This window comes from Halopenitus salinus, from assembly GCF_042662125.1.
Classification (GTDB): Archaea; Halobacteriota; Halobacteria; order Halobacteriales; family Haloferacaceae; genus Halopenitus; species Halopenitus salinus.
This window is the reverse complement of sequence record NZ_JBHSXL010000001.1, coordinates 1-56917: the sequence shown is the minus strand read 5'-3', so window position 1 is coordinate 56917 and position 56917 is coordinate 1. Positions and strand designations below refer to the sequence as shown.

At 66.1% G+C, this 56917-nt stretch carries 49 protein-coding genes, 2 tRNA genes and 1 pseudogene (1 of these 52 cut by a window edge); 28 read left to right on the top strand and 24 right to left on the bottom strand.

Annotated features, from left to right (window positions below; translation table 11 throughout):
* Window positions 1-360: the 5' portion of a hypothetical protein gene (locus ACFQE9_RS00260; RefSeq protein ID WP_379738714.1), read on the bottom strand. 60 nt of this gene lie to the left of the window's left edge; only the first 360 of its 420 coding nucleotides appear in the window; it begins with the start codon at window positions 358-360; its stop codon lies beyond the left edge, outside the window.
* A gap of 260 nt (window positions 361-620) precedes the next feature.
* Between ACFQE9_RS00260 and coxB the strand changes: the two genes are divergently transcribed.
* From coxB to gltB, 9 genes are all read left to right on the top strand, one after another.
* Window positions 621-1415 (top strand): cytochrome c oxidase subunit II, encoded by a 795-nt coding sequence (coxB, locus tag ACFQE9_RS00255; protein WP_379738711.1) that lies wholly within the window; start codon window positions 621-623, stop codon window positions 1413-1415.
* The gene (locus ACFQE9_RS00250) at window positions 1415-3913 is read left to right on the top strand and encodes a cbb3-type cytochrome c oxidase subunit I (protein WP_379738709.1); all 2499 of its coding nucleotides are present in this window, start codon (window positions 1415-1417) and stop codon (window positions 3911-3913) included. The genes coxB and ACFQE9_RS00250 overlap by 1 nt, the downstream gene beginning before the upstream one ends.
* Before the next feature lie 151 nt (window positions 3914-4064).
* Entirely contained in the window at window positions 4065-4208 is a 144-nt protein-coding gene (locus tag ACFQE9_RS00245; protein ID WP_379738707.1) for a hypothetical protein, read from the top strand.
* Window positions 4209-4244: 36 nt separating this feature from the next.
* Window positions 4245-4517 carry a cytochrome C oxidase subunit IV family protein gene (locus tag ACFQE9_RS00240; RefSeq protein ID WP_379738705.1) on the top strand — a complete coding sequence of 91 codons (273 nt, stop codon included), beginning with the start codon at window positions 4245-4247 and terminating at the stop codon, window positions 4515-4517.
* Window positions 4518-4637: 120 nt separating this feature from the next.
* Entirely contained in the window at window positions 4638-5039 is a 402-nt protein-coding gene (locus tag ACFQE9_RS00235) for a universal stress protein (protein WP_379738703.1), read from the top strand.
* Between the two features lie 45 nt (window positions 5040-5084).
* Window positions 5085-5840 carry a GNAT family N-acetyltransferase gene (locus ACFQE9_RS00230; RefSeq protein ID WP_379738701.1) on the top strand — a complete coding sequence of 252 codons (756 nt, stop codon included), beginning with the start codon at window positions 5085-5087 and terminating at the stop codon, window positions 5838-5840.
* A gap of 173 nt (window positions 5841-6013) precedes the next feature.
* Window positions 6014-6706, top strand: a complete 693-nt coding sequence (locus tag ACFQE9_RS00225; RefSeq protein ID WP_379738699.1) for an HD domain-containing protein — start codon at window positions 6014-6016, stop codon at window positions 6704-6706.
* A 103-nt stretch (window positions 6707-6809) separates the two neighbouring features.
* The gene (gene proS / locus ACFQE9_RS00220; protein WP_379738697.1) at window positions 6810-8285 is read left to right on the top strand and encodes a proline--tRNA ligase; all 1476 of its coding nucleotides are present in this window, start codon (window positions 6810-6812) and stop codon (window positions 8283-8285) included.
* A gap of 283 nt (window positions 8286-8568) precedes the next feature.
* Window positions 8569-13305, top strand: coding sequence for a glutamate synthase large subunit (gltB, locus tag ACFQE9_RS00215; RefSeq protein ID WP_379738695.1), 4737 nt, complete (start codon window positions 8569-8571; stop codon window positions 13303-13305).
* 26 nt (window positions 13306-13331) lie between these two features.
* Here gltB and ACFQE9_RS00210 read toward each other — a convergent pair whose 3' ends face one another.
* Complete coding sequence (locus ACFQE9_RS00210) at window positions 13332-13808, bottom strand: hypothetical protein (protein ID WP_379738693.1); 477 nt, start codon at window positions 13806-13808, stop codon at window positions 13332-13334.
* A 321-nt stretch (window positions 13809-14129) separates the two neighbouring features.
* Between ACFQE9_RS00210 and ACFQE9_RS00205 the strand changes: the two genes are divergently transcribed.
* From ACFQE9_RS00205 to ACFQE9_RS00190, 4 genes are all read left to right on the top strand, one after another.
* Entirely contained in the window at window positions 14130-16058 is a 1929-nt protein-coding gene (locus tag ACFQE9_RS00205; protein WP_379738691.1) for a beta-CASP ribonuclease aCPSF1, read from the top strand.
* A 97-nt stretch (window positions 16059-16155) separates the two neighbouring features.
* Window positions 16156-16542 (top strand): DUF7518 family protein, encoded by a 387-nt coding sequence (locus ACFQE9_RS00200; protein ID WP_379738689.1) that lies wholly within the window; start codon window positions 16156-16158, stop codon window positions 16540-16542.
* A gap of 27 nt (window positions 16543-16569) precedes the next feature.
* A complete protein-coding gene (gene smc / locus ACFQE9_RS00195; RefSeq protein ID WP_379738687.1) occupies window positions 16570-20160 on the top strand; it encodes a chromosome segregation protein SMC in 3591 nt (1196 codons plus the stop codon).
* Window positions 20153-21079: a segregation/condensation protein A gene (locus tag ACFQE9_RS00190; RefSeq protein ID WP_379738685.1), complete on the top strand. Its 927-nt coding sequence runs from the start codon at window positions 20153-20155 to the stop codon at window positions 21077-21079. Before smc ends, ACFQE9_RS00190 begins: the two co-directional genes overlap by 8 nt.
* A 123-nt stretch (window positions 21080-21202) precedes the next feature.
* On the opposite strand, the gene ACFQE9_RS00185 is transcribed toward ACFQE9_RS00190, so the two are convergent.
* The 3 genes from ACFQE9_RS00185 to ACFQE9_RS00175 form a co-directional block, all read right to left on the bottom strand.
* Window positions 21203-22159, bottom strand: coding sequence for an AEC family transporter (locus ACFQE9_RS00185; protein WP_379738683.1), 957 nt, complete (start codon window positions 22157-22159; stop codon window positions 21203-21205).
* Window positions 22160-22324: 165 nt separating this feature from the next.
* A complete protein-coding gene (locus tag ACFQE9_RS00180; RefSeq protein ID WP_379738681.1) occupies window positions 22325-23008 on the bottom strand; it encodes an HD domain-containing protein in 684 nt (227 codons plus the stop codon).
* Window positions 22984-23685 carry a phosphoribosyltransferase gene (locus ACFQE9_RS00175; protein WP_379738679.1) on the bottom strand — a complete coding sequence of 234 codons (702 nt, stop codon included), beginning with the start codon at window positions 23683-23685 and terminating at the stop codon, window positions 22984-22986. Before ACFQE9_RS00175 ends, ACFQE9_RS00180 begins: the two co-directional genes overlap by 25 nt.
* Window positions 23686-23863: 178 nt before the next feature.
* Here ACFQE9_RS00175 and ACFQE9_RS00170 point away from each other — a divergent pair, with 178 nt between their 5' ends.
* Window positions 23864-24379: a nucleoside deaminase gene (locus ACFQE9_RS00170; RefSeq protein WP_379738677.1), complete on the top strand. Its 516-nt coding sequence runs from the start codon at window positions 23864-23866 to the stop codon at window positions 24377-24379.
* A 79-nt stretch (window positions 24380-24458) separates the two neighbouring features.
* On the opposite strand, the gene eif1A is transcribed toward ACFQE9_RS00170, so the two are convergent.
* The 4 genes from eif1A to ACFQE9_RS00150 form a co-directional block, all read right to left on the bottom strand.
* Complete coding sequence (eif1A, locus tag ACFQE9_RS00165) at window positions 24459-24743, bottom strand: translation initiation factor eIF-1A (protein ID WP_379738675.1); 285 nt, start codon at window positions 24741-24743, stop codon at window positions 24459-24461.
* Between the two features lie 169 nt (window positions 24744-24912).
* Window positions 24913-24987: transfer RNA gene (locus ACFQE9_RS00160), tRNA-Met, on the bottom strand.
* A 159-nt stretch (window positions 24988-25146) separates the two neighbouring features.
* The gene (locus ACFQE9_RS00155; RefSeq protein WP_379738673.1) at window positions 25147-25605 is read right to left on the bottom strand and encodes a GtrA family protein; all 459 of its coding nucleotides are present in this window, start codon (window positions 25603-25605) and stop codon (window positions 25147-25149) included.
* 87 nt (window positions 25606-25692) lie between these two features.
* Window positions 25693-26496 (bottom strand): glycosyltransferase, encoded by an 804-nt coding sequence (locus ACFQE9_RS00150; RefSeq protein ID WP_379738671.1) that lies wholly within the window; start codon window positions 26494-26496, stop codon window positions 25693-25695.
* A 145-nt stretch (window positions 26497-26641) separates the two neighbouring features.
* Here ACFQE9_RS00150 and ACFQE9_RS00145 point away from each other — a divergent pair, with 145 nt between their 5' ends.
* Together ACFQE9_RS00145 and nth are read left to right on the top strand one after the other, a co-directional pair.
* Window positions 26642-29062 carry a DUF2298 domain-containing protein gene (locus ACFQE9_RS00145; RefSeq protein ID WP_379738669.1) on the top strand — a complete coding sequence of 807 codons (2421 nt, stop codon included), beginning with the start codon at window positions 26642-26644 and terminating at the stop codon, window positions 29060-29062.
* Window positions 29063-29189: 127 nt separating this feature from the next.
* Window positions 29190-29876, top strand: a complete 687-nt coding sequence (gene nth / locus ACFQE9_RS00140; RefSeq protein WP_379738667.1) for an endonuclease III — start codon at window positions 29190-29192, stop codon at window positions 29874-29876.
* A gap of 25 nt (window positions 29877-29901) precedes the next feature.
* Here nth and ACFQE9_RS00135 read toward each other — a convergent pair whose 3' ends face one another.
* Window positions 29902-30381: a DUF7321 family protein gene (locus ACFQE9_RS00135; protein ID WP_379738666.1), complete on the bottom strand. Its 480-nt coding sequence runs from the start codon at window positions 30379-30381 to the stop codon at window positions 29902-29904.
* A 142-nt stretch (window positions 30382-30523) separates the two neighbouring features.
* On the opposite strand from ACFQE9_RS00135, the gene ACFQE9_RS00130 reads away from it, so the two are divergent.
* The 7 genes from ACFQE9_RS00130 (at window position 30524) to ACFQE9_RS00100 (ending at window position 35258) form a co-directional block, all read left to right on the top strand.
* Complete coding sequence (locus ACFQE9_RS00130) at window positions 30524-31495, top strand: DUF7319 domain-containing protein (RefSeq protein WP_379738664.1); 972 nt, start codon at window positions 30524-30526, stop codon at window positions 31493-31495.
* A gap of 185 nt (window positions 31496-31680) precedes the next feature.
* Window positions 31681-32340, top strand: coding sequence for a plastocyanin/azurin family copper-binding protein (locus ACFQE9_RS00125; RefSeq protein ID WP_379738662.1), 660 nt, complete (start codon window positions 31681-31683; stop codon window positions 32338-32340).
* A complete protein-coding gene (locus ACFQE9_RS00120; protein WP_379738660.1) occupies window positions 32337-32729 on the top strand; it encodes a DUF7318 family protein in 393 nt (130 codons plus the stop codon). The genes ACFQE9_RS00125 and ACFQE9_RS00120 overlap by 4 nt, the downstream gene beginning before the upstream one ends.
* Before the next feature lie 10 nt (window positions 32730-32739).
* Window positions 32740-33549, top strand: coding sequence for a cytochrome b (locus tag ACFQE9_RS00115; protein WP_379738658.1), 810 nt, complete (start codon window positions 32740-32742; stop codon window positions 33547-33549).
* 79 nt (window positions 33550-33628) lie between these two features.
* A complete protein-coding gene (locus ACFQE9_RS00110) occupies window positions 33629-34402 on the top strand; it encodes a cytochrome b family protein (RefSeq protein ID WP_379739219.1) in 774 nt (257 codons plus the stop codon).
* Between the two features lie 123 nt (window positions 34403-34525).
* On the top strand, window positions 34526-34981 hold the full coding sequence (locus ACFQE9_RS00105) for a DUF7315 family membrane protein (protein ID WP_379738656.1): 456 nt from the start codon (window positions 34526-34528) through the stop codon (window positions 34979-34981).
* Between the two features lie 4 nt (window positions 34982-34985).
* Window positions 34986-35258 carry a DUF7314 family protein gene (locus ACFQE9_RS00100; protein ID WP_379738654.1) on the top strand — a complete coding sequence of 91 codons (273 nt, stop codon included), beginning with the start codon at window positions 34986-34988 and terminating at the stop codon, window positions 35256-35258.
* A gap of 462 nt (window positions 35259-35720) precedes the next feature.
* On the opposite strand, the gene ACFQE9_RS00095 is transcribed toward ACFQE9_RS00100, so the two are convergent.
* Both ACFQE9_RS00095 and ACFQE9_RS00090 read right to left on the bottom strand, forming a co-directional pair.
* Entirely contained in the window at window positions 35721-36161 is a 441-nt protein-coding gene (locus tag ACFQE9_RS00095; protein WP_379738652.1) for a DUF7313 family protein, read from the bottom strand.
* Window positions 36162-36185: 24 nt separating this feature from the next.
* Entirely contained in the window at window positions 36186-37025 is an 840-nt protein-coding gene (locus ACFQE9_RS00090) for an NAD(+)/NADH kinase (RefSeq protein ID WP_379738650.1), read from the bottom strand.
* A 194-nt stretch (window positions 37026-37219) separates the two neighbouring features.
* On the opposite strand from ACFQE9_RS00090, the gene ACFQE9_RS00085 reads away from it, so the two are divergent.
* Complete coding sequence (locus tag ACFQE9_RS00085; RefSeq protein ID WP_379738648.1) at window positions 37220-37660, top strand: MaoC family dehydratase; 441 nt, start codon at window positions 37220-37222, stop codon at window positions 37658-37660.
* 132 nt (window positions 37661-37792) lie between these two features.
* Here ACFQE9_RS00085 and ACFQE9_RS00080 read toward each other — a convergent pair whose 3' ends face one another.
* The 5 genes from ACFQE9_RS00080 to ACFQE9_RS00060 all read right to left on the bottom strand — a co-directional run bounded on the left by ACFQE9_RS00080 (window position 37793) and on the right by ACFQE9_RS00060 (window position 41615).
* Window positions 37793-38302 (bottom strand): hypothetical protein, encoded by a 510-nt coding sequence (locus ACFQE9_RS00080; protein WP_379738647.1) that lies wholly within the window; start codon window positions 38300-38302, stop codon window positions 37793-37795.
* Between the two features lie 3 nt (window positions 38303-38305).
* Window positions 38306-38851 (bottom strand): DUF7342 family protein, encoded by a 546-nt coding sequence (locus ACFQE9_RS00075; protein WP_379738645.1) that lies wholly within the window; start codon window positions 38849-38851, stop codon window positions 38306-38308.
* Window positions 38852-39052: 201 nt separating this feature from the next.
* Window positions 39053-39643: a DUF420 domain-containing protein gene (locus ACFQE9_RS00070; RefSeq protein ID WP_379738643.1), complete on the bottom strand. Its 591-nt coding sequence runs from the start codon at window positions 39641-39643 to the stop codon at window positions 39053-39055.
* Between the two features lie 100 nt (window positions 39644-39743).
* Entirely contained in the window at window positions 39744-40790 is a 1047-nt protein-coding gene (locus tag ACFQE9_RS00065) for an NAD(P)-dependent glycerol-1-phosphate dehydrogenase (protein ID WP_379738641.1), read from the bottom strand.
* A gap of 63 nt (window positions 40791-40853) precedes the next feature.
* Window positions 40854-41615: a LysE family translocator gene (locus ACFQE9_RS00060; protein WP_379738639.1), complete on the bottom strand. Its 762-nt coding sequence runs from the start codon at window positions 41613-41615 to the stop codon at window positions 40854-40856.
* A gap of 168 nt (window positions 41616-41783) precedes the next feature.
* Here ACFQE9_RS00060 and ACFQE9_RS00055 point away from each other — a divergent pair, with 168 nt between their 5' ends.
* Both ACFQE9_RS00055 and ACFQE9_RS00050 read left to right on the top strand, forming a co-directional pair.
* Window positions 41784-42773 carry a class I SAM-dependent methyltransferase gene (locus tag ACFQE9_RS00055; RefSeq protein WP_379738637.1) on the top strand — a complete coding sequence of 330 codons (990 nt, stop codon included), beginning with the start codon at window positions 41784-41786 and terminating at the stop codon, window positions 42771-42773.
* Window positions 42774-42890: 117 nt separating this feature from the next.
* Window positions 42891-42963 (top strand) — tRNA-Thr (locus tag ACFQE9_RS00050).
* 136 nt (window positions 42964-43099) lie between these two features.
* Here the strand turns inward: ACFQE9_RS00050 and ACFQE9_RS00045 are convergent.
* Window positions 43100-43411 carry a bL17 family ribosomal protein gene (locus ACFQE9_RS00045; RefSeq protein ID WP_379738635.1) on the bottom strand — a complete coding sequence of 104 codons (312 nt, stop codon included), beginning with the start codon at window positions 43409-43411 and terminating at the stop codon, window positions 43100-43102.
* Window positions 43412-43600: 189 nt separating this feature from the next.
* On the opposite strand from ACFQE9_RS00045, the gene ACFQE9_RS00040 reads away from it, so the two are divergent.
* Entirely contained in the window at window positions 43601-44785 is a 1185-nt protein-coding gene (locus ACFQE9_RS00040; RefSeq protein ID WP_379738633.1) for a DUF2249 domain-containing protein, read from the top strand.
* A 114-nt stretch (window positions 44786-44899) separates the two neighbouring features.
* On the opposite strand, the gene ACFQE9_RS00035 is transcribed toward ACFQE9_RS00040, so the two are convergent.
* The 4 genes from ACFQE9_RS00035 to ACFQE9_RS00020 form a co-directional block, all read right to left on the bottom strand.
* Window positions 44900-45313, bottom strand: a complete 414-nt coding sequence (locus ACFQE9_RS00035; protein ID WP_379738631.1) for a VanZ family protein — start codon at window positions 45311-45313, stop codon at window positions 44900-44902.
* A gap of 372 nt (window positions 45314-45685) precedes the next feature.
* Window positions 45686-46717: an NAD(P)-dependent alcohol dehydrogenase gene (locus tag ACFQE9_RS00030; protein WP_379738629.1), complete on the bottom strand. Its 1032-nt coding sequence runs from the start codon at window positions 46715-46717 to the stop codon at window positions 45686-45688.
* A 287-nt stretch (window positions 46718-47004) separates the two neighbouring features.
* The gene (locus ACFQE9_RS00025) at window positions 47005-47700 is read right to left on the bottom strand and encodes a hypothetical protein (protein WP_379738627.1); all 696 of its coding nucleotides are present in this window, start codon (window positions 47698-47700) and stop codon (window positions 47005-47007) included.
* A complete protein-coding gene (locus tag ACFQE9_RS00020) occupies window positions 47697-48368 on the bottom strand; it encodes a helix-turn-helix domain-containing protein (RefSeq protein ID WP_379738625.1) in 672 nt (223 codons plus the stop codon). The genes ACFQE9_RS00025 and ACFQE9_RS00020 overlap by 4 nt, the downstream gene beginning before the upstream one ends.
* A 228-nt stretch (window positions 48369-48596) precedes the next feature.
* On the opposite strand from ACFQE9_RS00020, the pseudogene ACFQE9_RS00015 reads away from it, so the two are divergent.
* Window positions 48597-49177, top strand: a pseudogene (locus ACFQE9_RS00015) (hypothetical protein); the annotation flags it as partial.
* Between the two features lie 410 nt (window positions 49178-49587).
* Here ACFQE9_RS00015 and ACFQE9_RS00010 read toward each other — a convergent pair.
* Together ACFQE9_RS00010 and ACFQE9_RS00005 are read right to left on the bottom strand one after the other, a co-directional pair.
* Window positions 49588-50811 (bottom strand): orc1/cdc6 family replication initiation protein, encoded by a 1224-nt coding sequence (locus ACFQE9_RS00010; protein ID WP_379738623.1) that lies wholly within the window; start codon window positions 50809-50811, stop codon window positions 49588-49590.
* Between the two features lie 1809 nt (window positions 50812-52620).
* A complete protein-coding gene (locus ACFQE9_RS00005; protein WP_379738621.1) occupies window positions 52621-56352 on the bottom strand; it encodes a type IV secretory system conjugative DNA transfer family protein in 3732 nt (1243 codons plus the stop codon).
* Window positions 56353-56917: the final 565 nt, after the last annotated feature.

Below are 56917 nucleotides of genomic sequence, written 5' to 3'. Positions count from 1 at the left end.
CGCGATCGATCCGGCGGCGACGCCCTGTGCGTTTCCGAGTCCTCGATCCCGCGTCGCCGAGTAGGCGCCCAGGAAGACGAAGGCGCCGATCAGCAGCCCTACGAGTCCGTAGACTGCGTTGAGGAGCGTCCCCGGAACGCCCTCGGGCAGGCCGAAGTTCCCGAACGAAAGGACCACCAGGACGCCGATGCCGACCGCGATGACGATGAACGTGATCGTCCAGACGACCGGCGTCCGAACGAGCGATCCGAGCCTCGAGGCGAGTCGATCGTATCGGTCCCCCTCCTCGGCGGTGAGCGACGAGCGTTTCCGTGCGAGCCGCCCCACGGCGATGAACGTGGCGAGTACGAGCAGACCCATCAGCGTGGTGCTTAAAAGCGTTGGCGAGACCATGGCTGTCTTAGTGTTCCTCGTTACATCGATGGTCCGGACGTGTGTACAAATAGGCTTCGTATGTCGTCGGTTCGTTTCCGATCCTCGTAGCGTGTCCTCGACATCCGGATCCATCGTCGACCTACGAACGGATCCATCGTCGACCTACGAACGGCCCTTCGACGACGACGCTACAAAAGAGATAAGTGCGGCATCACCAACTGATCCACAAGGGCCGACACAAGAACATGACAGCGTCAGTATTTATACTAGCATCCGTGTTACTACAGGGCGACGGCATCCGGGCCCAGGCCGCGATCTTCGACGAGATCTTCCTCGTCTTCCTCGGACTCGGCACGCTCGTCGGGATCGTCGTCGTCACGTACACGCTTTTGAACGCGTACAAGTATCGCGACGACGGGAGCGAACCCAAGGAGAGCTTCGATCCTCCGGTTCTCGGCGAACTTCCGACCGGCAAGGGTGGTCCGAAGGCGAAGAAGCTCTTCCTCTCGTTCGGAATCAGCGCGATCATCGTCATTAGCCTCGTCGTCTACGCCTACGGTCTGCTCCTCGTCGTGGAGGAGGGACCGGACGGCGCCGGCGTCGAAACCGACATGGAGGTCGAGGTCGTCGGCTACCAGTTCGGCTGGGAGTTCCAGTATCCGAACGGCGTCACGACCCAGAACACGATGTACGTTCCCCAGGACTCGGCGATCGAGTTACGGGTGACCTCGCGGGACGTCTGGCACAACTTCGGGGTCCCGGAGTTACGCATCAAAACCGACTCCATCCCCGGGGATTACTCCGAGACGTGGTTCACGACCGATGACGGACTCTCGCCCGGTGAGGAGCGGACCTACGAGATCAAGTGTTACGAACTCTGCGGGTCCGGCCACTCGTTCATGAACGGCGAGATCGTCGTCATGCACGAGGACGACTACCAGGAGTGGTACGACACGCAGGAGGCCGAACTCGAGAACGAATCCGACGGGTCCCAAAACGCCATGAACACACACGACGCGCGCTTGGAGGCTGAGGCGTAATGTCCGAACTGCCACCGAAGACGTCCGTTCGCCGCTGGCTCGTGACGACGAACCACAAGGACGTCGGGATACTCTATACGGTCACGTCGATGTTCTTCCTGGTTTTCGGCGGAATGCTCGCCCTCCTCATCCGGCTCCAGATGTGGGAACCCGGCGCTCAGGTGCTCTCCGGGATCGCCTACAACGAGGCCGTCACGACCCACGGACTGGTGATGGTCTTCTGGTTCCTCTCGCCGTTCGGGTTCGGCTTCGCGAACTACTTCGTCCCACTCCAGATCGGCGCTGACGACCTCGCGTTCCCACGGTTGAACGCCCTCTCCTACTGGATGTACGCGCTCTCGGGACTCCTGTTGGGGGTGAGCTACTTCCAGGGCGGCACCCTCAGCACGGGTTGGACGATGTACGCCCCGCTCAACGTGCCGATGTACACCCCGAGCCTCGGGTCGACGGGGGCCATCCTCGCGCTCGCGATGTTCGTCATCGGCATCACCGCCTCGACGGTGAACTTCCTCACGACCATCCATCATTCCCGTGCGGAGGGCATGGGGCTGATGGACATGCCGCTTTTCACCTGGTCGATCCTCGCGACCGTCTACATGATGCTGTTCGCGTTCGCGGCGCTGCTGGCGGTCGCGCTCATCCTGTTGTCGGACCGCATCCTCGGGAGCCTCTACTTCTCGGCCACCGAGGGCGGCGCGTTGCTTTGGGGACACCTCTTCTGGTTCTTCGGCCACCCCGAGGTGTACATCGTCTTCTTCCCGGCGCTCGGCGTCATGTTGGAGCTGTTCCAGTCGTTCTCCGGAAACCGCCTCGTCGGCCGCAAGTGGGTCATCATCGCCATCTGTCTCATCTCCATCCAGTCGTTCCTCGTCTGGACCCACCACATGTTCCTCACGACGATCAACCTGGAGGTCAAGACGCTGATGATGGCGACGTCGATCGGCATCTCGTTGCCGTTCGACCTCCTCGTCTTCTCGCTCATCTACACGCTGATCAAGGGGCGCATCAGGTTCACGACCCCGTTCCTGTTCGCGTTCGGCGCCCTGTTGCTGTTCATCCTCGGCGGCATTACGGGCGTCTTCCTCGGGGCGATCGTGCTCGATTACGAGTTCCGCGGGACCTACTGGGTCGTCGCCCACTTCCATTACGTGATGTTCGGCGGCGCGACCGCCCTGTTCGGCGGGGCCTACTACTGGTTCCCGAAGATGACCGGGAAGATGTACGACGAGTTCCTCGGGAAGGTCCACTTCGTGATCTTCTTCATCGGATTCAACGCGGTGTACTTCTCGATGTTCCTCGCGTGGGAGACGCCGCGGCGGGTCTTCGATTACGACCCGGCCTACCAGAGCATGCACCAGTTCGGCACGATCGGCGCGTTCGTGCTCGGACTGTCCTTCTTCATCATGTTCTACAACTTCGCGAAGTCCTACGTCTCCGGTCCGGACGCGCCGGACAACCCGTGGGAGTACACGCGGACCGCGGAGTGGGCGGTCTCCTCGCCGCCGCCGCTGGAGAACTGGGGCGGGCGGCCGTCCTACGCCTCCGGAAAGCTCGAGTTCGTCTCCGAGGCGCTCACCACGACCGACGACGGCCACGGCGAGCCGGCCGCTGCGACCGACGGGGGTCACGGAACCGCTCACGGCGACGACCACATCGAGAGCTATCCCTACTGGGATAAACACGCGAGCCACGCCAGCATCTGGCCGTTCGCGCTCTCGCTTGCGACCGGGATCTTCTTCTTCGGTCTCTCGGGAGTCCGTTCGTCGATCGGCGTCTCGGCCGGCGACACCCTGTTTGCGACCGCCGTCTCGGTCTCCAATCCGATCTACCCGGTCTTCACCGTCCTCGGCGTGCTGGGAGTCGTCTGGTCCGCGGTGCGGTGGGGACTCGAGGACTTCTACGCGCCGCCGATGGAGATCGCCGAGCGGTGGCCCTTCGAGGGCGTCGAGAAGGTCAAACTCGGCATGTGGTTCTTCCTGGCCTCGGACGTCATCGTCTTCGGGGCGTTCATCTCCGCGGCCGTCTTCATCCGCGTGGCCGCGGGCTGGTACACCTGGGAGCCGCTCACCGACTCGCTGCCGGGGCTCATCAACACGTTCGTGCTGTTGACCTCCTCGTTCACGGTCATCCTCGCGCTCGTGTACGCGCGCAGACGGAGTCGCGGCGGGTTGCTCGCCAGCCTCGGCGCGACCATGCTGCTCGGGTTCACGTTCCTGTCGATCAAGCTCTGGGAGTGGCACCACGAGATCTACGACGTCGGCGTCACGCTGACCCAGAACTCCCACGGCGACCCGGTGCAGGCGACCATCTACTACGTTACCACCGGTCTTCACGGACTCCACGTCGTGATCGGGCTGTTGATCGCCGGGTTCCTACTCGTGCGCGCCTGGAACGGCGCCTACCAGGAGGACTCCCGTCCGATCGAGTACTTCGGCCTCTACTGGCACTTCGTCGACATCGTCTGGGTCATCCTCTTCCCCCTCTTCTACCTCTTCTAAGGGGTCGCGGCTTCCTTCGGGCCGGCCCGGCCGGTCCGCGTTTTGGATGCGTCGTGTGCTTCGTCGCCGGCGTCGCTCGATGATCGGCCTCGATCGATAGCCGGCGTCGATCGATACGCGGATATTTACGTCCCGATCGCCGACTGATCGCATGGCCACCGACCTCCTCACCGACCCGCGGCTGTGGAGCGGCATCTTCTGGACGCTCGTCGGCGTGGGGTTTTGGATCGCCGGACCGATCGTCGGGTACCTCCTGTGGAAGCGATGGCGGGGACCCGACGAGGAGGATGGGTAAATCTTTAAGCACGCACATCCAGGTTTCGCGTGAACAATGGCGTCGGATTCGATCAAGCTCTATGCGCTCATTTACGTCGCACTCGTGGGGTTGGCGACCTCGAAGTTCGTCTTCTTCGAGTTCGATCAGTTCTTCACCTACGAGCAGGCGTTCGTCGGGACGATGGGCGCCGCGGTGTTGAAGTCCGCCCTCATCGTCGGCTACTACCAACACCTCAAGTGGGAGAACCGATCGCTGACCTATCTGATGGTGACCGCCCTCGCGTTCGCCCTGTTGTTGATGGCGGCCGCAACCTACTCGATCACGTAATCGGGTCCGACCACGCAGTCGCCCTCGATCGTCCGGGTGGCGCGATCCCGTAGTCGAGGCCGTTCCCCGTCCGCGGGGATCGGGGAAACCTCCAAATTCCCCCCTTGCGTACCCGTGTTCATGTACCACGTGTTGCTTGCAGTCGACGACGACGAGCGGCGGAGCACCCGGCTCGCGAACGCGGTCGCGGAACTTCCCGACGCCGACGAGAACGTGTTCGTCTCCGTGTTTCACTGTTTCGTCGACAACCCGGCCGGGGTCTCCGCCCCGCAGGTCGGCGGCATTCGGCGCGTGATCGACGCCCTGGAGGAGGCCGGCGTCGACCACGAGGTGCTCGAGGCCAGCGGCGATCCGGCCGAGTCGATACTCCGTGCGGCGGACGACGAGGACGTGGACGTGATCTACGTCGCCGGTCGGAGCCGCTCGCCCGCCGGCAAGGCCCTCTTCGGCAGCGTCGCACAGTCGGTCATCCTCGGGGCGGACCGTCCGGTGACGATCGTCGGCCGGGCCGGCGGCGAGTGAACCGCCGGGGAGGTTATTTGTAAGTGGAGTGTGAACACACCTCACATGGAGATCCGAGAGGCAACCACGGACGACCTGGAGGCGATACGATCGGTCGCGCGCGCGTCGCTTTCGGCCTCGTATGGACACGCCGTCTCCGAGGAGGGGATCGCCGAGCTGGTCGATCGGTGGTATGACCCCTCGGAGGTGACCGCCGACCTCTCTTCCGGGAGAACGGTGTGTCCCGTGGCCGTCGAGTCGGGCGAGATCGTCGGCTTCGCCGAGAGCTACGTCATCGACCGGGACGAACGCGTCGGGGAGATCGACTGGCTGCACGTCCATCCCGACCACCGCGGCTCGGGATTCGGCGGCCGGCTGCTCGCCTACGTCGAGGACCGCCTGCGCGAGCGCGACGTCGACCGCATCGAGGGACGAGTCCTCGCGACGAACGAGTCGGGCACCCGGTTCTACGAGGACGAGGGGTACGATCGGACGGACGAATCGGAGATAACCGTCGAACGCGAGACGTTCGACGAGCTGGTCTACACGAAGCGGATCGCCGAGGACTCCGAGGCGGAGACCTCGCGCGTCTACACGGACGACTCGGGCGACTCCGTCCACGTCGACCTCTCGGAGAGCGAACGGGGCGCACGGGGGCCGTTCTACCTCGCGTACGCCGACCCCGACCACGGGGAGCGGTACGGCTACGTCTGCGGCAACTGTGAGAGCCTCGACGTCGTCGTCGACACGATGGACCGCCTGGAGTGTAACGCCTGCGGCAACCGGAGCAAACCCACGAGGTGGGACGCCGCGTACCTGTGATCTGAACGTCACGTCGCCGTGACTTCGCGGCTCGCCGCTCCACGAGGCTCGCGGCGGTCGATCCGGGTTTTCACTCCGCCTGTCGTAACGCCTAAGAACGAAACGACCGTGGGTTCCGGCAATGAACCACGGAATTCGCGGACGTCGCGTCACTCGAGCCGGGAGGTGGGAGCGTGGGCGTTGAGATCAAGGGAACCCGCGTCTCGGAGGCGGACTTCGAGGACATGCGGTCGTTCGTTCACGATTACCTCGCCGCGAGCGTCGAAAGCGAGGACGACGGCGGCCGGATGCGGTGGTACCCCTGGCACTCGGCGGAATATCGGTTCAACCACATCCTGAACGTCGCGGACATCGCGGCGCGGATCGCCCGCGAGGAGGGCGCCGACCGGGACGTCGTCCGGGTCGCGGCGCTGTTTCACGACGTCGCCAAACTCGAGGTCGACCAGGACGTCCACGCCGAGGAGGGCGCGCGGATCGCCCGCGAGTACCTCGAGACGCGCGGCGAGTATCCGGACTCGTTCGTCGCCGAGGTGGCCCAGGCCGTCGAGGCCCACTCCTACCAGGGCGATCTCGAGAACGTCTCCCTCGAGACGCAGTGTCTGATCGAGGCGGACCTCCTCGACAAGGTCGGCGCGAACGGGACCGCGCTGATGTTGCTGCGGATGGGTTACGAGGCGCGGACCCACATGGACGCGGCGAAGATGGTCGATCGGGTCCTCGAGCGCAGCCGGGATCACGTCGATCGCATCCGCTCGGAGACCGGGGAGTCGATCGCCCACCAGCGGATCAAACGCGTCCGTTGGTTCCGCGAGTGGCTCGAGGCGGAGGTCGCGGAGATGGACCGCGAGGGCGTCACGGACCGGTAGCGCTCGCCCCGGGTCGCGTTGGCGTCGGCGCTCCGCCCCGGAGTAGCCCCGGCGCGCGGCCGCTTCGGTCGCTTTAAGTCCCGCACGCCGGTTTCTGGATCCGATGACCGACGACGATCAGGAGCTCGGAATCACCGAGTCCAAATCACACGACACCGGCGAGTGGTACGCCGAGGTGGTCCAAAAGGCGGGCCTCGCCAACTACGGTCCCGAGGGCATGAGCGGGTTCATCGTCACCCGCCCGCGCGGATACGCGCTCTGGGAGGCCGTCCAGAACGCCCTCGACGCGAAGTTCAAGGAGACCGGGGTGCAAAACGCCTACTTCCCGATGTTCATCCCGGAGTCGTACCTCGAACGCGAGAAGGACGTCGTCGAGGGGTTCGATCCGGAGGTCGCCTGGGTCACCCACGGCGGCCACGAGGAGCTCGAGGAGCGACTGGCCGTTCGGCCCACCTCAGAGTCGATAATCGCCCCCTACATTGCACGGTGGGTCCGCAGCCACCGCGACCTTCCCCTCCGGGTGAACCAGTGGTGTTCGGTGGTTCGCTGGGAGGCGACCGAGACCAAGCCGTTCTTCCGAACGAAGGAGTTCCTCTGGCAGGAGGGCCACACCGCCCACGAGACCGACGAGGAAGCCCTCGAGGAGACGATGCTCCGGCTCGACCAGTACGAGTCGGTCTACGAGGACGTCCTCGCCATTCCCGTCCTCCGCGGGCAGAAGCCCCCCCACGACAAGTTCCCGGGCGCGAAGACGACGACGACCGTCGAGGCGTTGATGCCGGACGGCAAGTCCGTCCAGGGCGCCACCTCACACCACCTCGGCCAGTCGTTCGCGGAGGCGTTCGACATCACCTTCTCCGACGTCGACGAGACGGAACGCACGGCCCACACCACCTCCTGGGGGATCTCCTGGCGGTGTCTCGGCGCGTTGATCATGACCCACTCCGACGAGCAGGGGCTCGTGCTCCCGCCGACGGTCGCGCCCGAACAGGTCGTCGTCGTCCCAATCTGGCAGGCCGACACGAAGGAGGACGTCCTCGAGTACGCGGAGGGCGTCGCCGAGGACCTCGAGGAGGCGGGCATCCGCGTCGAACTCGACGACCGGGACGAGCACAATCCCGGCTTCAAGTTCAACGAACACGAGCTCCACGGCGTCCCGTTGCGCATCGAGATCGGCCCGAACGAGGTCGAGGACGGCGAGTTGACCCTCGTCCACCGGCCGGACGGCGAAAGCGACGTGGTGGACCGTGCGGACGCGTCCGGGACGGTTCGCTCCCACCTCGATGAGATCTACGCGAAGCTGTACGCCGCGGCCGAGGAGAACCTCGACGGCGAGATCCGCGAGGCCGACGATCGTGCGGAGATCCTCGGCACGCTCGGCCGCCACGGCGGCTACGTCGAGACGCCGTGGTGTGGCGAGGAGGCCTGCGAGACGGAGATCAAAGAGCAGATCGCCGCCGAGATCGTGATGGTCCCCTTCGAGGAGGACGACGACCTCCTCGGCGAGGACCACGAGGAGACCTGCGGCGTCTGCGGCGACCCCGCCGAGCGGACCGCGTACTTCGCGAAGTCGTACTGAACCCGCCGGTTCCTCCATGCGGCCGGGTTCCCACGTCGATCGTCACCGATCTCGTTTGTAAACGAACGTCTTCTGACAGGGAACATTTTGAAATATATTGGTCGAATATTCTATGTGTGGTGGTGTTTTGGTCGACGAATCGGATCATAACTTCTGGTTTTTATCGCATGGCATTCAGTCACAGCCCCTTAACAATAATGACCTTATATTCCCTAATGGGTGAGTAAGGCACCCTAACTGTATCAGGGTTAGCCCTTTATTCGTCTGACCGTTTTAGGTTCGTATGACCAAGCCACACAGTGCCACCCGCGAGTTCGTGGACGGCTCGCCGGGTTCGACCGAGGGGGCCGCCGAGGGGTTGGCGGCGCTCGACGACGACCGATCGAACTGCGGGGTTGGCGCCGTCGTCGACCTCGATGGCGAACCGAGCCACGACACCGTCGCCGACGCCGTCCGGCTCCTCGAGAACCTCGAGCACCGCGGGACGACCGGCGCCGAGGAGAACACCGGCGACGGGGCCGGGATCATGGTCCAGCGCCCCGACCCGTTCTTCCACGCGGTCACCGACGCCGACCTGCCCGAGGAGTACGCCGTCGGATCGCTTTTCCTTCCGACCGACGAGCGCGCACGTGATCGACTCCTCGACGTCGTCGAGGAGACCCTCGCCGAGTACGACCTCGAGGTGCTCGAACGGCGGGCCGTTCCCACGGACAACGCCGATCTGGGCGCGACCGCCCTCGAGTCGGAGCCGGACCACTGGCAGGTGTTTCTCGCCCCGAGCGCGGACGCAGACCTCGCGGCCCGGTTCGTCGACGCCGAGGCGGACGCCGACGCCGACCGCGCCCCCGACCTGCTCGGGTTCGACCGCGCGCTCTACGTGGCTCGCAAGGCCATCGAGTCTGCCGTCTCGGGCGCCGAGGGCGCCGGACGGTTCTACGTCGTCTCCCTCGATCGCCGTCGCGTCGTCTACAAGGGCCTGTTGAAGGGCCAACAGCTCGCCGACTACTTCCCGGACCTGGCGGACGACCGGTTCGCCTCGCGGGCGGCGCTCGTTCACGCGCGCTTCTCGACGAACACCCTCGGCGCGTGGCACCTCGCACACCCCTACCGCAACATCGTCCACAACGGCGAGTTCAACACCATTCAGGGCAACATCAACTGGATGCGCGCCCGGGAGACGGACGTCTCCCACCCCGGGTTCGGCGGCGACCTCGAGACGGTCAAACCCGTCATCGACGACCCGAACCAGTCGGATACGGCCTCGGTCGACAACGCCCTCGAACTGCTCGTCCAGACCGGACGCGAGCTTCCCCACGCGCTCCGGATGTTGATCCCCGAGGCGTTCCGCGGCGACCACCTGATGGAGGAGGACCGGGCGGACTGGTACGACTACCACGCCTCCCTCGTCGAACCGTGGGACGGCCCCGCGCTCGTGCTCGGGTTCGACGGCGACCGCGTCGCCGGCGTCCTCGACCGAAACGGGCTGCGACCGTGCCGCTACGAGGTCACGAACGACGACCGGCTGATCGTCGGCAGCGAGGTCGGCGCGCTGCCCACCGACCCCGCCGACGTCGAGCGGCGCGGTCGACTCCAGCCCGGCGAGATCTTCGTCGCCGACCTGGAGTCCGGCCGGGTCGTCCCCGACGAGGAGGTCTTCGCCGAGCTGACCGACGAGCGCTACGGCGAGTGGGTAGAGGAGGAACAGGTCGACCTCGACGCGCTCGTCGACGCCGACGACGGCACGAGCGACGGGATCGACGCCGACGCGCTCGATCTCGCCGATTCCGACTCCGATCCCGACGTCGACGAGGGGTCGATCCTGCGCGCCCACCAGGCCGCCTTCGGCTACACGACGGACTCGATGAACCACCTCGTCGAGCCGATGGCCGAGACCGGCAAGGACCCGGTCGGATCGATGGGCGACGACACGCCCTTGACCGTGCTCTCGGACGTCGACCGGCCGCTTTTCACCTACTTCAAACAGCTGTTCGCACAGGTGTCGAACCCGCCCATCGACTACATCCGCGAGGAGCTCGTCACCTCGCTCGAGACCCGGCTCGGCTTCCAGCGAAACCTCCTCGCGGAGACCTCGGACCACGCCCGGCAGGTCGTCGCCGACTCGCCGATCCTCACCGACGCGGAGACGGCCGCGATCAAGGGTCTCGGGGACGGGCGCGCGGACGATGCGGACGCGGGCGGCGCGGGCGATGGCGCGGCCGTCGACGGTGACGACGCCGACCGGTTCGACTCGCGCGTGCTCGATGCCACCTTCGCTCCCGACACGGATCTGGAGGACGCCGTTTCGCGCCTTCGGAAGGACGCCGCGGACGCGATCGAGAACGGCGCGGACGTGATCGTGCTCTCCGACCGCGCCGTCGGCCCCGAGCGGATCGCGATCCCGAGCCTGCTCGCGACCGGCGCGGTCCACCACCACCTCGTCCGAAACGGGCTCCGCAACCACGCCGGCCTCGTCGTCGAGTCCGGCGAACCCCACGAGGTCCACCACATCGCGACGCTCGTCGGCTACGGCGCGGGCGCGGTCAATCCCTACCTCGCGTACGCCTCCATCGCCGACGTCGTCGCCGGACCCGACGGCGCCGACGAGGCCGAGGCGATCGCCGCCTACCGCGGCGCCCTGGAGGACGGCCTGCTCAAGACGATGGCGAAGATGGGTATCTCCACGATGGAGAGCTACCAGGGCGCCCAGATCTTCGAGGCCGTCGGCCTCGATTCCGACCTCGTCGCCGAGTACTTCGAGGGAACGGAGATCCGCACGGAGGGAATCGGCCTCGACGTGATCGAGGGCGACCTCCGCACGCGCCACGCGATGGGCTTCGGCGCGGACCCGCAACTCGAGACGATCGGCGAGTACGAACACCGCTCGTCGGGCGTCAAACACGGCTGGAACCCCCAGACCGTCGGCACGCTCCAGCAGGCGGTCCGCGCGGGCGACTACGAGCAGTACAAGGAGTTCGCGGAGCTGGTCAACGACCAGACGGAGGTCATCCAGACGCTCCGCGGGCTCCTCGAGTTCGACTCCGATCGCGACCCCGTTCCGGTGGAGGAGGTCGAGCCGGCCTCGGAGATCGTCGAGCGCTTCTCGACGGCGGCGATGTCGCTCGGCAGCATCTCGCCGGAGGCTCACGAGAACAACTCGATCGCGATGAACCGGATCGGCGCGAAGTCGAACACCGGCGAGGGCGGCGAGCCGCCGGAGCGGTTCGGCACCGAACGCGAGTGCAACGTCAAGCAGGTCGCCTCCGGTCGCTTCGGCGTCACCGCCGAATACCTCACCTCCGCCGACGAGCTCCAGATCAAGATGGCACAGGGGTCGAAGCCGGGCGAGGGCGGCCACCTCCCCGGCAAGAAGGTCAACGAGATGATCGCCCACGTCCGCTGTTCGACGCCCGGCGTCGGGCTCATCTCGCCGCCGCCCCAACACGACATCTACTCGATCGAGGACCTCAAACAGCTCATCTACGACCTGAAGTCGGCCAACCCGGACGCCGACGTCAACGTCAAGCTCGTCTCGGAAGCCGGCATCGGTACCATCGCCGCCGGCGTCGCGAAGGCGAACGCGGACGTCGTCCACGTCTCCGGCCACTCCGGCGGCACGGGCGCCTCGCCGAAGACCTCGATCAAGAACGCGGGGCTTCCCTGGGAGCTCGGCCTCGCGGAGACGAACCAGATGCTTCGTGCCACCGGCCTCCGCGACCGGATCCGCGTCTCCACGGACGGCGGGATGCAGACGGGACGCGACGTCGCCGTGGCCGCCCTGCTGGGGGCCGAGGAGTACGTCTTCGGGACGGCCTCGCTCGTCACCTCCGGCTGCGTGATGGCCAGACAGTGCCACGAGAACACCTGTCCGGTCGGCGTCGCCACCCAGCGTGAGGACCTCCGCAAGCGGTTCCCCGGCGAGCCGGACCACGTCGTGAACTACATGACGTTCATCGCGGAGGAGCTTCGCGAGATCATGGCCGAGCTCGGCTTCCGGACGGTCGAGGAGATGATCGGCCGCCCCGGCCTGCTCCGCCAGCGCGAGACCGACCACGAGAAGGCCAAACACCTCGACCTCTCCTCGGTCATCGCCGAGCCCGCCGGCTCCGTGCGCACCAAGGTTCGCGAGCAGTCCCACGGCATCGACGACCGGCTCGACTGGGATCTCATCGACGCCGCCGAGGCGGCGATCGACGACGGCACGCCGGTCGCCATCTCCGAGGACGTCACGAACGTCGACCGGACGGTCGGCGCGACGCTCTCGAACCGGATCGTGGCCGAACACGGCGGCGACGGGCTCGAGGACGACACGATCGCCGTCGACTTCGACGGCTACGCGGGCCAGAGCTTCGGGGCGTTCCTCGCCGCCGGCGTCACCTTCCGGCTGACCGGCGCCGCGAACGACTACGTGGGCAAGGGCCTCTCAGGCGGCCGGATCGTGGTCACCACGCCCGAGGACGCCGGCTACTCGGCCACCGACAACGTCGTCACCGGAAACGTCTGTCTCTACGGCGCCACCGCGGGCGAGATGTACGTAAACGGCGTCGCCGGCGAGCGGTTCGGCGTCCGCAACTCCGGCGTGAAGGCGGTCGTCGAGGGCGTCGGCGACCACGGCTGTGAGTACATGACGGGCGGCGTGGTTGCCGTCCTCGGCGACACCGGGCGGAACTTCGCGGCCGGGATGTCCGGCGGAGTCGCCTACGTCTACGATCCGGACGACCGCTTCGAGGAGCGCGTCAACGACGGCATGGTCTCGCTCTCGGGGGACCTCTCCGAGCGCGACGAGGCGATGCTTCGCCGGCTCGTCGAGAACCACGCGGCCTACACCGAAAGCGAGCGCGCACGCGAGCTGCTCGACGACTGGGAGGCGGCCCTCGCGGACTTCGTGCGGGTCTTCCCCGACGCCTACGCCGAGGTCATAGAGGAGGGTCGCGGCGCCGACGTCCGCGACTCGCGCCCGCCGGCCGCCGTCGCCGACGCGGCGGCTCGCACGGACGCGAACGTCGCCTCGAGCGACGACTGAGGGCTTTCACACGCCGACCGAGGACCCTACACTCCGAACGGGTCGTTCTCGCGCCAGTCCCACCCGGGCAGCCGCGTCTGAAAGCCCGCGGCCAGGGCCGCATCCAGGTCGTCGGCACCCGCGGCGTCCCCGTCGCTTCCGTGTGTGTGGACGTCGGCGAAGTGGAAGGTCGCCTGCGCGAGCAGCGCGAGGGGCTGTCCGCCCGCGATCGTCGCCGCCAGCTCGCGCCCCAGGACCTCGTCGACGACGAACCCCGGATAGTCGCCCTCCACGTCGAGCGCCCTGAGGAGCCCGACGTATCCCGCCACGTTCACGGCGACTTCGCCGTCCGCGAAGACGGCGTCCACCGCCTCGTGGTACCCCTCCATCGAGACCGGATCCACGTCCGTTCCGAACAACTCGCCGAGGGCGTCCCGCGTCTCGTTGATCAGCGGAACGACGACCTCGCCGCGCGCTCTCACCCACTCGCGTTCGGCCGCGACCGTCTCCGGGGTGACGTCCATGTCGATCCGCTCGCGTCCCAGCGGCTTGCCGGTTGTGGCCGCTCGAACACGAGAACGTGTTCGTAACTCCCGACCTCGCTCGACCGATCTCGGACGGCTATCGTCGACCGTTTGCGAAGGGTTTTATAACGAGAAGGTCATACATCGACGCAAGCGGGTTTTCGACGTCTCTTCCCGCGGATCAGCGCTACGGACAGTACTAGCCACTATGCCTCCTTCGTTCACGTCGTCGGCGTTCCGTCCGCCGGATCGCGACCTCGGATACGTTCGATCCGGCGATCGCCGGCCACGGTCGTGGACCGAACGAGGTCCGCTCTACACATGAGTCAAGTCGACACGCAACTCGAGAACATCAGATCGCAGATAGAACGTGAGATCCCGAACGACGTCTCGGTCACCGACGTCAAATACGAGGGTCCGGAACTCGTCGTCTACACCCGCGACCCCAAGCGGTTCGCGGGCGACGGCGACCTCATTCGCCGGCTCGCATCGAAGCTTCGAAAGCGGATAACGGTCAGGCCCGACCCGAGCACGCTCTCCTCGCCCGAGACCGCCCGCTCGCAGATCCGAAAGGTGATCCCCGATGAGGCCGGGATCACCGACCTCGACTTCCACGAGGACACGGGCGAGGTCGTCATCGAGGCCGAAAAGCCCGGCATGGTCATCGGACGACGCGGCTCGACCCTTCGGGAGATCACCCAGGAGATCGGCTGGACGCCGGAGGTCGTCAGGACGCCGCCCATCGAGTCCTCGACGGTCTCGAACGTGCGGAACTTCCTCAAACAGGAACGCGAGGAGCGCCGCGACATCCTCGAGCGCGTCGGCCGCCAGATCCACCGCGAGGAGATGTCCGACGACGAGTGGGTCCGGATCACCACCCTCGGGTGTTGTCGCGAGGTCGGGCGTGCGGCCTTCATCCTCTCGACGCCGGAGACGCGGATCCTCATCGACTGCGGCGACAAGCCCGGTGCGGAGGGCGAGGTGCCCTACCTCCAGATCCCCGAGGCGCTCGGCGCGGGCGCGACGAACATCGACGCCGTCGTGTTGACCCACGCCCACCTCGACCACTCGGCGCTCATCCCGATCCTGTTCAAGTACGGCTACGACGGCCCCATCTACACGACGGAGCCGACCCGGGACCTGATGGGCCTGCTGCAGCTCGACTACCTCGACGTCGCGGCCAAGGAGGGTCGCACGCCCCCCTACGAGTCCTCGCAGGTTCGCGAGGCGATCAAACACACGATCCCGATCGAGTACGGCGACGTCACCGACATCGCGCCCGACGTGAAGGTCACCTTCCACAACGCCGGCCACATCCTGGGCTCCGGTGTGGTCCACTTCCACATCGGCGACGGGCTCTACAACGTCGCCTTCTCGGGGGACATCCACTACGACGACACCCGCCTGTTCAACGGCGCGGTGAACGACTTCCCGCGCGTGGAGACGCTCGTGATGGAGTCGACCTACGGCGGCAGAAACGACTACCAGACGGACCAGGAGGACTCCGAGCGCAAGCTGAAGAAGGTCATAAACGAGTCGTACGACCGGGGCGGAAACATCGTCATCCCGGCGTTCGCGGTCGGCCGCTCCCAGGAGATCATGCTCGTGTTGGAGGAGGCGATGCGCAACGACGAGATCCCGGAGATGCCGGTCCACCTCGACGGGATGATCTGGGAGGCGACGGCGATCCACACCACCTACCCCGAGTACCTCCGCGACGAACTCCGCGATCGGATCTTCCACGAGGACGAGAACCCGTTCCTCGCCGACCAGTTCAACCACATCGACGGCGGCGAGGACGAACGCCAGGAGGTCGCCGACGGCGAACAGTGCATCGTCCTCTCGACGTCGGGGATGATCGAGGGCGGTCCGATCATGTCCTGGCTGCGCCACCTCGGTCCGGATCCGGACTCCACGCTGCTTTTCGTCGGCTACCAGGCGCAAGGGACCCTGGGCCGGCGCATCCAGAACGGCTGGGACGAGATCCCCGTCTCGGACTGGGGCAACGACGGCGGTCGAAACGGCACGCTCTCGTTGAACATGGAGGTCGAGACCGTGGACGGCTTCTCCGGACACGCCGACAGGCAGGGCCTCGAGAACTTCGTGAAGACGATGAACCCCCGCCCCGAGAAGGTGCTCTGTGTCCACGGCGACGAGCGATCGGTACAGGACCTCTCGTCGGCGCTGTATCACGAGTACAACATGCGGACGTTCGCGCCGAAGAACCTCGAGACGTTCCGGTTCAAGTGAACGGCGTTCCCTCCGGAGGGATCGCCCGCCGATCGTGTGATGAAGTCGCACGGACGTCTGACACAGATTTATACGTCTTCCACGACCCAATCCACACATGAGTAACCGCGTCGAGGAACTCGAACGACAGGTCGGCGAGCTCCAGGCGGCCGTCAACGGCCTGACCGAGGAGCTCGTGGAGATGAAAGAACGCGTTCGCGAGCTGGAGGAGGGCGACCGATCGGCGCCCGGAGACGCGGCGGCCGAGGCCGCGGCCGGCACCGACCAGCCGAGCGCGGGCCCGACGCCCGAGGAACCGGTGAGCGAGCGGACGACGAAGAGCGACGACCACGTCGACGTGGTCGAACAGGCCGCCGAGGAGACGGACGCGGGCTCGCCGCAGACGAACGGCGCGTCCGCCGAGGGGTCGGACGGTGCGGGCGAGGAATCACGGGAGACCGCAGACGACGGGGACACGGAGGAAAGCGACATCATCGTCGCGTAGGCTCGCGTCCCCACTCGCGAGCACACCATGCACATCAAGGAAGTCGTTCTGGACGATTTCAAGAGCTTCGGGCGGAAGACGCGGATCCCCTTCTACCGGGACTTCACGGTCATCACGGGCCCGAACGGGTCGGGCAAGTCCAACATCATCGACGGGATCCTCTTCGCGCTCGGGCTCGCCCGGACGCGCGGCATCCGCGCGGAGAAGCTCACCGACCTGATCTACAACCCCGGACACGACGACGACGCCGAGTCGTCCGGCCCCGACGAGGCGGCCGTCACCGTCGTCCTCGACAACTCCGAGGGCACCCTCGATCGCGGCCAGGTCGTCTCGGCGGCCGGCTCCGAGAACGTCGGCGACGTCGAGGAGATCACGGTCAAACGCCGCGTCAAGCGCACCGAGGACAACTACTACTCGTATTACTACCTCAACGGCCGCTCGGTCAACCTCTCCGACATCCAGGACCTGCTCGCGCAGGCGGGCGTCGCGCCGGAGGGGTACAACGTCGTGATGCAGGGCGACGTCACCGAGATCATCAACATGACGCCGTATCAACGCCGCGGCATCATCGACGAGATCGCGGGCGTCGCCGAGTTCGACGAGAAGAAGGAGGCGGCCTTCGAGGAGCTGGAGGCCGTCGAGGACCGCATCGACGAGGCCGACCTCCGGATCGAGGAGAAGCGCGATCGCCTCGATCAGCTCGCCGACGAACGCGAGACCGCACTCGAGTACCAGTCACACCGCGAGGAGCGCGACGAGTATCGCGGCTACCTCAAGGCGGCCGAACTCGAGGAGAAACGCGAGGCGCACGCGTCGGTCACGGCGGAGATCGAGGACACGGAATCGGAACTCGAGGAGCTCCAGGGCGAACTCGACGCCAGACAGGGCCGGGTGACCCGCCTGGAGGCGGAGCTGTCCGAGCTCAACGACGAGATCGAACGGAAGGGCGAGGACGAACAGATCGCGATCAAATCGGAGATCGAGGAGATCAAAGGCGACATCTCGCGGATCGAGGGGAAGATCGAGAACGCGGAGGCGCGCCGCGAGGAGGCGGAGGCGGACAGACGCGACGCGTTCGTCCAGATCGACCGCAAACAGGAGACGATCGACGACCTCGCGGAGGACGAGAAGGCGATCAAGGTCGAGAAGGCCTCGGTCAAATCCGAGATCGCGGAACGGCGATCGGATCTCGCCGACGTCCGCGAGGAGATCGAGGGGATAGACACCCAGTACGACGAGCTCAAGGCGGACCTCGCCGACGAAAAGGAATCGCTCGAGTCGCTAAAGGAGGAGCGAAACGAGCTCCAACGCGAGAAGGATCGGCTGCTCGATCGGGCCAGACGCCGCTCGAACGAGGTGAGCGAGGCGCAGTCGGACCTCGAAGCGGCCCACGAACGGGTGCCCGACCTGAAGGCCCGGATCTCCGAGCTTCAGGGCGAGCTGGACAAAGCCGAGCGGAACCGCGAGTCGATCGAGGAGACGATCGCGGAGCTGTTCTCCGAGAAGGCGGAGCTCAAAGAGCGGCTCGAGGAGGTCGAAGAGAGCCTTCGAGAAAAACAAAGCGAGTACGCGAAACTCGAGGCCGACGCGCGCGACCGCGGCGACTCCTCGTGGCCACGGGCGGTCACCACCGTCAGAAACGCCGGGATCGACGGGGTCCACGGCCCGGTCGGCGAGCTGGCGTCCGTCGAGCCGACCTACGCCGAGGCGTGTGAGACCGCCGCCGGCGGCCGGCTGGCCAACGTCGTCGTCGACGACGACGGGGTCGGCGAGACGTGTATCGAGCACCTCAAGAGCCGTAACGCGGGGCGGGCGACGTTCCTTCCCATCACCGAACTCGACGACCGTGGGCTCCCGCGGCTGCCGACGATGCCCGGCGTCGTCGACTTCGCGCGGAACCTCGTGGAGTACGACGAGCGCTACGAGCCGGTCTTCTCGTACGTCCTCGGGTCGACGCTCGTCGTCGAGGACATGCGGACCGCCCGCGACCTGATGGGCGACTACCGCATGGTGACGCTCGAGGGCGACCTCGTCGAGAAGTCCGGCGCGATGACCGGCGGCTCCGGCGGCGGCTCGCGGTTCTCCTTTAGCACCTCGAGCGGCGGAAAGCTCGAGCGTCTCGGCGAGGAGATCTCGGAGCTCGAGGACGAACGTCGCGATCTCGAGTCGTCGATCGACGAGCTGGACGCGGAGATCGACGACGCCAGAGAGCGCAAGGCCGACGCCGAAGAGCGCGTCCGATCGGTCGAAGCCGACATCGAGCGCGGGGAGACGGACCTCGAGGACCAACGCGATCGGATCGACGAGCTCGAGGACGAACTCGAGGAGCTCCGCGAGGAGCGCGAGACCGTCGACGAGCGAATGGCCGAGCTCGATTCGGAACTCGAGGGGCTCGACGACGAGCAGGCCGAGATCGAGGCACGGATCGAGGAGATCGAATCGGAACTCGAGGACTCCCGGATCCCCGAGCTCACGAGTCGGGCGGACGACATCCGCGAGGAGATCGACGAACTCGAGTCCCGCATGGACGACCTCGACGGCCGGCTCAACGAGATCCAACTCGAGAAGGGATACGCCGAGGAGGCCGTCGAGGAGCTCCACGACCGCATCGAGGAGGCCCAAAACAAGAAGGCGGAGGCCGAGGAGACGATCGCGGACCACGAGGACGTCATCGCCGAGAAACGCGAGCTGCTCGAGGAGAAACACGAGGCGATCGAGGAGCTGGAGGCCGAACTCGTCGACCTCAAGGAGGACCGGACGGACCTGAAGGAGACCCTCTCTGCGGCCGTCGACGAGCGTGACGAAAAGCGTCGACAGGTGGACGACGTCGAGTCGACGCTCGACGATCTCCGCGACCGGGCCGACCGGCTGGAGTGGGAGATCGACGAACTCGAGTCACAGGTCGGCGAGTACGACCCGGAGGACGTGCCCGACCACGAGACGGTCGAAAACCGGATCGACGAGCTGGAGGCGAAGATGGCGGCGCTCGAGCCGGTCAACATGCGCGCGATTGACGAGTACGACGAGGTCGAGGAGGCCCTCGACCGCCTCCAGGAGCGTCGGGACGTGCTCGTCGAGGAGCGCGACGGGATCGAGGCGCGGATCGACGAGTACGAGTCGAGGAAGAAGCGCAGCTTCATGGACGCCTTCGAGTCGATCAACGAGCACTTCGAGGACATCTTCGAGCGGCTCTCGGCGGGGACCGGCGAGCTCGTCCTGGAGAACCCCGAGGACCCCTTCGAGGAGGGGCTCACGATGAAGGCCCAGCCGGCCGACAAGCCGGTCCAGCGGCTCGACGCGATGTCCGGTGGCGAGAAGTCGCTCACGGCGCTGGCGTTCATCTTCGCGATCCAGCGGCACAACCCCGCGCCGTTCTACGCGCTCGACGAGGTCGACGCCTTCCTCGATGCCGTAAACGCCGAGCGGGTCGGCGAGATGGTCCACGAGCTGGCCGGCGAGGCGCAGTTCGTGGTCGTCTCCCACCGCTCCGCCCTCCTCGAGCGCTCCGAGCGGGCGATCGGCGTGACGATGCAGGAGGACAACGTCTCCGCCGTCACCGGGATGCAGTTCGGCGGGGACGGCGAGGACGCGGACGGGGAGGTGCTCGCGGATGACTGACCGCGGGAGCGATGTTTCCCCCGAAGACGGTGGCGACGATCCGGGCGCCCTCGATGACCTCGACGTCGAGCCCCCGAGCGAACCGGACGACGAGGACGCGGTCGAACCGGTCGAACTCCTCGTCCAGCTCGCCGAGGAGGGGGAGATCGAGCCGTGGGACATCGACATCGTCCGGGTCACGGACGCGTTCCTCGAGGAGCTCGACGCCAGGGACCTGCGGACGACGGGGAGGGCGCTGTTCTACGCGAGCGTCCTCCTCCGGATGAAAAGCGACGCGATGTTGTCGGACGACGACGATGACGAGCCCGACGAGCCGGAACTCGAGCCGTGGGAGGCCGCCATGCAGGGCGGCGACGCCGCGGTCGCGCCGGGCGAGGACGGTGAGGGTTCCGGTGCGTCCGGGTTCGATCCGGTCGACCAGCTCGAAGCGGAGATGGACCGCCGCCTGGAGCGGAAGAACACCCGGGGGTCCCCCGAAACGCTCGACGAGCTCGTTCGTGAGCTTCGCGAGGCCGAACGCGGCTCGTGGTGGAAGCGCTCGCGCGAGTACGACACCTCCGGCTCGCCGCGTGGATACGACCGGGGCACCCAGACCGTCGACTACCGCGACGCCGACGAGTTCCGCCGCGACGGGGAGCCGACCGAGGGCGACGTCACCGGCGGCACGCACGACGAGGACATCGAGTCGGTCATCGACGACGTCCGATCGGCCCTGCGAACTCGCTATGAGAAGGGCCGAAACGAGGTGCTGTTCGCCGAGATCGAAACGGCGGGCGGACGTCCGTTCATGACGTTCCTCGCGCTGCTTTTCATGGCACACCGCGGCGGCGTCCGTCTCCAGCAGGACGAGCTCTTCGGCGATCTGTGGGTCCGCGATCCGAACGCGCCGGCGGTCGAGTCGGAAGCCATCGCGGACTAGATCCCCTCGGAAGGTCTTCCCCTTGCCTCGGGACCCCGGAGCGTCTGGCACCTCCGTGTTCCAGACGGGTCTCGTGTTTTCGGATGCGTATTCCCGTCTTCTCGGACGTGCGTCCCCGTCCTCTCAGATGAGCAGTCCCGACTGGAGGAGCGCGATCACGAGCGTCAGATACGGGACCGAGACGATCGTCGTCACGAGCACGCTCGTCGAGATGAGTTCCGGCGCCGTGATCCCCTCCGTGTCCGATCCGGCGAACTCCACGACCAGGATGAGCGGGGTGATCGCCGCCGGCATCGCCGTCTCGAGGACGAACACGCGAGCGACCGTCTGGTTCTCGAAGCCCAGGACGGTGACGATGGCGAGCCCCAAAAGCGGCGCGAGGGCCAGCCGCATCGCGGCCGGGACGGCCGTACTCGCCAACGCGCCCCCGTAGTCGGTCCGCGAGAGCTCGATCCCGAGGATGAGGAGCATGACGGGGATCGAGGAGTCGCCGACGAGCCCGACCGCCTCCATCGTGGCCGATCCTGCGGGCGGGACCACGTCGGCCGCACGAGCCAGGAGCGCGGCGACGACGGCGTAGACGAGCGGGACGAAAAACACCTTCTTCACGCCGGAGAGTCCCGACGATCCGCCGGATCGCGACGCCAAGTACACGCCGACCGTGTACATGAGCACCGACTGGACCGAAAGGAAGAGCACGGCCGTCTGTCTGCCGACGTCCCCGAAGGCGAAGTCCGACACCGGGATCCCGAGGTTCCCGCTGTTCGAGAAGATCGCAACGAGCAACAGCGCGCTCAACAGGGGCTCCTCGGTGCCGAGCGCGCGACCGATCACCTCCCCCACGGCGACCATCGAGAGCGTGAACAGGACGACGCCGCCGGCGATGCGGGCGAGCGTGCCGGCCGAAAGCGCCGTGAGCGCGAGGCTGTGGAAGACGAGCGCCGGCGCGAGCACGTAGACGACCGCCGTGTTGAGCGATCCCGGGTCGACGTCCTTCGTTCGTCCGAGCACGAACCCGACGCCGGCGATCGCGACGATCGGGAGCACCGCCGAGGTGAAGATCCCGACGAGCTCGTTCATCGGCCATCCGCGCTCCCGCCGTCGATGTCTCTCCCGTTTTGAACCTTCGCTCGTCCTCGTCGGTTCGACTCGCTCTCCCTCGCGGTTCGATCCTGGCGTGTCATCGTCTCGGGTTCCCGTCCATGTCGTCGATCTCTCGAGATTCTGCCCTCATCGTCGCTTCGATCATTCCTCTCTGTCCCGCGCCTCGACATACCGGTTCCGGATCCGGTCGAAGTATCCTCGACCCGTGTCGGTCCGCAGCCGCGGCTCGGCGGTGGCGAAGAACTCGTCGAGGGCGTCGTACTCCGCGAAGGCGTCCGGATCGCCCGGACCGGACGCGGTGGGATCATAGCGTCCGGTCGACTCGTAATGGAGCGCCTGTAGACACATGTCGAGCAGGTCGAGCTCCTTGACGAGCGTCGCCTCCGGCGACTCGCGCCGCTCGTACTCCTCCCACTCCTCGAGTACGGGACCGGGCAGTTCGCCCGCGATATCGGCCATCGCTCGCCGTTCCGCGGCCTCCTGGTCCGCCTCGTCAGGGAGGTCGCCCGCCGCCTCGGGATCGGCGCGGGTCGGGACGTCGCCCGTTCGCGCCTCCGCGACGTCGTGGACGACCGCGAGCCGGAGGGCGGCGTCGAGATCGATGCCGGGCAACTCCGACTCGAACGTCTCTCCGATCGCGACGACGAGGTAGGCGACTCCCCACGAGTGGGCCGCGACCGACTCCGGCTCCTCGACGCCGCGAAGCTGCCAGCCGGTCCGGCGCTCGTCCTTCAGCGCCAGCGCCTCCAGCAGCGAATCGATGACGGATCCGGGGATCGAGGCCCCGCCGGTCGGGTCGCTCACGCGGGATCGCGGAGCCGCCATCGGTCCCGGCCCGCGGTCTCGATCACGTCGCGGCGTTCCATCTCCGTGAGCACCTCGTCCATGCGGTTCGGCTGGGCGATCTCCATCTCCATGCGGCTCACGTCGTGGTGGCGCGCGAAGAGCCGGCGGACGTCCTCGCGTGAGAACGTCTCCGCGTCAGCCCGCTCCATGACCCCCGACAGCAGGTCGATCATGTCCTCGATGAAGTTCCACGGGTAGACGACCCACGCCCACTCCTCAAGGCGCTCGCCGACGAAGTCAGGCTCGAACTCGGAGGTCTCGAGCAGCTGGAGGGTCGCCGTCCGAACCTCCCGGGGATTCCGATCGGTGACGTACTCCTCCGCCCGCCGGATCGATCCACCGGTGTCGGCGATGTCGTCGATGACGAGGACGTCCTTCCCCTCGACGCTGCCCTCCGGCATGGGGTATCGGACCTGCGGCTCGTCGGCCTTCCTTCCGGTTCCGACGTAGTGTTCCATCTTGAGGCTCGTGAGGTCGTCGAGCCCGAGGAAATCACAGATACACCGCCCGGCGAACCAGCCCCCCCGCGCCAGCGCGACGACGACGTCCGGCTCGAAGTCGGCGCGCTTCACCCGGTTCGAGACGGTCCGGCACAGCCCGTAGATGTACTCCCAGTTGGTGATGGTACAGTTGAAATCGTCCGGGAGATCGCTCATTTCGCCCGGAGATGGCGCCCGCGCCACCATAAGGATTTTCCGATGGATCCGCCGCGTTCGTGCGTGTTCGCTCCGCGAACGGTGCCGAAACACGATCACGGGAAGCGAGCACCCCCGAGATCGAAAGGGGAGGAAACGAGCGGATCGCTTTTCGTCTCCCCACACGAACCGACCGCGCGTGACCGACGCTGATCCCCTCGCCGGACCGCCGGAGTCGCCCATCGACGCCTTCGACCACGACCGACACATGCGTCGGGCCCTCGAGCTGGCGCGGGAGGCGGCCGACCGCGGCGACGAGCCGTTCGGCTCCGTGCTGGTTCGCGACGACGAGGTCGTCGCCGAGGCGTCCAATCGGGTACACACCGACGACGATCTCCGCCGGCATCCGGAACTCGACTTGGCCTCCCTCGCCGTTCGACGGGACGACCCGGACGAGCGTGCACGCACGGTCATGTACACGAGCACGGAGCCGTGTCCGATGTGTGCGGGCGGGCTTCGACGGGCGGGGCTCGCGCGGATCGTCTACGCGGTCGGAAGCGACGAGGTCGCCGCCTTCACCGGCCGACCGGTCCCCGACGTCCGATCAGCCGAGATCCTCGGGGATCAAACCGAGGTGATCGGTCCGCTCGCGAACGGGGCCGGCCGAGCCGTTCACGAGGAGTACGGGTGGGACGATCGGCGGACACGGGAGTGATCGACGGACACCGAACAGATCGGAGCACACTCGCGAGTGGCCGTCGGGGGTCGTACGACGGGACGTCTCGAAAACGGAGCTACTCGATGTGGCCTTCGCGGCGGAGCTGGTCGGCCGCCGACTCGTCGTAGCGCCACTCGACGTTCGCCTTCTCGTCCTGGAAGCTCCAGGGCTCCGCCAGCACGACGTCGTCCCGGTTGATCCAGTTTCGGTACTTCATTCGACCCGGGATCCGCCCCATCCGTTCGACGCCGTCCGCACACCGAAGCGTCACGCGGCTGTGTCCCAGCATCTCGGTCACGACCGCGAACACCTGATCGTCGTTGGGCATTCGGAGGTTCCGACGCCCGCTTTCCTCAGTCACACGCTGTATAGGCCGTCCCGACTGATAAGGTGTCGGATCCGGACGTCACGATCGCCGGAACTCATCGAGGGAATCGTGGGAGTGATCGGTAAAGCGATCGCGAAGTAACGATCTCGGAGTGTCGATCACGGAGAACGACCGTCGAGTGAACCGCGACGAGAAACGAGCATAGCGGGAAGTGGATTTGAACCACCGATCTCCGGGTTATGAGCCCGGCGGAATCTCCTGGCTATCCCATCCCGCTATCGGATCGAACACCGGTCCAACGGTTAAGGGTTGTGATTCGGCTGCCGTATGCGGGTTCACGCCGTGAAACGGCCGTCGGGGCGCTTATAAGCGGATGGGCCGGAAGCGGGCCGGACGACCCGGAGATGCGCGGATCGAACGGGCGGAGAACCGATCGTCACCGGTCCGTCGTCACCCGCCAGGTGAACAGGCTCTCCGCGACGTAGTTGACGAGCACCGACGTCCCGATCGCGATGGGCATCGTCACCACCGGCCAGACGTCGATCCCGGCCAGGTGGATCGCGACGTCGAGGTCCGTGAGCGTCCAGACGACCACGAACTGGACGGCGAGCCCGCCCGACCGGACGACGTTCGAGCGGACGAGCCGCCGGAGCTTGGCGCGGCGTCCCGCGGCGCCGTGGGCCTCGAACGTCCAGGCGTCGTTGATCAGAAACATCACGATGATCGCACACTCCGTGCCGACGACCTTCGCCCACTGCGGCTCGAGGACGGCCCCCAGCGTGAGGGCGGTGCTGATCGGCAGGTCGACGAGCGCGCCGAGCGCGCCCACGGAGAGGAACCTGCCGAACCGCGCGCCGCGTGCCAGCTCGCCGAGCGCGTCCCGGAGCGTCCTCATGGGGTCTCGTCCCTCATTCGATCAGGGTCTCCCAGTCCACACGTTCCAGTTTCACGCGCTCCCGTTTCACGCCCGCCTCGTCGACGGTCACGTCGGATCACGTCCGGGGCTCTCGTGTAGCCGTTCCGGAAGCGACGGTCCCGGATCGGAGGCGATCATCCGGTGGAGACGGCTTCCGGCGGCGATCCGCTCGCGATGTCTCGCCGTCAGGAGCCCCCGGAACATGCCGAGCGTGTCGCGGACCGGATCGACGGTCGATCCCGGCCTGTCCTCCCAGCGGATCGGCACCTCGAGCACGCGTGCGCCGTGTGCGCCGGCGAGCGCGACGAGTTCGATGTCCCAGGCGAACCCCGACTCGTAGACGTCGCCGCGCAGCCGACGCCAGGCGTCCGCGGTGATGGCCTTCGCGCCGCACTGGTAGTCGTAAAGCGGCGTCTCGAGCAGGCGCCGGGCCAGCCACGCGAACGCGTCGCCGAGCGCGCGCCGGAACACGGTCTGGTGGGATCCGACCGCGGAGTCCGGATGCCGCCGCGAGCCGACGGCCAGGTCCGCGGTTCCGTCCCGGACGGGCTCGATCACCCGCACGGCGGAGTCGACGGGCGTCGCCCCGTCGGCGTCGAGGAACGCGAGGACGTCCGTCGAGAGCGCCTCGAACCCGGCGGTGATGGCGGCCCCCTTCCCGCGTCGGCGCTCAGAGACGGAGACGACCGTCGCCGCCTCCGCTCCGTCGGTCGCATCGCGGAGCCGGTTTGTGACGCCGTGTTCGGGATCGTCGAGCTCGACCCGGATCGTCTCGGGGGAGAGGCCGCCGTCGATCGCCGCCACGTACGCCGACAGCCGGTCGACGTCCGGTCGAAAGGCGGGTATCACGACCCCGAGACTGCCGTCCATACCCATCGATACCGGGTCACCGATAGAAAAGCCGTGCGGCTCGCGGTCGCGTCGGTGGCTCGGCCCGAGCGGTTCGGGATCCGGGCGTGCGCCCCCGCGCTCTCGACCCGAAGACGTTTCAGCGTTCGCGCCGCTTCCGGTCCACATGGAGTACCTCCTCGTCGTCCGGTGGCTCCTCGCGTTCGCCGTCCTGGGGGGGATCGCGTATCCGCTCACGGCGCGGATCTTCCGGGGCTTTCCGGCCGGCGGGATCGGATTTTCGCCGGTCGTCGCGCTTGCCGTTTCGACGACGGTCGCGCTCTGGGTCGGCCGAGTGGCATACGGCGACTGGACCGCGTGGCTCGGCGTCGGCGCCCTCCTCCTCGTCTCGGCCGCCGCGCTTCCCGTCGGCGTCGACCGGAAGGCGCTCGTCGATCGTCGGATCGACGTCGGCGACCTTCGCGGGGTCGTCGACCTCGAGTGGATCACGGAGCGGACGACGGACCCGTCCGCGGCGACGTCATCGGCGGTCGTCTTCCTCGCGGCGTTCCTGTTCGTGGTCGCGATACGGGCCGCCGACCCGGCCGTCGTGCCCGTCGGCGGCGAGAAGTTCCTCGACTACGGGCTCCTCCGGTCGATCCTTCGCGCGGAGACGCTTCCGCCGACGGACGTCTGGTTCGCGGGCGAGCCGCTCACCTACTACTACGGCGGCCATCTCGCGGTCGCGCTCGTCGCCACCCTCACGGGCACGCCGCCCGCGTACGCGTACAACCTCGGTTTGGCGGGTGCCTACGCCTGTCTCGTCGCTGGCGCCTTCGATCTCGCCCGCGCGATCGCGGCGGATCGCGGACTCGCCGAACGCGGCGCCGCCCGTGCCGGCGCCCTCGCGGCCGTCCTCGTCGGGCTCGCGAGCAACCTCGTTCCGGCCATCGGGATCGCCTTGCGGACCCTTCCCGATCCGGCCGCTCGAACGCTCGCCGGCCTCGTCACGACCGGGGGGCCGGAGGCGGCAGAAACCCTGCTCGCCGATACAGCGCGGTTCCACTACTGGACGGCGAGCCGGGTGATCGACGGGACGATAAACGAGTTCCCGCTCTTCGCGTTCCTCAACGGCGACCTCCACGCACACATGCTCGGGGCGCCCTTCCTCCTGTTCGGGACGGCGGTCGCCTACGCCTACTGGCGAACGCCCCAGTCGTCGATCGCGCGGCGACGCGGCCTCCTCGTCGGCGTCGTGGTCCCGTTCCTCGGGACCCTCGCCGTGATCCACACCTGGGACCTCCCGACGCTGCTCGGGGTCTGCTGGCTCGCGCTCGCGTTCGCGCCGGCCTCGCCGGTGACGCTTCTTCCGGGAGGCGATCGTCTCCGCTCCGTGCTCCGCTCGCGTCTCGATTCGGGGCCGCTTCGCACCGAGATCGAACGTACGAGCGGCGCGCTCGCGGTCACGGTCGTCCTCGGCGCCCTCGGGTTCGTCCTCGCGGCGCCGTTTCTCCTGTCCGCCGGCGGCCAGCAGACGCCCGCCCTCGTGGATCCGGCCGATCGCTCCGCGCTCGGCGCGCTCGTTCGCGTCCACGGCGTCTTCCTCGCGGGGTTCCTCCTCTACCTGCTGGGGCGGTTCCCCTCCGGTCGGCTCCCCCTCGTCGGCGGGGTTCTCGCGCTCGCGGTGGCCGGCGTCCTCGTCGGAGTCCCCGCGGTCGCGCTCGTGGGACCGATCCTGGTGCTCGGCTGGGTCGCCTCGCGGACCGGTCGGGACGTGGGCTTCGAGACGACCCTGGTGCTCGCGGGTGCAGGGCTCGTCGGACTCGTCGAGTTCGTCCACCTCTCCGAGCTGGCCGGTCCGGGGAGGCTCAACACCGTCTTCAAGATCTACTTCAACGTGTGGGTCCTCTGGGGAGTCGCGCTCGGGGTGGTCCTCGCCCTCGCGTACGCGAGAGGATTCTCGGTGCCGGCCACCCGGTCGAAATCGGTCGCGCTCCTCGGCGGGGTCCGCGCCCGTCTGCCCGACCAACGCGCGGCGTCGCGCGTCGTCGTGGTGGTGCTCGTCGTGTCCGTCCTCCCGTACGCCGCGTTCGCGCTCGGCGGGCACTTCGCGGCCAACGACGCCGGTACCCTCGATGCGACCGCCCACCTCGAGGAGAACCGATCGGCCGAGGCGGCCGGGATCCGGTGGCTTGACGCGCACGCGACCCGCGAGGACGTCCTGCTCGCCGCGCCGGGGGCGACCCGGTCCCCGGAGGGGCTCGCGGAGCATCCCGGCGAACCGGGGCCCTACACCTGGGAGGCGAACCCGGCCTCCTCGTTCACCGGCATCCCGACGGTCGCGGGATGGGACCACCAGGTCGGCTATCGCGGGACCGAGGCCTACTACGGCCGCGTCGCGGACGTCGACCGCGCCTACGCCGGATCCGACGCCGAGCGCGTGGCCGTCCTCCGCGAGTACGACGTCCGGTACGTCTGGGTCGGACCGGGCGAGCGTGCCCGCTACGGCGAGGACGTTTCGATCGGCGATCTCCGGGGCGTCGAGATCGCCTTCGAGACCGACGGCGTCCGAATCTATCGCGTCGATCACGACCGACTGGCGGCGTGACCGCGGGGGCGACCGATTCCGTTCGGCTCGCGAGGGTCCGACCTGTCTGTCGCTCGTGCGAGTTCGAGCCGCCGATCGGCTCGCGGGAGTTCGAACGGTTCAACTCGGGGGGGGCCGATGGGCCGGTATGGGAACGCCGCTCGAGAGCAGGGAGGACCAGGTCGCCGAGGTTCTCGATCGACTGTCGGAGGAGTATCCGGACTCGAGCATCTCGTTGCGCTACTCGAACCGCCTCGAGCTGCTCATCGCCGTGATCCTCTCCGCACAGTGTACGGACGAGCGGGTCAACGCCGTCTGTGCGGACCTCTTCGAGAAGTACGAGGACGCCGCCGACTACGCCGAGGCCGACCAGGAGGAGCTGGCCGAGGACATCTCCTCCATCACCTACTACAACAACAAGGCCAGCTACATCCGGTCCGCGTGCCGGGACATCATCGAGGAGCACGACGGTGAGGTCCCCGACACGATGTCGGAGCTCACGGAGCTGGCCGGCGTCGGGCGCAAGACCGCGAACGTGGTGTTACAACACGGCCACGACGTCGTCGAGGGGATCGTCGTCGACACGCACGTCCAGCGGATCTCCCGGCGGCTCGGGATCACGGAGGAGGAGACGCCGGAGCGGATCGAGGAGGACCTGATGGAGATCGTTCCTCGCGGCCGGTGGCAGGCGTTCACCCACCTGTTCATCGATCACGGACGCGCCCGGTGTACCGCGCGAAACCCCGACTGCTCGGACTGCGTGCTGGAGGACGTCTGTCCGTCCTCGAAGCTCGACTCCGAGGTGGACCTCGCGAGCGGCGAGGTGTGGTCGTGATCGCGGACGTAGCGTCCCTCCATCCTTAGAGGAGATGGAGGGTCACGAGCCGGTAGAGCCCGGTGAGCCACGCGCAGATCCAGAGGATCGTGTACCCGAAGACGCCGACGCGAAGCCGCGTCCGCCAGTGTCCCATGTTCTCGTGGAGGTCGTCGAGGTCGACGTCCCGGTCGGGATCCGCATACAGGTCCGCGTCGCGTTTCGCCTCGTAGATCCTGTAGATCCCCGTCAACGCGAAGGTCAACAGCGCGTACGCCTGAATCCCGAAGAACGCGTGGATCACGGCGGCGCCCGTGAGCTGATCGAACAGCCGCGGGATCATCCAGGTCACCATCGGCACCGTGGTCAACACGAGTCCGGTCACGACGAACCGCAGGTGGTAGACGAGGAGGTCCCAGGTGACGACGTCCGCGTCGATCATCACCCACGCCCCGTAGAGGAAAAACGGGAGGCTCGCGGTCACACAGACCGCGACCGCGATCGCCACGTACGCGGACTCGACCATGGTCGGACGTTCGCCGCGCACACCGCTAAAGGGTCCCGATCGCCCGTTCCGTTCCCACGATCCGGGAACGCCGGCGGTTTCGGGCCCGATCGGATGTCGACGGGACGAAAGTCTAACACCCGCGGCGGTACTACTCCCGACAATGACCGATTCCGCCGGCACGTCCGAGGACGGTCGGTCCCCCGCTTCCGCCTCCGCTGACGGTCGATCCGCGTCCGACGATCGATCCGGGGATCGAGAACCTTCGACGGCGTCCGGGGCGTCATCCGAGCCCTCCGGGGAGTCGTCCCGAACGTCCACCGAACCAGGGCCGTCCGACTCCGAGGACGGAGACGACCCCGATCTCGAGGCTCTGAGACGGGAGGTCGACGAGAAGTACGACTTCGATGAGTTCGGTCCCGCCGACATGGCACGGATGAACGCCGAGGAGTGGGACGCCGCCTTCGATCCCGATACGTGGATCACCGGCGAGCGCCTCCTCGAGCGCCTGGAGGCCGAGATCAAGGATCGGATCGCGAAACGCGAGATCTTCGGAACGGTGGAGCGCGTGACGGACGCGGGCGCGGACGAGGACGGTGACGGAGAGGGGGACGAGGATGGCGACGACGAGCGGATCGTCGTCTACTCCGACGAGGGGTACGCGGTCGTTCGTTCCAACGGCGACGTTCGCGGACAGGGAACGGTCCTCCGCGACGTGGAGCCGCTCGTCGCGCTCTGCTCGATGGAGTCCTTCGAGGTCGCGGAGCCACCGTCGAACTGGTCGCTTCCGAATCCCGAGGACGTCTCCGGCGGGTCGAGCGAGCTCGGCAACCAGATGATGCAGGTCGTCGCGGGCGTCCAGCTCGTCGCCGCCGTCCTGCTCTTCGGCGCGTGGCTGCTCTCGGATCTGGACACGCTCGTTGCGCCCGCGATGGGACTCGTCTTCCTGTTCGGGGCGCTGTTTCTGTTCTCGACGGTCGCGAACGCCCGGCTCTCCGACCGGTTTCGGTCGGCGGAGTACCGCGACCGGCTCCGGGCGCTCGAGGAGGCGAAACGACGCCCGGGCCTCCCCGAGATCGTCTCCGAAAACGAGCAGTCCGGGTCGTCGAATGCGGATCGATCGGACGCCGAGTGAGGGCCGGCCGGCCGACGAGCGCGAAACGTTCGGACGTCGAATATCGGTCGTTCGGCTGCCGAGTTCGACCCCGCCGATCGGGGCCGATGAACCGTCTCGCTCGCGATCTCGTGGGGACTCGATCGCTCCCGTCGATCGACTATAGTCGGTGGGTTTAAGCGCGCGCCGATCTGACTTCGATCCGTATGAAACGGCGGGAGTTTATGCGCACGGCCGGCGGCTCGGCGGCCGCGGCCACGGCCGCAACCGCGGCGACCGGCTCGGCCGCCGCCCAGGAGGACGGCGGGGGAGGGGGCGCCGAGGTACGGCCCGTGTGGCCCTCGGCGGTCGAGAGCGGGAACCTCGGTACCTACCTCGACGCTCGCGGCCAGGACGAGGTGACGATCTCGGTGGGGGCCGGCGACGGCTTGGCGTTCGGCCCGACGAAGGTGTGGGTCGACCCCGGAACGACCGTGATCTGGGAGTGGACGGGCAACGGCGGCGACCACAACGTACACGCCGTCGAGGGTCCCGCGTCGTTCGAGAGCCAGATCACGGGCGAGGGTGGATTCACCTTCGAGTACGAGACGTCCGAGGAGGACGCCGGCATCACCCACTACCAGTGTGACCCCCACGCTCAGGTCGGCATGCACGCCGGCCTGGCCGTCGGCGAGGACATCGAAACCGAGGAGGTCGGCGGCGCCAACACCGGGTGGCCCGAGAGCGTCCACGACATCGGCGTTCCGCTGCACGCCCACTGGGTCGGACTCGTTTCCGGCGTCGCGATCACGTTGACCCTCGCGTTCACGTTCTACGTGCTCAAATACGGCGAGTCCGCACACTCCGGACATGGAGGGGGCCGATGAGCTCGAACGGGTCCTCCTACGGCGACATCCACCGGTACGAGCCGGCACGCGAGAGCACCGCCGCCGCGATCGCGATCGTCCTCTTGACGATCATCGAAGTCGTCTTCGTGTTCCTGTTCGTCTACGGTCTCATGTTCGGATGGGCGACCACCGAGTTCGGCAACATGTTCCTCGGCGGGCTGCTCGCGTTGGTCTTCATCGACCTCGCGTTCGTCCTCGCGTTGTACCGCAAGGAGTTCCTCCCCGACGTGATGGTCGTCAAGAAGCGACGTCGCAAGTGGGAGGACCTCTACGTCCGCGAGGAGGACGTCGAGGGCGAGTCGCTCGCGGACCCGGAGGACGCATGGGAGACGGTCAAACGCGCGGTCTACCCCTACTACAAGCGGTAACGAACGACCAATGAGCCTCGAAAAAAAGGACGAATTCGACCACGACGCCTGGCTCGAACGCAAGGACCTCACGGTCATCGAGTCGACGTTCCTGACGGCGCTTATCTGGATGGACAAGCGGCTTCGGATCGTCGATTATCTGGAGCTGCTCGAGACGCTTTATTACCGCGTCAACCTCCAGATGCCGAAGAGCCACACCGAACAGTACGATCTGGACAACAAGTTCTGGTACTGGTATCCCCTGTACTCGCTTGGGTCCCTCTCGATAATCGCCTACCTCGTCGCCGCGGTCTCCGGCGCGTTGTTGGGGTTCTACTACTCGCCGTCGACGGCGGGTGCGGCCGCGACCGGCGACCCGACCGCCGCGTGGCTGTCGATCGACGCGATCATGAAGGACCTGCAGTTCGGGCTCATGCTCCGGTCGATCCACCGCTGGGCCGCCCAGTTCATGGTCGCCGCGGTCTTCCTCCACATGCTCCGGGTCTACTTCACCGGCGCCTACAAGGAGCCGCGCGAGGTCAACTGGGTCCTCGGCGTCGTCCTCATCATGTTGACCCTGCTGTTCGGGTATACCGGCTACCTGCTCCCCTGGAAGCAGCTGTCCTTCTGGGCCGGCCAGATCGGCGTCGAGATGGCGCTTGCGACGCCCATCATCGGCGAGTGGGCCGCACAGCTACTGTTCGGCGGGTTCACCCTCGGACAGGCAACGCTCGTTCGGATGTACATCCTGCACGTCTTCCTGTTGCCGTTCATCGTGACCGCGCTCATCGCGCTTCACGTCGGCATCGTCTGGGTGCAGGGCATCGCGGAACCGCACTGAACCAATGACCGAAGACACCTCATCGACCGACCGAGACGACCGCGACGACCGCGACGACCGCGACGATCGCGGACCGGCGATGGCTGACGGCGGCGCCACGGAGGGCGGCGAGCCTCGAACGGACGGCGGTCCGCCGGCGACCGTCCCGCCGGACGACGAAACGCCGACCTGGAGCGAGCGCAAGGAGCGCAGCCAGGGACTCTCGCGGCTCACCTACGAGTACTTCGAGCGCTCGCGCCGCGAGGACCAGGACCTCAGACAGGAGTCGACCTACGTCGAACGCGACGTGCTCGGCTTTCCGGCCTGGCCCCACGAGACGATCCGGAACCTGGCGATCACGAGCTTCTTCGTCGGGATCATCATCCTCGTCTCCGCGACGATGCCGGCCCACTTCGGGGAGCCCGCCAACCCGAGTTCGACGCCGTCGATCATCCTGCCCGACTGGTACCTCTACTGGTCGTTCGGGCTGTTGAAGCTCAACCCGATCAACCCCGAGCTGTCGGTGCTGGGCGGCCGCAAGGTGATGTCCCACGAGTTCTTCGGCATCGTCGCCCACGGGATCATCATCGGCGTCGTCGCGCTCGTTCCCTTCCTCAACAAGGGGAACGCTCGCCGCCCCGTCGAGCAGCCGTTCTGGTCGGCCGTCGGCGTCACCGGCGCCGTGTTGTCGGTGACGCTCGCCGCGCTCGCGATCCAGAACTTCTTCCCCGTCGAGCTCGAGCTCCTGTTCACGCTCTGTTTCGTCCTGCCGGCGCTCTCGGGCGTGATCACCTACGCGGTGCTCAAGACGATGCGGGAGGGGTACATGTACGACCTCAACAAGCGGTACTACCGGCTTCGACCGCCGAAGTGACGGCCTCCGGGTTCGAACCCCGATCCGTCGCCTCGCCTTGCCTCGATCCGTCCGTCGACTCGAGATCCGATCCGCCTCGACCCGATCCGCCTCGATTCACCCCGTTTCCCGTATCCGAACCACATGGTCACCGATCGTTCCGCCGACGACGATCCACGAGACGACGAGGAGCCCGTCCGCGGGACGGACGCGACGGGCGATCCGGTCCCGAAATCCGAACGCTCCGAGCCCGATCTCGAACCCACCGGCCCCAACGTGGGACCGGGCGGGAGGGAGATCGTCGTCCCGCTGCGGCTCTACAAGACGATCACCGTCTTTTCGACGCTCATCGCGGTCGTCACCTTCGTGTTCGGCTTCGTGTTGATCGACGCGGCGACGCTGCAGGTGAGCCTCCTGCGTTCGGCGATCGCCGGGGTGCTCGGTGCCGTCGGCCTCTCCCTCTCCGAGGGCGTTCTCACCGCCGTGCTCGCGCTCTCGGGCGTGTGCTCCATCCTCCTCGGCTCCGCCATCTACGTGCTCGGCACGCGGTTTCGCGCCCAGGGAATGGGAAAGCCTCAAGAGGACTCCGACGAAGATTAGATCGATGGCCGACGAGTTCATGAAGGGTCTGTCCCTGTCGATGGTCGGAGCCCTCGGGTGGTTCATCTTCGCCGGGTGGTACCGCACACCGGAGTACTACGCCATCCAGCAGCTGACCGTCCAGGCGCCCGAACCGAACAACGTCTATCAGGCGATCGGGATCTTCGCCAGCGACGCGTTCCTGTGGCTCATGATCCTCGGGCCGGTGACCTACTGGATCCTGATCCCGATCTTCCGGGAGCTCCGCCGCAGCATGACCGAAGAAGCCTCGAGCTGAACGCGTTCTCCGGTCCGAATCGCCCGAAACGTAGCACGTTCGTTCTTCCCTTTCCCCTTTCCGTCCGTTCTCCGCTACGGCCAACAGCCACAGCCGCGTGCTCGCGGCCCATCGCTCGTCTCGGTTCCATCTCTCCGGCTCGGTTTCGTCCCGCGACGCGTTCGTCGATCGGTCCGTGATGGGGACGTCGCGCCCGCAGTCCGTCCCGGGAGGGTCGCGGGGGCGTCCGCCTCTCGGTGCGTGGCGTCGACGTCGACGGACGGGCTCGCTGGCGACACCGGCCACGGCGGTTCGCCGGTGTGTTCGACCTCGATCCGAGGACACAGAGAATGTGAGGACGGGACGTGAGGACGGACGGGACGTGAGAACGGACGGGACACGATACGGAATCGTCGCCACGGACTCGGCCCCACGAAAAGAAGATCGAAACGGGGCGCCCGCGAACGCCCGCCCCGGTGGCCCCTACGCGAACAGGCCCGACCAGAACGTCGCGTTGAGCGCGTGCAGCACGTAGTAGATCGCGTAGATCAACACGAGCGAGGAGGCCGCGATCGTGCTCTTCGGCTTTTCGATCTCCATCTCGTTTCGCGCCTCGACGTTTCGCGCCTCGTGCTCGAAGAGGTCCGCCACGAGGATGGTCACGGCGATCACGGAGATGATCGCGCCGCCGGTGGGGTTGATGAGCGTGAACAGGAAGCTGACGAGCACCAGTCCGAAGTTGGTGAACACGTGCGGGAGATACTGGTCCACGCTGTCCGAGTCCGCGGCTTGCTCGACGTGTTTCGTGTGCGCGCGGTGGCGCGTCGCGACGTTCGCCACCGCCAGCGTCAGGATGGCGAACGGGATCGCCGGGCCGACGACCGACAGCCAGCCGAGCGGGACGAGGAACTGCAGTGGGTCCATATTGGTACCTGGGACTACGACTCTTTAGAGTTTTTCCAATCCCGCCTCGGAGTCCGCGGGAGCGGGTACCACGATCCGGACTTGGTCGTCGACGACGATCGAGACGGGCTCGTCGGTTTCGACCCTGCGACGCTCCTCGTCGTCGATCACGAGCGAGACCGGCTCCTCGTCGCGTTCCACGGAGAGCGTCACCGGACTCCGGAGCACCCACGTGTCGGTTCGCGTCGAGAACGGCGCGATCGGAACGACGACCAGCCCGGTGCCGGGCGACGACACCGGCCCGCCGGCGCGCCGTGCGTAGCCCGTGCTCCCGATCGGCGTCGCCACCGTGACGGCGTCCGCCCGGAACGTCCCGTGGTCCTCGCCGTCACTTCGAACCCCGTATTCGGAGATCCGCGCCGGCTCGCTCGTCACGAGGGTGACGTCGAACAGCGCGCTGTCGACGGGCTCTCCGTCCACGGACACCGCGAGGAGCGGGTGTTCGACGGTCGAGAGTCCGGCGTGCCCCTCACCGTCGGCGATCCGATCGAGGGCGTCCGCGATCCCCTCGATGTCGACCGCGTATCGCGATCCTCCGTCCGGGAATCCGACCGACTGCGGGTCGTGTTGGCCGTCGGACGGGTCCTCGTCGAGTTCGACGGCGACGATCGGCGCTTCGGGCGCCTTGCGGGCCGCCTCCACGAGCCCGCGTTCGCCGACCGCGAGCACGACGTCCGCTCGCTCCGGGTCGACGCGCTCTATCGCGATCGCCGCGGGCGCGTCCCCACGAGACGCGCCCGCCTCGGAGGCGATCGCCTCGAGATCGACGGCCGCGACGGCGCGGTCCCCGCCGACGATCGCCACCCGCGTTCGCGATCCTGCCATGGGCGTTCTGGTGCGGGCTGGCTCAAAAACCTCCCGACACGACGAGGAAGCGTACCGCGATCGTCGGGCGACCGCGGACCTGCGCGGTAGTGATCGAACGGTCGGGTGAGCGTTCGCACGGTCGGCGGGGTGATCGCACAGTCGAGCGATGGTGATCGCCTTTATGCTCCGCGACGACGCGTGACACAACGACGATGCGCTACTACGAGGACATCGACGTCGGCTCGAAACAGGACCTCGGCAGCTACACGGTCCCGAAAGCCGAGATGACGGACTTTGCGGAACGGTACGATCCACAGCCGATCCACCTCGACGAGGAGCTGGCTGCGGAGACGATCCACGGCGGACTGATCGCAAGCGGCTGGTACACGGCGAGCGTCTGTATGCGACTCCTCGTCGACGGCTTCCTCGAGGACAGCTCCGCGGTCGGCGCCTTCGGCGTCGACGAGCTTCGGTGGCGGACGCCGGTCCGCGCCGGCGATACGATCGACGCCGAACACCGGATCCTCGATGCGACGGAGTCGACGACCCGTGACGACCGCGGATACATCGAGGGCGAGTTGACGGCGCACAACCAGGACGGCGAGGAGGTCATCGAGTGGCGCGCGACGAGCATCTTCCTGCGACGTCCGTGAGTGTCCTGCGTCGCCTGAAGCACCGTTCGAGGAAACCCTACCTACCCGTGAGGAGTCGATTCAAGGCCGTCGCCCGGTGGGTCCCGTGGGCCTCTCCGATGAGACGGAACTCGCCGTCGTACTCGGGCGTCCTTACACGTCCGCAGGCGGCCACTGAGAGAGACGTGGCCGGTCGTTCTCCCACGCTATCACCTCGAGAATCGACGCCACGAGCGAGAGCCGTTGCTCGAGCACGTTCACCGGATGGTTGTCGTGGAACACGGCCGGTTTTCGGGCGACCGTCTCGTCACGATGGTCGAGTTGGAAATGACACTTCCCGAGGTCGGGATGCGTTTCGTCCTGGTGCCACCCGAACGAGTAACACCCTTCCCCGTCGATCCACTGTATCTCGTAGTGATCGTACCCGGTGTCATTCGGGAAGTCGAATTTGACGCGGAGTTCGACCGTCCCCGAGGGATGTGGATCGCCCAGTAGGTGTTCGGGAGCGATCGTCGCACGGACTTCGTGTCGGCGGATGGCACTCGGGGCGTACCGGACGTCGCGGCATCCGCCCTGGTTGCCCAGCCACCTCCGAATCTCGCCGTGAGCCGTGTGCTGGTCGAGCAAACACCGGTGGGCGAGAAAGAGGAACAGCGACGCCATCGATCACTGTGCCATTCCGGTCGGCCGGGGACCGGATTCGACATCGGTGACGCTTTCGAGATCGTCGTACAGGGAGAGCGCGTGGTCGACGAGCCGGATCGTCTCCCGGGAGCGCTCCCACCGGCGGATGACTGTATTTCGCTCGCGAACCTCGTCGCTCGAGAGATCCACGTCCGTCACCGAGTCCTCCAGTTCACTCGGGGAGTCCACGTCGTAGGTGTCTTGCCACGCTTCGATCTGTTCTCGGATCTCCGCGACCTCGCTCCGTAGTTCGTCCTTGGTGTGCTCGGCCGTGAGTTCTTCCACGCGGTCGAGATAGCGACGTCGATAGTCGGGACCGTACCGGTACCGCGTCTCGCTCCCGCTGTCGTCCTCGATGCGTTTGATCCGTCCGTACTCGACGAGTCGCTCGAGTTCGTCCTTCGTGGTGTCCCACGACGCGACGTCGGCTTCGTTTTTGATCCAATTGACCGACCGGGACCGAGTAAGCGAGAGCGCGATCTTTCGGACGCGTTCTCTAGTCCCGATCCCCTCTGTCCACGAGTCCATGATGTGTCCCGTGGTGAAATACGAGATGGGTTCTATTATAATTTGGGCTAGACCAGAATATAATGGATCATTTATATGTAGCCGGGCCTTGTTTCCGGGCATCCAAGGCGGTCCGCGGACGTTTCGTCCGGGGACGTTCCCGGCTCACAGAGGAACAAGGAGGAAGCCCACGGCTGAAGCCGTGGGAGGTATCCGACGTCGTCAGTACGTGTAGGCGTAGACGTGGTTCAAAAGGAGGTAGGTCACCACCCCGAGCACGAGCGAGAGGAGCCATGACCCTGCCGCGATCCGACCGACTCGAGCGTGTGGCGTCTCGGTCCGCAGCTCCCGTTCGGTGTGGGTGAGCCCGAGGACGATCGCGTAGATGACGATGGGGACCGCCAGTATCGAGAGGATGATGTGGATCGCCAGCATCGCGAGGTAGACGATCGTGACGAGTTCGGGCCCGTCGAAGCGCTTCGTTCCGCCGCCGGCCACGCGGGGGACGTAGATCCCGAGGAAGGAGACGATCAACACGAACGAGGCGACCATCGCCCTGCGGTGTCCCTCGACGTCCCCGTTTCGGATCCGGTACCAGCCGACCGACAGCGTCACGATCGTGATCGAGTTGACGACGGCGATCGCGTGGGTGAGGAGGTCGATCGTCGACCGCGAGAGGTCCGGGAACAGCGACTCGACGGCGGGGACGAGAAAGACCCCGAGAACCACGGCGTACCCGACGACCGAACACAGCGCGGTGAGGGCCTTCGGGTGCTCCTTCGCTCGACGCCGGAGGCTGAGCGGGACTGCCATGTCGATCGATCGACGCGGCGCGGTAATGCGTCTTTGGGTCGCGGATCGGGATTCGATCGGTCCCTCGGACACCTCGGACGATCCCGGTCGCTTTGACACCTCAGATTATCCCGGTCGCCGTGGCCACCTCGATCGCGGCCTCCTCCGTGACGCCGCCCGAGAGGATCGTGTACCGGTCCCGGATCTCGTGGGCGGTGGTCACCGCCTCGATGAACTCCGCGTCAGTCACCCCCAGTTCCTCCGCGGTCGTCGGGGCGTCGATGCTCGCGAGCGCGTCGCGGATCGAGCGCCACTCGCCCTCCTCGCCGCCGTGGAGGTACTCCGTGAGTATCGACGCCACGCCGGCCTGGTGGCCGTGGAGCGCCTTCCCGGGCGCGACGCGGTCGAGCTGGTGGGAGATGAGGTGTTCGGCGCCCGAGGCCGGACGCGAGGAGCCGGCGATGGACATGGCGACGCCCGAGGAGACGAGCGCCTTCGCGACGATCCACGACGACTCCTCGAGGCCCGGCTTGATCGAGTCGGCGTTGGCGACGAGCAGCTCCGCCGTCATCTCCGAGAGCGCGCCGGCGTACTCGGAGTACTCGACGTTGCGGAGCCGCCGTGCGAGCCGCCAGTCCTTGACGGCGGTGTAGTTCGAGATGATGTCCGCACAGCCCGCGGTCGTGAGCTCCCAGGGCGCGTCCGCGAGCAGCTCCGTGTCCGCGATCACCGCGAGCGGCGGGTCGGCGGCCACGGAGTGGCGAGTGTCGCCCTCGGGGATCGACGAGCGTCCGGAGACGATACCGTCGTGGGAGGCCGCCGTCGGCACCGAGACGAAGCCGATGCCGAGGTGCTCCGCGGCCATCTTGGCCGTGTCGATCGGCTTGCCGCCGCCGAGGGCGAGCAGGAACGTCGGGTCGACCTCCTCCGCCACCTCGATCACGTTCTCGACCGCCTCGAAGGAGGCCTCCTCGACCACGGTCGTCGCCGGGTCGTCGAACTGCGCGCGAACGCGGTCGCCGGCCAACTCGTTCGGCGTGGGGCTCGTCACCACGAGCGGCCGCCCGGGGAGATACAGGTCGTCGACGGCGGCCCCCAGATCCTCGAGGACTCCGTGGCCGAGCAGCACGCTCCGGGGCAGCTTGATCCACGTCGACTTCTCGAACATGGACGGACCTCACCGGCGAGACAAAAAGGTGTTACCGCTTCGATGCGGCGTGTCTCCGACGGTTCATCCGACGACGCCGGCGAAAAACGACCCCGCGTCATAGAGGAAGTAGACGCCGAACCCGGCCAAGACGGCCGCGGAGCCGACCGCGACGATCGGCGCCAGCCGCTCGATCCGGCGCTCGGCGAACACGATCGACGCCGGAAAGCCCGTGATCCACGCGCCGATCCCCGCGAAGAAGCCGACGACGAGCGCGGGCGATCCGGTCGCAACGACGAACGTGCCGGACAGGTCCCCGCCGACGACCGGGACCCACGAGAGGACGTCGAGGGTTCCCGGCCGGAGCAGTCCGACGCCGACGGTGAGCCAAAAGAGGACCTGGTAGGGGTTGCTCAACGCGAGCACGAACGCCTTCCGGAACCCCTTGCCGCCCGTCCGCTCCGCGATCGCTCCCTCGCCGGCGTCGTTGCCGTCGGTCTCGCCCCCGCTCTCGGAGGAGTTGCTTCCGGGGCGACTGCCGCCGGGTCGAAACGACGCGCGCACGCCGTTCGCGGCCCCGTAGGCGAAATACAGCATCAAGACCCCGCCCACGCCCACCATCGTCGCCCGCAACGTCGGCAGCGACTCGACGACCGAGACGACGCCGAGGTACGCGAGGACGAAGAAGACCGCGTCGGCGCTGGCGGCCCCGAGGCCAGCCTTGAAGCCCGCGTTCCAGCCACGCCAGGCGGCTTCCTCCGCGATGATCGCGTTCATCGGTCCCGGCGGCGCGGCCAGCGCCAGCCCGAAGACCACGCCGGCGAGGAGGGTGATCGGCCCGTTCACGCTCCGTGTGAGCACGGCTGCCGTGAAAAACTCGACGATGGCGGCGTCCCGATGATCATGGATCCGCCGTGGGAACCCCTCGGTGATCGATCCGGCGTCCGCGTCGGGAACCGTGTCGACGGACCGCGAACCGTCACCCCTTATTGGTCCGCCCGCGTTCCTCCGACGATGACCGTCCCCTGCGTCGCCGTCGAGCGGGAGCGTGGCGAGGAGGTCCGCCGCCGGCTGGCCGAGGCGGGGGCGCTCGCCGGCGAGTACGAGATCGCCGTCGAGGACGGTCGGATCTACCTGCCGGTCACTGCCCGCGAGGACGTTCCGCCGTCGCTTCGTGGTTCCGTCGTCGATCGCGACCCCGATCGGCGCGAGACCCCGACCACGCCCGCGGACCTCCTGGACTTCGAGCCCTCGATCGAGCGGCTCGGCGAGGTCGTGATCCTCGACGAGGACGATCCGGAGCGCGCCGCCGGGATCGCACGCGCCGTGATGGACTCCGACGTTCCCTGCGAGACGGTCGTGAACCGGGCCTCCCCGATCGAGGGCGAGCTTCGCGTCCGTCGCTGGGACGTCCTCGCCGGCGACGGCACCGAGACGGTCCACCGCGAGTACGGCCACGAGTTCGCGCTCGACATCGCCGAGGTGTACTTCTCGCCGCGGCTCGCGACCGAGCGCCACCGCGTGGCGGAACAGGTCGAGGCGGACGAACGCGCCTTCGACATGTTCGCGGGCGTCGGCCCCTACGCGGTCCCGATGGCCGCACGCGGCGCCGAAGTGGTCGCCTGCGATCTGAACGAACGCGCGATCGCGTACCTCCGCGAGAACGCGGAGCGAAACGGCGTCGAGGACCGTATCACCCCGATCCACGGCGACGTTCGCGAGATCGCGGCCGACTGGACCGGCTGGGCCGACCGGATCGTGATGAACCTGCCTCACTCCGCTGACGAGTTCCTCGAGACTGCGGTCGCGCTCGCCGGCGACGACTGTCTGATCCACTACTACGACATCCAACACGAGGACGACCCCTTCGGCCCCGGCCGCGCGGCGATCAACGAGGCCGCCGGCGACGACTACGACGTGACCGTCGAGACCGAACACGTCGTTCGATCCTACGCGCCCCACGAGTACAACGTTTGTCTGGACGTTCGGCTGACGCGTCGGTGAGGTGTAACTGGGTGACGAGGGAGCGGTCCCACCGCCCGTGTGACGTGGTGGCCCGCGGCGTCGTATCGGGGTTTCGGAAGGCTTATTTTACTCATCCGGGTAGACGAAACCGGACGCGCCGGAGTAGCTCAGCTGGCAGAGCGATTCCTTCGTAAGGAATAGGTCGAGGGTTCAAATCCCTCCTCCGGCTTTCCTGCCGAACGTAGTGAGGCTGACAGCCGAGAGAGGAATTTGGATCAGGGAGGAGCTTTGCTCCGACCGTGGTCCACGATCTCTTCCCTGGATCCTCTCGGAACGTCGGCCGTGATCGACGCGAGAAGCGGAAATCACCCCTCGAACTGGCGTGAATCCTCCTGCCGCACGTCGACGAAGTGATGGCGGGTCGCGTCCCCGATGTCGCCGGCGAACGTGCTTCCCCCGTCGTCGCCGTAGACCTCCTCGGCTGCACGGAGGTCGTGATCCCCGAGGCGATCCACCACGCCGTCCGGGACCGTCGCGTCGGTGTCGGCCGGCTCGTCGCCGACGTCAACGATCACGAGCCGGTCGGCGAAACTCCGCGCCGGAAACGCGTCGGCGATCGCCTCGTGTTCTCGAAGCTCGCTCGATAGCTGGCGAAGTTCGGCCTTTCGCTCGCTCATTGGGCGTCCTATGTCTTCGGTTCCCAAATGGGCGCGTGCGAACGTATTCGCCGCCGAACGTCGCCTCGCGGGTACCCGATCGATGGGGACGTTTCACGTCCCGGTCGATGCACGGTTCCACCCTCCCGATCCCCACCCCGAATCGCTTCGTCCCAAACCCCATTTGTTCACGGCGGGAACTCCCGCGGGATGGCGACGGACATCGATCTGCGAGACGACGGGGAATCGGACCGCCGTGAGAGCCTCTTCGATGCGATCGACGGGGCCGATCCCGGCGACACGCTCGCGATCACGGCCGACGGGGACGTCGACGTCCACCTGGTCCGCTATCAGATCGAGCGTGACCGCAGGCTGGCCTGGGAGCACGCGGATCCCGATACGGAGCCTCGCGAACTCGACGTGACCGTCGGGGAGCCGCTCGCGGATGACGCGCTCGCGACGATCGACGTCCGCGATCTGACGCCCCAGCGGCGACACGAGGTCCTCCTCGATCTCTTCGAGGAGTTGCCCGCGGGCGAGGAATTCGTGCTGGTCAACGACCACGACCCGAAGCCGCTGTACCACGAGCTTCGATCGATGCATGGCGACGTGATCGACTGGGAGTACGCGAGCCGTGACGCGGGTGAGTGGCGCGTCGAGATACGCAGGAACGCCGACTCCAAGGGCGTCGGCTCTGAGGACGTCGGCTCCGAGGAGGCCAACAGAGGGGCCGCCACCGACGACGTCATCACCCGGTACGACGTCCGCGAGATCCCCAAACAGGAACGCCATCCCACGATCCACCACCGCTACGGCATGATCCCCGAGGGAGGAATCATGGAGATCGTCGCTGCCCACGAACCGCGTCCCCTCCATCGGGAGTTCGAACGGCAGTACGGCGACTCGTTCTCTTGGGAGGTCGTGGAGTCCGAACCCGGACGCTGTCGCGTCCAGATCACGAAGTCCCCCGGTGTCGGTGGCCACGACGTCGACGGCCGAACCGGCGATGACCGCCACGGCGGCGACCGTGACGAACATCGCGGCGACGACGATGGAGACGATCGCGACGGCGACGCGACCCAGACGACGACCTCACCAACCGACGAGGAGGCGCTCGACGTGATCAAAGAGTTCGACGTCAGGGATCTCCCCCCGGCGCAACGCCACGAGCAGATCTTCGACGCCTACGACGAGTTGGAGACGGGAACGGGGTTCGTGCTGGTCAACGACCACGACCCCAAGCCGCTGTACCACCAGTTCGAGGCCGAAGCCGGCCCGGCGTTCCGGTGGGAGTACCGCAAGCGTGACGCCGGCGAGTTCAGGGTGCTGATCGCGAAGGCCGCGACGGACGAGCCCGACGACGCCGCGAGCAGCGAGCCGGAAGCGCCGTTTTGACGCATCGTCCGACCGTATACTTGCGTCTTCAGGCGCAGGAGGAGATCAAAGACGACGGCGCCACCCCGACCGGACCGGATTCGGTCGGATCGGAACTCCGTCGTGTGCAGGCGCTCACACCTCGTGGAGGTCGACGTATCGGTGGAGAAGGAGCCACACGCCGACCGCGAGCGCGGCGCCGAGCGCGTTCACGGCCATGTCCACGACCGCGAACGTGCGGTCGGGCAGGGGTCGCTGGACCACTTCGATCGCGATCCCGTAGCCCCACGTCGCGAGGAACGTGGTGACGTTTTGGGTCGCGATCGACGCCGATCGGCCGTAGAGCGCGTACCCGATCGAGCCGCCGAGGCCCGTGTACGCCATGAGGTGAAGCCACGTCGAGTACGGGAGCATGCCGAACGGCCCCATCTCGATCGCACCGGATCCAGGCGGGGCGAACACGGAGTAGTACCCGATCACGCTCGCGACGATCACGACGCCGGCGAGGCGGAGTCGGTCCGGAAGCAAGGGGATCCGCAGTCGACTCACGGGACGTCCACCATACAGGGGGTCGTTCGGTCGAGGCACAAAACGGTTCGTGATCGACGGGCGAGTGGGTGAGCGAGGGAGACCCCACCGCCTCAAGTGTTCTTGACGACGGAAGGCCGGCTCGAGCGATCCTCCAGCGGTGGCGATACGCCTCCACCCACGAAACGTTTGCGGGGATCAACGACGCGGAGGGCCCACCGTAGCCCGGATCTTTGGCGACACGCTTTTTTCATTGCTTGTCGAACGCTGTTGGCAACGATCACTCCGCATCGGAGCTGGGAGGACAGCCCCTACGTTGCCCAGCTGCGGGGCTCACTCGAGTAGGATTCCGATCGAATCCGCATCGATCGTGCGACCGTGTCCATCGCGGGCTCACGTCCCGTTCACCGCGATCATTCCCTTGACCACCTCGGGATCCGCGGCCCGCTCGAACGCACGTCCGGTGTCCACGAGGGGCAGCTCGAAGTCGACGAGCGATTCGACCTCGACCGCTCCCGACGCCAGCAGCTCGATGGCCTCCGCATACGTGTTTCGGAAGCGGAACGAGCCGCTGATGTCCAGCTCGTTGTCGATGAGACCGAAGACGTCCGTCGGTAGTTCCGGATCCTGCGGGAGGCCGACGAAGACCACCTGGCCGCCCTTGCGGACGCTCTCGACCGTCCGGTCGATCACCGCCTCCGCGCCCGAACACTCCAGGACGACGTCGACGCCACCGTCGGTGAGCTCGTCGACGGCATCGACCAGCGATCGCTCGTCCGTTCGGATCGCGTGTGCTGCTCCCCGTTCGGTCGCCAGTTCGAGCTTTCGCTCGACGATGTCGGCGACGATCACGTCCTCGGCCCCCGCGGCGTACGCGGCGTCCATGCACAACAGCCCGATCGGGCCGCATCCGGTCACGAGGACGGTGTCACCCGAGCCGACGTTTCCCCGACGGTTCGCGTGGATCGCCACGCTCAGCGGCTCGCAGAGCGCCCCGGCACGCGTCGAGACGGACTCCGGGAGCGAATACGTCCGTTGGGCGGGCCACGCGACGTACTCGACCAGCGCGCCGTCGTCGGGCGGCGAGGCCATGAACCGCACGTCCTCACAGAGGTTGTACTCGTCGATATCACAGTATCGACACGATCCGCATGGAACGCCCGGTTCCAGGGCCACTCGATCGCCGACCGACGATCCGGTGACGTCCGCGCCCGTCTCGACGATCGTGCCGGCGGATTCGTGCCCCATGATCGTGGGCACGTCCAGCTCGTTGTCCCCGTTGTGGCCATGTTCGTAGTAGTGCATGTCGGACCCACAGATTCCGACGTGTTCGATTCGGACCACCACCGCATCGGCCGCCGGCGTCGGTCCGTCCCGCGTTTCGATCCGTACCGTCCGTTCGTCCTCGAGTACCGCGGCTTGCATCGTTCATCCATCGGGAACCGCTCCCATAATGAATCCGATCATGGGATTTGGTGACGGGGATCCACTCAGTCGGGTGTTCGGGTCACCGAGTACAGTCGTCGTTCGGTTCCTGCCCCCACCGTGTCGAGTGCATTCCGGTCAGTATTGCTCGACGTCGATGACCGTCTTCGTCTCCTCGTGCGTGAGGTCGCCACGAACCCCGGTGATGACTCCGAGGTGCTCTGTGATCGACTCGATCGGGTCTGTCGGCCCGAGAGATCATCCACGTGCTCGAGGGGTGAGCTGTCTCACGCGTCGGCATCAAGGTGACGCCGTTGGTCATCCAGGAATTGGACGACCGTCTCGACGTCCTGCTCCGGGGTAGTCCCTTGTTCGAAGACCCCCTTAAACGCATCCGCGAACCCCTCCGAGGTGAGTCGTTCAAGCACGGTATCGATACGACCCACGAGTTTTTCGAGATCGCCGCGATGGAGGTGGGTCGCGATTCGATCGAAATCCACTCCTGCGGCGAGCGCCACCAAATCCCGGGAATCCGCCTTGCGGCCGCTGTGGAGTTTCACGGCAAACAACAGTTCTCGCTCCGGGATCCTGGCCGTTATCGGTCGAACGGTTCGCAGCTCCTCCGCGACGGAGTGCTGTACCAGATAGCGATACGACCACTCGGCCGCCGTCTGTCGACAACCCAACACGTCGACCATGGCATCAAATCGAACCGGGTTGCCGATGTCCTTCTCAAACCGGACGGTACGGCCCTCGTAGAGATCGTTTCGTTCGACGTCGGCAATTTTCTCGTAGCCCCGGTCAGCGAGGAGTTCAGCGTAGTCGTCGATCGCTTGCGCCGGAATGACGACGTCGACGTCCGTGGTGAAGCGCTGATTGAACGCCGCTATCGCCCATCCGCCGACCAGGACGTACGGCAATTCGGCGTCATTGACTGTCTCCAGGGTGTCCAGCAGCTCGTCTTCGCGTTCGCCGAGGCTCATGCATCGAGACGCGGATCCTCGTGGGACGCGTCGATATCGCGGTCGTACTCATCGCCGATCATCTCCAACGCCGGCTCGTAGTTCACCCGATACTCCATCATGTGCTCGATCGTCTCGTCCAACGGCACGGCCGGATTGCCGTCGACCCACTCGCGAGTGAGGTCCCCCGATTTGGGAATTAAGACGTACGAGACCGGCGCGTCGTGGTCGGGGACGTCTCGTCGTTCCTCGATGGTACTCGGTATCCCGAACTCGTCGAAAAACGCCGTCCACCGTTCGACGTCCTGATCGGCGACCTGGATGAAGATCGGGTAGTCGTCGTGGCCGCGGGCGATCTGATAGCCGCCGTGGGTCCAGACGTAGACGCCGTCGATTTTCGTGTACGCAAAGGGCATCCCGGCGAAGTGCGGAATGACGTAGCCGTCGTCGATCGAGGGGGGAACGGCGCGAGAGATGGCCGCGACGAGATCGTAGTAGCGATCCCTGACAGCGTACTTCTCGATGTAGACGCCGTCCTCACGCCGGATGAAGCCTGCGTCCTCCAACCGCTCGATCCAGTCGTAGACCCACGAGTAGGAGCCGTCGATCTTCTGGGCGATTCGACGGATCGAGTCGCCCGGCCGGGCCGCAACCATGATCTTCGCCGCGGTCTCGTCGACGTACTCCATCATCGCTAGTTATCGGTATCACATCTAACTGTAATAGTCTTGTCCCCCGTATTTCCTATTGAGTTATCTCTATACAGATATACAATTCTTGGCTCCGGTAGTCCGATCCGGCGCAGCATTCGAGCAGAGAGAGATTAACCAACAGAGGATACGAATGATCGCTATTCGTTGGTTAAGTTTTTCTGCGCCCGCGGAGGGGTGGAGGCACACTCCCGTCTCCACCGACCCATGACCCACCGATATCTAACGACAGTTCTCGACGAGGCAGAGCGAGTCGCAGAGCACCATGACCAAGTTGCCCAATCTTCAGACAATCTGAATCACGAGTATCTCCGGTACGCCGTCCTTCGGCTGCTCGAAGGCAAGGCTGACGAGACATCGGTGAAGGTACCGCAGGTCGACAGCGTGACCGTCGGCTACGGGGAGGACAACGCGATGTACGAGAGCTGGGACGACGACGACGTCGAGTGGTGGGAGACGGTTCCGCCGCAGGCGGAATGTACTCGCTTCCGTGAGTCATCGTCGACGTGATGGCAGCACTCGGGGCGTGGCGTGTCTGGACTGGGAGTGCTGCCGCCTGTGGCTCCTCCGATCATCGCGAACGGCGGGAAGTCCACTACCTGTGGCTGGAGGGACATCCGGTCGAAACTCTACTTGCGGATCGTCTCTAGGGTCCCGAGGCTGCGGTTGCTCCAGACGGCGGCCGCGCCGGCGACGTACGCGATCGGATGGTCGTCACGGAGCACTCGACCCAGCACGACGATCTCGAGCCGCGATCCACCCACCGCTCCGTACGAGGTGCGCTTGAGCGTGGTTCGACGTTCCGATCCGTGTGGGATTCGTCGGAGACGAATGGCTCCCAAGGCCGAAACCCATCGCAATGATGGTTCAGATGTGGTCGCCACCGTAATCGAGTTCGATCTCGAAGTCGTGAAGGACTAGGGGACGACTTTAGCGGTGGTTGTTGAGGACTTCACTCGGTACGAGGTGTGTTCTCGTCGAAGAATCTTGGCCACTCGCAGTTGAGTTAAGTCACAAAACGGTTCATGAACGCCGGGTGAGTGAAGGGGACTCCACCGCGTCGACTGTTCGGGGCGCCGAGTACAGTCGCCGTCTTGGTTCTTCCCCATCACCCCACTGTGTCGAGTGTTTCTGTCGGGAGCGATCCGGTCTCTGGAACGAACAGTCCCTCCCACCCACCCCACCATGTCGAGTGTTCTCAGCGATTTCGGGCTCGGATCGAACGAGCGACCGTTCGGGGGAGCGTCACGTTCTCAAAGTCGTCCACAGCGTCGATGACGAGATCGAGATCGACGCTGAACTGGTACTCGTAGTATTGCCCGCCGGAGCGTCCCTCGTTTCGACCGTGTCGGTCGAGAATGCCGAGCATCGCTAGGTCGGCGAGGTGATCATGCATTCGACGTCGAACGAGAGGATCGACGTCGGAATGTCTCGCGATCGCCCGATATCGCGGGAAAATTTCGCGTACTCTGGTTGGAGTCTCTTCCTCCAATGCGAGCTGAAGCGTCGCTACCAGCGCAAGATGACCGTGTTTCGTCAGCTCACGCATGCCCTGTTCGATCTGACTCTGCTCCAGTTTGTTACGAGCTTCATACACGTCGGATTCGGCGATCCGAGATTGATCGCCAGCCCGAGCGATCTCTCCGGCCTTATACAGGAGGTCCAGTGCTTGCCGAGCACTCCCCGTGTCCTGTGCGGCCGTCGCGGCACACAGCGATATTACGCCGGAGCCCGTCGCGTCATCGTAGAGCGCCTCCTCAGCACGTCGATGGAGTATCTCCTCCAGCTCGACGGCGTTGTATGGCGAAAAGTGGATCTCCTCCTCGCAGAGCGTATCCTTGACTTTCGGAGAGAGGGATTCTCGAAATCCGAAATCGTTGCTGATCCCGATGACTCCCGGCTTCACGTCGGTTAGATAGCCGTTCGATCGTGCTCTCGGGATCTCATAGAGAATCTCGTCATCGGTTCCGATGTGATCGATCTCGTCCAAGACGAGCAGAACGGTTCCGCCCACCGTATCGAGTTCCTCATACAGCAGGTCGAACACGCGTTGTTGTGGATAGCCGGTCGTACTGATCTGGTCGTCGACGGAGCGGAGCGTGTTCACGAGATTGACCGCCACTTGATACGACGACGATAGGTTTGTACAGTTCAGCCAGAATACGGAGAGATCGACATCGTCGTACCGCATCGTGTCCTGTTGCAATTCATCGAGTAGATACCGAGACACGGCAGTTTTCCCGACACCAGTTTTTCCGTAGAGAAACACGTTTCGTGGTTGTGCACCGTTGACCACCGGCTGCAACGCGGTCTTGTAGGCGTCCAAAACCGCTTCTCGTCCGGCGATCGAATCCGGTTGGTAGTCCTCCCGGAGCATATCCTCGTCACGAAATATCTCCGTGTCCCGCGTGAACGTCGCCATCTGATGCTTTCCCGTACTCTGGACCGGCTAATAAAACCACCGCGTCGAATGCGTCGGGTGAAATGAATATCGCAAGACGAAATCAGCGTTTCACACGACATCATACAGGGTGTGGGACCAGCGTTCGAAGGCCCTATCGGGATGTTCACCCCCCTTCGGTTCCGAAACACTCGACACGGTGGGGTGGGTGTGATAGTGCGTTCGCTCCGATGATCGCGACGATCGTCAAACCGGATCGAATATCTCGAGAGAACACTCGACACGGTGGGGTGGGTGTGATAGTGCGTTCGCTCCGATGATCGCGACGATCGTCAAACCGGATCGAATATCTCGAGAGAACACTCGACACGGTGGGGTGGGGGAGGTGGGGAATCATAATTGTTCTATCCGATTGGGAGTCTCTAGGACTACAGAGAGATTTCCATCCGCAAAGTGTTCGTTAAGGTCATTTGTACGGGTCTTCGCTCTAGCTGTCCGAACGCTGTTCCGCTGCTGTCGCTCTGGGCTGTCCACCTGCCGCTCCGTCTTACGCTAAACCGTGGGCTGTCTACACGCCGATCTGTTGGGCGGGCCCTCCTGAACGTCGATCGGCATAGCTCGGTCCTACATCCCTGTTCGAGCGATCGCGATCCGTACAGATCGAACCACATCTGTCCGAACGGTATCCCGAAATGGTCGCACTCTGGGCTGTCCACCTGTCGATCCGTATGGGACGGCCTTGGGTGTCCGAACGCCGATCTGTTTGCGATCGTGGCTACCTAACCGTCGATCGGCCAATGGGAGCCTGCTGAATGTCGATCGGCTTCGGTGCCCTAAACTCTAGGCTCTAGACACTCGATCACCCATTCGGGGGCGCGTTCGCGAGTGGACGTGTCCGAACACGCTGTCCATCCGCTCTGGGTCACGAACTGGGTGGGTATGTCTCGATCGCTTCGACCTCGAGAGTCGCCCATCGCTTCGTTCACGAGCACGCCGGTCTACACGTATCGACGTCGACGTCCGACCGATTCCGAGTCGATCCTCGGTCTCCTTCTCGTACGGCTCACCACGAGCATTTCGCGTCGAGCCTCTGGGCGCCTCGTCACAGTCGTGACGTCGCCTCGGACGTGACGTCGCCTCGGCGTCTCGTGTCGATCGCTCACGCTCCATCTCGAAGTCGTCGACGTCGCTCTCCCTCTCTCGGCTGCACGCCCATCTCGATCCAACTACACACCGGTGCAGTCTGTCGGTTTTGCCGATAGACAATCCGCACGAAACACCAGTTCGATCATCAACACGGTGGGGCCGACCCCCGTGTGCTCGCTCGCTTGACGAGGGATCAGTAGCCATGCGCTCGTGACTGCCCACACGGGCTCTCGACGCCGCGATCCGCCTCCACATCGGCGACGGCTGTGGGTTTCACGATGACGACGTGCAAATACGCGATCGTTCTCACCGTCTCGAGTCGTCGAATACCGGCCTCGGAGCATTCCCTGTTCGATGATCGGGTCCTATGCGCCCGTGCTCGCTCTCCGATCGTCGTCGACGAAGCCCCACACCAAAACGACCGATCCCCCACAAACGGCCGTACAGCAGTAATTGCGGATGAATCTCCCTCTGTAGTAATCTGTCACCCACGGTCACCTTGCGATCGAGTTCGTGGGGCCGTCGTCGGGAGAATGGTGCTCGACTCTTTCGATATGGTCGCTTGTCGGTGTCGTTCGACATCCGTTCACGACCGATGGGTCGAACGACACTCGCCGTCCCGGACGTTCGGACCGGGTGACGTGTGAATCGTGGCCGAGACCGTCGTCGGTACTCCTCGGTGGTTCAAAACTCGAGGACGTCGTCAGCAGCCGGTTCGGACGCCTCGAGGAGCGTATCGCGGGCGTATTCGAACGTGTAGACGTCGGTGAGCCCGGCGGTGTCGAGCCGGTAGTCGCGTGGCGGCATGTTCTCGCTGTAGGTTCGCTCCACGCGTGGCTCGTCGTCGGCCGGATCGTGAAGCGCCTTCAGGAGCCGGTGGGCGTCGCTGCGCGCCTTCACCAGCCACCACGACGTCGTGGGGTCGCACGCCGCCATCTTGTCGAAGTCCGCGGGGATCGCCTCGGCCCGATCGTTGTTGATTCGCTCGGCCTCCAGCGTCGCGACGATCTCCGCTTCCTCGTCGAGCACCGCGACGTCGAGGCGACCGTCATCGATCCCGTGATACCGGGCGACGCGCGCCCCGGGTGCCTCCGGGCCGACGAACTCCTGTTCGAACAGCCGGGCGCCGACCTCGACCATCGCGACGTGGAGGCTCGACTCGGAGAGGTCGCCCGTTCCGTCGCCGTAGGCGATGCCCTCCCGATGGCCGATCCCGATCGCGTCTCTGCCCGCCGGCGTGACCGTGTAGAGCTTGTGTGGGCGGCGACAGTCGACCCGCAACAGGTCGTCGTCGAGCAGCTCCTGGACCTCGTCCGTCTCGATGCCCACGTACGCCTCGAGCAACGTCATGGAGTCCCAGACGATGTCGTACTCGAGTATCGGGTCGAACCGCTGTTGGTGGGCCATGTACACCGCCGTGAGCAGCCGGAGTTGCGCGTCGCTGTAGGCGCTTGCGGCCCGCTCCCCGCTCGTCAACTGGAGGTCGAGCGAACAGACCGGGATGTCGTCGCGGTCGACGTCCGCGATCGCGTTGTGACACTCGATCGCGCGTCGCATCCCCTCGGGCGTCGACGCGTATCGCGTCTCACACGTCGAACACACGAGCGGATACGGCGGCTCGTCGATGTAGGAGAGTTCGTCCGGGAATCGCTCGGTGTGTGGAATGGTCGCCGTGGCGGCCGCGAGGGCGGCGACCGATCCCGTCATCGGCCCATCGAGCGAGGTCGGATCCGCGCTCCCACTGGCCGGCTGGCCGACCGGAACGCCGTGGTGGTCTCTCGCCCGCTCCTTCGCGTTCTGGAACGCTCTGGTGTATCCACCTTCGGGTGCGGCGCTCGAGTCCGTTCCGTCCGGATAGCCCGGCGGGAGCGGCGGCGAGGCCACGACGAACGGTCGCGGCTTCCGTTCGGCGAACGGCGCGGCCGGCTGGACGAACCACTCCCCGAGGTCGAGCATCCCGATCCGTGTGGTCACGTCCTCGACCGGCATGTCGCTCGTGGCGAACCGTTCGGCGAGCCGGTCATCCACGGCGATGTTCCCGGTGATGACCGTCCCGACGTCGTTGAGTAACTCATCGTAGACGCGGGGGTGGGAGGTTCGAAGCTGGCCGGGGAACTGCATCGCAAGCGTGAGCGACAGGTCGAACCCACGACCCTGGGAGAGCAGCGTGTCGAGGATGCCGGTCGCGGCGAGATCCGCGGCCTCCTCGATGTAGCAGTTGACGAGCGGCAGGCTCGTCCCCTTCGCCGCCTCCGCGCGTCGTCGCTGGAGTGCACGCCAGAGCTGTGACAACACCACCATGGACAGCAGCGTTCGCGAGCGGTCGAGGTAGCCGCTCATGTCGAGAACGATGACGCAGTCCTCATCGAGCGCCGCGCGCAAGTCGAAGGTCGAATCCTCGTCGGCGTGTCCCTCGAACAGCGGTGCCAGCCGCCGATCGTTGGTCAAAACCCCGAGACGCCGAACCACCGCACCCATGATGCTGTCGAACGTCTTGTGGGCGTTGGCGGCCGTGCTGGCCAGCTTCTGGTAGAGCGCGCCGTCCGAGACCGGCGGTGGCGTCCCCGTCTCGTGAAACCGTGCCGCGGCCGCCAGCAGGTCCTGCTGGTCGATGGAGTCCGTCCCGTGGACCGGATCGAACAGCGCGCGCACGAGCTGTTCGATCACTCCGACGGCGGCCTCAGCGCTGTAGAACTGCTCGTGTCCCATCGTCGCCGCGAGGAGGTCGATGTAGTGTTCCGTGACCGTGTTGACCGCCCACTCGCGGTCGAGGCCGTCAGACACCATCGGCTCGATGGTGAGGAACGGCAATCCGGGCAGCGTCTCCGAACAGTCGAAGTAGTAGACGTCGTCGAGTCCGCCGTAGCGGGCGACATGCATATCCGCGTAGTCTCTCGGACCGCCGTCACCCTTCGAGTCGATGTAGATCGTCGCGCCGTCCGTCGCCGCGTGGTTCTCGAGATGCATGCCCTGTCCGAGGACCGTTTTCCCGGCGCCGGTCGTTCCGAAGAGCCCGACGTGCAGTGACTGCATGCTCGGCGGCAGCGTCAGGTCCGCCTCGAGGGTGACCCGGTCTGCGGTCTTCGGCCGACCGATGGTCATCCCCTCGGTGTCGAGATACCGTTTGAGCACCCTCCCCGGCGGGAGTTCGATCCCGGTTCGATCCTGCGGTACTGGGGCAAGTGCGCTGCTCGTCGCCGGACTCACCCCGGATCCGTTCACTCCGATGAACGCCCCGGCCGCGTATCGGTCGGCGACGATCGCCGGGCTCGCGTTTCGTCGCCACGGCAGGATGTGTGCCCGGCGTTTCGGCGAGGTGTGACACGTGCGGTCACAGACTCGCTCGAAGAGGTCGGCTGCCTCGCTCGTGCCGTAGTCGTACTGCGTAGATTCGATCCGGTAATACTCGCCTCGCATGCCGGCAAATCCGGATGCGAGTTCGTGGAGCGTTTCGTGTGGTTGCCTGCCGTCGCTTCCGAACGCGACCGCGCGGGCGTTCACCGTGAACGATTCGCGGGTTTCGGCCGTCTCGATCCCCTCCACGCGCCGGGCGTTTTCGGCAGCCATGGTCGTGTCGTCACGTCGTCTCGGTTCCGGTCGGGTGACGGGCGACGCGTTTCCCGTTCGCCGGACGCTTCTCGACGACGTCTTCGTGTCGGTCTCCGTCTCCGTGACGGCGTCCGCGCCGAAGAGGAGCGGGACGATCACGGTCTGTGCAAACGCGTTGCGTCGGAGGTCGCTGTGGAGCTCCAGATCGATGATCCGATCGTCCCGTTCGGCGGTCCAGTCGGGTTTCGGCGTGACCAGTATCTGGACGATCGCGGGCGCGCTGGTCGTTGCCAGCCCGTGGAGGACGTTCGTCAGCGGCCAGTCGCCGTCGAACGACGCAACCGACGGAAGCGGATACTGCCAGTCGTCCGGCCGTGATCCGACCCCCTCCCACTCCAACCCGGCCACGTCCCACTCCGCCGATCGCTTCACTTCGTCGATGTCGTCTCCGTCTTCGCCGAGATCGTCTCCGTCTTCGTTTCGTTCATCGTCTTCATCAGTTTCGTCGATCCCAAGCAGCTTCGGATTCGGGACGTCGAGAATGTCGTCAAGCGAGAGGTCGAATTCAATTAGATCGACCGATGTCGGGAGTATTTCTCGTAACCCGCGTTTGAGTCTGCTGAGGGCGTCCTCGTCGTCGACGCCAACGTACCAGTCGATTCGACGCTCGCCCGTCAGTCCGGCCCTTCCGTTCGCGACGAAGAGCCATTCGTAGGTCGGTTTCGTCGCCGATTCGAGAAATCCGCCTTCCTCGATGTGATGTAGCCGGCGAAGTGTCCGAATCAACTGCTCCGGCTGGAGGGGTTCATTGCTCGCGTGGACGTATACGTACGTCCGTTCCGTCGTGAAGTTTTCTCCCGTCGACATGTGTTGTTGAGTATCGAGACGATTCGTCTGCCGATCAGCGATCGTTCCGATCTCGTGATCGAACGCTGAAAGTTCGACTCATTAAGTGTGTCGAACGTCGATCATATGTTGTGTTTTACAAGCATTTATAGTTGATATATTTCGTTGACAGATAGTGTGATCGACGATCGGTTGGTGGCTGTCTCGTTGCGTGTCTCGATACTCTGGGGGACGTCCGCTCTCAGAAAGCCCTCGACCGCTCGACGCCCCGCGACCGAGCTGCGCTCCTCGTGCCTGCGGTGCTTGCGCGGTCGGGGGACATCGAGTCGACCTCGCCCTTTCGAAGTCCACCAGGACGCCGGCTGGGTGGCCGGGCGTCCAGTCGGTTGGACGGGTGGTTCGTGACGGCACGCCCCGCTCGCCGCGTGCCGCCCGGCGCACCGAGGCGCTCCCAGGGTCGCGCCTCGCTTCGCTCGCGACCGACCATTCCGGGCGTGCGGGCGCTCTCCGCACAGCGAGCGCCCGTTCCGGGCTAAAGTGCATGTGCCCTCGACGCCAGCGGGTAACCGCAGGGGGCTGCGCTGCG

Excerpts from the sequence above, each read along its gene's own strand:
- coxB (WP_379738711.1), top strand. The coding sequence starts at position 621 with ATGACAGCGTCAGTATTTATACTAGCATCCGTGTTACTACAGGGCGAC.
- ACFQE9_RS00250 (WP_379738709.1), top strand. The coding sequence starts at position 1,415 with ATGTCCGAACTGCCACCGAAGACGTCCGTTCGCCGCTGGCTCGTGACG.
- ACFQE9_RS00245 (WP_379738707.1), top strand. The coding sequence starts at position 4,065 with ATGGCCACCGACCTCCTCACCGACCCGCGGCTGTGGAGCGGCATCTTC.
- ACFQE9_RS00240 (WP_379738705.1), top strand. The coding sequence starts at position 4,245 with ATGGCGTCGGATTCGATCAAGCTCTATGCGCTCATTTACGTCGCACTC.
- ACFQE9_RS00235 (WP_379738703.1), top strand. The coding sequence starts at position 4,638 with ATGTACCACGTGTTGCTTGCAGTCGACGACGACGAGCGGCGGAGCACC.
- ACFQE9_RS00230 (WP_379738701.1), top strand. The coding sequence starts at position 5,085 with ATGGAGATCCGAGAGGCAACCACGGACGACCTGGAGGCGATACGATCG.
- proS (WP_379738697.1), top strand. The coding sequence starts at position 6,810 with ATGACCGACGACGATCAGGAGCTCGGAATCACCGAGTCCAAATCACAC.
- gltB (WP_379738695.1), top strand. The coding sequence starts at position 8,569 with ATGACCAAGCCACACAGTGCCACCCGCGAGTTCGTGGACGGCTCGCCG.
- ACFQE9_RS00210 (WP_379738693.1), bottom strand. The coding sequence starts at position 13,808 with ATGGACGTCACCCCGGAGACGGTCGCGGCCGAACGCGAGTGGGTGAGA.
- ACFQE9_RS00205 (WP_379738691.1), top strand. The coding sequence starts at position 14,130 with ATGAGTCAAGTCGACACGCAACTCGAGAACATCAGATCGCAGATAGAA.
- ACFQE9_RS00200 (WP_379738689.1), top strand. The coding sequence starts at position 16,156 with ATGAGTAACCGCGTCGAGGAACTCGAACGACAGGTCGGCGAGCTCCAG.
- smc (WP_379738687.1), top strand. The coding sequence starts at position 16,570 with ATGCACATCAAGGAAGTCGTTCTGGACGATTTCAAGAGCTTCGGGCGG.
- ACFQE9_RS00190 (WP_379738685.1), top strand. The coding sequence starts at position 20,153 with ATGACTGACCGCGGGAGCGATGTTTCCCCCGAAGACGGTGGCGACGAT.
- ACFQE9_RS00185 (WP_379738683.1), bottom strand. The coding sequence starts at position 22,159 with ATGAACGAGCTCGTCGGGATCTTCACCTCGGCGGTGCTCCCGATCGTC.
- ACFQE9_RS00180 (WP_379738681.1), bottom strand. The coding sequence starts at position 23,008 with ATGGCGGCTCCGCGATCCCGCGTGAGCGACCCGACCGGCGGGGCCTCG.
- ACFQE9_RS00175 (WP_379738679.1), bottom strand. The coding sequence starts at position 23,685 with ATGAGCGATCTCCCGGACGATTTCAACTGTACCATCACCAACTGGGAG.
- ACFQE9_RS00155 (WP_379738673.1), bottom strand. The coding sequence starts at position 25,605 with ATGAGGACGCTCCGGGACGCGCTCGGCGAGCTGGCACGCGGCGCGCGG.
- ACFQE9_RS00150 (WP_379738671.1), bottom strand. The coding sequence starts at position 26,496 with ATGGACGGCAGTCTCGGGGTCGTGATACCCGCCTTTCGACCGGACGTC.
- ACFQE9_RS00145 (WP_379738669.1), top strand. The coding sequence starts at position 26,642 with ATGGAGTACCTCCTCGTCGTCCGGTGGCTCCTCGCGTTCGCCGTCCTG.
- nth (WP_379738667.1), top strand. The coding sequence starts at position 29,190 with ATGGGAACGCCGCTCGAGAGCAGGGAGGACCAGGTCGCCGAGGTTCTC.
- ACFQE9_RS00135 (WP_379738666.1), bottom strand. The coding sequence starts at position 30,381 with ATGGTCGAGTCCGCGTACGTGGCGATCGCGGTCGCGGTCTGTGTGACC.
- ACFQE9_RS00130 (WP_379738664.1), top strand. The coding sequence starts at position 30,524 with ATGACCGATTCCGCCGGCACGTCCGAGGACGGTCGGTCCCCCGCTTCC.
- ACFQE9_RS00125 (WP_379738662.1), top strand. The coding sequence starts at position 31,681 with ATGAAACGGCGGGAGTTTATGCGCACGGCCGGCGGCTCGGCGGCCGCG.
- ACFQE9_RS00120 (WP_379738660.1), top strand. The coding sequence starts at position 32,337 with ATGAGCTCGAACGGGTCCTCCTACGGCGACATCCACCGGTACGAGCCG.
- ACFQE9_RS00115 (WP_379738658.1), top strand. The coding sequence starts at position 32,740 with ATGAGCCTCGAAAAAAAGGACGAATTCGACCACGACGCCTGGCTCGAA.
- ACFQE9_RS00110 (WP_379739219.1), top strand. The coding sequence starts at position 33,629 with ATGGCTGACGGCGGCGCCACGGAGGGCGGCGAGCCTCGAACGGACGGC.
- ACFQE9_RS00105 (WP_379738656.1), top strand. The coding sequence starts at position 34,526 with ATGGTCACCGATCGTTCCGCCGACGACGATCCACGAGACGACGAGGAG.
- ACFQE9_RS00100 (WP_379738654.1), top strand. The coding sequence starts at position 34,986 with ATGGCCGACGAGTTCATGAAGGGTCTGTCCCTGTCGATGGTCGGAGCC.
- ACFQE9_RS00095 (WP_379738652.1), bottom strand. The coding sequence starts at position 36,161 with ATGGACCCACTGCAGTTCCTCGTCCCGCTCGGCTGGCTGTCGGTCGTC.
- ACFQE9_RS00090 (WP_379738650.1), bottom strand. The coding sequence starts at position 37,025 with ATGGCAGGATCGCGAACGCGGGTGGCGATCGTCGGCGGGGACCGCGCC.
- ACFQE9_RS00085 (WP_379738648.1), top strand. The coding sequence starts at position 37,220 with ATGCGCTACTACGAGGACATCGACGTCGGCTCGAAACAGGACCTCGGC.
- ACFQE9_RS00080 (WP_379738647.1), bottom strand. The coding sequence starts at position 38,302 with ATGGCGTCGCTGTTCCTCTTTCTCGCCCACCGGTGTTTGCTCGACCAG.
- ACFQE9_RS00075 (WP_379738645.1), bottom strand. The coding sequence starts at position 38,851 with ATGGACTCGTGGACAGAGGGGATCGGGACTAGAGAACGCGTCCGAAAG.
- ACFQE9_RS00070 (WP_379738643.1), bottom strand. The coding sequence starts at position 39,643 with ATGGCAGTCCCGCTCAGCCTCCGGCGTCGAGCGAAGGAGCACCCGAAG.
- ACFQE9_RS00065 (WP_379738641.1), bottom strand. The coding sequence starts at position 40,790 with ATGTTCGAGAAGTCGACGTGGATCAAGCTGCCCCGGAGCGTGCTGCTC.
- ACFQE9_RS00055 (WP_379738637.1), top strand. The coding sequence starts at position 41,784 with ATGACCGTCCCCTGCGTCGCCGTCGAGCGGGAGCGTGGCGAGGAGGTC.
- ACFQE9_RS00045 (WP_379738635.1), bottom strand. The coding sequence starts at position 43,411 with ATGAGCGAGCGAAAGGCCGAACTTCGCCAGCTATCGAGCGAGCTTCGA.
- ACFQE9_RS00040 (WP_379738633.1), top strand. The coding sequence starts at position 43,601 with ATGGCGACGGACATCGATCTGCGAGACGACGGGGAATCGGACCGCCGT.
- ACFQE9_RS00030 (WP_379738629.1), bottom strand. The coding sequence starts at position 46,717 with ATGCAAGCCGCGGTACTCGAGGACGAACGGACGGTACGGATCGAAACG.
- ACFQE9_RS00025 (WP_379738627.1), bottom strand. The coding sequence starts at position 47,700 with ATGAGCCTCGGCGAACGCGAAGACGAGCTGCTGGACACCCTGGAGACA.
- ACFQE9_RS00020 (WP_379738625.1), bottom strand. The coding sequence starts at position 48,368 with ATGGAGTACGTCGACGAGACCGCGGCGAAGATCATGGTTGCGGCCCGG.
- ACFQE9_RS00010 (WP_379738623.1), bottom strand. The coding sequence starts at position 50,811 with ATGGCGACGTTCACGCGGGACACGGAGATATTTCGTGACGAGGATATG.
- ACFQE9_RS00005 (WP_379738621.1), bottom strand. The coding sequence starts at position 56,352 with ATGTCGACGGGAGAAAACTTCACGACGGAACGGACGTACGTATACGTC.